Raw genomic sequence first — 57,247 nt, 5'->3', positions numbered from 1 at the left:
CGCTGCCAGGAGGTCATGAGCTACGCGGCCTCGGACGTCGCCCGGGACTGGAAGCGCATGACGCTGTACCGGGCCACGGCGGACAGCGTGGCCACGCTGATCGCCGCGTACTGCCAGCAGGTCGGCATGGATCCGGAGACCCTGAACGGCTACCTCCAGCTCAGCCAGCAGCACAGCCGGGCCGACGGCCCGCACGAGGAAGACCGGGCGGGCGGCGCCCGCTATCCCTGCACCGGGCGGCCGATGGTCCACAGGTCACCTGGGGCGCGGGCGTAGGGGCCGGATTCGCGAACTTGGGAATCCGGCCCTAGCGCAACGTCTGTCGCAGCACGCGGCGCAACAGGTAGGCGCAGCCCTTGGGGCGACATCTGTCGCAACGGTGCCCCGGTCAGCGGTCCAGTGCGGGCAGGTGGGCCAGGCCGGTGTCGAGCATGATGCGGTCGGTGGTCTCGTGCAGGGCGCTGTCGGCGCCGATGATGGTCTCGATGCCGCCGGGCAGTAGATCGCGCGCTCGGTACCAGTCGCGCAGTTGTGTCTCGTTGACGTCGTCGGCGATCGGCTTGGTGGCGTGCCGGGCGAGGGTTTCGTCGAACGGCACGTCCAGGTAGTAGCTGTGGGTCGGGCCGCGGTGGTCGGCGCGCAGCTGGGCGAGCATGTCGCCGTAGCGGTCGGCGTAGAGGATGCCTTCGACGACGACGTGGTACCCGGCGTCCAGGGCGTAGCGGGCGGTCAGGTCGATCAGGCCGATGTTCGCGGCACCGGGCCGGTCGCGCTCGCGGAGCACGATGCGGCGGAGGTTGTCCTGGCCGACCAGGGCCAGGCCGCGGCCGAAGCGTTCGCGGAGGTCGGCTGCGACGGACGACTTCCCCGAGGCGCTGTTACCGCGCAGCATCACCAGCCGGGTTTCTTCGGTACCCACCATCACGGCGATCACGCTACCCACGACCAGTGACAGCACCGGGGCGTTCCGGGACGGCGCCGGTCCCAGGGTGATCTCCTACCCCCCCTCTGCCGCTTGGAGGAGCGCATGCCCGCACCAGCCCTGACGGCCACGCAGTCACCGGAGGCGTCGGGCCGAGCGGTGCCGTCGTCAGCGTGACGTCTGGTGGTGGCGAGCCGGCTACGCCGCTGGCGCCCGTTACCGGGAACGCCTTTGATCGCGCGATCGCACGTCGTCGGTCGTGCTACGCGGCACACCTGACAGGTTTCGACTGACTGTCGACGTCTTTTCCGCGCCCGGCGCACGCCAGGTTTCATGCCGTGACCGTTTCGGGTGAATTCCGCGACCGGAAATGAACGAAATAGCCAAGAGGCGAAAACAGGCCATGGCCGACACGCTGAGCTACGGAATTCGAGGAAGTTTCTTGCGTTCGCACAACGAAAGTCCATCGTCCTGGGGCGACTGACGTTATGCCCGAAAGTGCGGCTTTTGGTTGATTAGCTTATCGCACTCTGTATCGGTAGCTTCACCCTCAGGTGCGTGCGGGACCTCGCACATCGTCTTCCAAAACCCTGTTCGAAGTCCCGCACGCTCACGGCAATCCGAAGGAGTGCCCCATGGGGCGATCTACCCCCCGGCGCCGCCGGGTAAAACAGCCAACCGGCCGCTTCGCACGCAAGCGTAGTAGCCGTAACGAAAACTTCCGTTACGTGAACCGGTTTGGCACGCACGCTGTCGCTGCGTTCATCGGAATCCTGTTCATCGGGTACGTGCTCATTTTCCGCCCGCCCGTCCATGTGACGGTCTCCCCTGAGACCGGAACCGTCTTCGGCGGTGTCCTGTCCGGTGCCGTCCTCCGGCTCCTGCAGATCCGCCGCTACCGGCGCTAAGGGGCCCTGGCCGGGGGAGAGCGGTCCCACTGCTCTCCCCCGGGCCGCGCACCGAGCGGTACGCGCCCTCGCCCGCCATAGCCGCCACCGCACGGCGGCCGCGTGTGACGAAACCCGGGGAATTTCGGGTGTATCAACCGCGGGCGGCCCTCTGTGAACCCTTTTCGTTACGGGACGGAAGCAACCGTGAGTGACACATGCGAGTTCTGCTGCACCCTTCTCACCGGAGGCCCGCAGAAAGGCAGGCCCCGGAAGTACTGCGGGGATGCCTGCCGCCAGGCAGCCCACCGGCGCCGCCTGAACGCGGGATCCGCCGCCCCGCCCCCAGTGCAGCCGACACCGGCGACGGAGGTGCCACACACCTCCCGCACCACCCCGGCCCCCCGCGTCACCAGCCGCAGCCCCTCAGCCGGAGACGAACTCCTTTCCGAGATCTCCAAAGACATCCAGGACGGGGCCCGAGACCTCGCGCGCCTCCTGCCGTCCCTCAACGGGGAAGAACCCCTGCAGCGCATCACCCAGCTGCAAGAACAACTGGACGGCCTGACCGCAGCACTCGTCGGCCGGGCCCGCTACCGGCGCGTCACATGGGCGGTCATCAGCTCAACCCTGCGCATCAGCGAAGACACCGCCCGCCACCGCTACACCGACCGCTACATCCTGCGCCGCATCGCCCGCTTCAGCCGCTCCGAGACAGTCCTCAATTCCGTGGGCAAACTGTTCGCCGCACCCGAGCACGGCACTGTCACACCTCACGATCCGCCCTCCGGCAGCGACGCGGGTGCCCAGGGCGGCGACTCAGGCGACCGTGGGGACGGTCCCGACCAGTCCACACAGAGCGAGCCCTCGGGAGCCGCCTACAACCGGCTCGCGCCGATCCTGTCCATGCTCATCCGCACCGCCCAGCTCAGCAACAAGGAGGTCAGCAGCAGAATCGGTTGCTCCCCCTCCTACCTGTCACGGATCCTGACCGGCGAACGCGTACCGACCTGGGACCTGACACGCAAATTCGCCCACGCCTGCGGAGCCGACCCCGAAGTCCTGCGGACCATCTGGGAGTCGGAGAAGCTCAGCCGAAGGGGCCGCGAGCCGGTCACCGAACCCGATGCCACCCACCTGCCGGCAGCCGAACAGCTACGCGCCGCAATCCACACGCTCCACCTACGCGCAGGGCGCCCCACCCCGAGTGACATCGCCGTCGCCAGCCGGTGGGCACTCACCGCAGGCACCGTCGCCTCCCTCATCGAAAGTGCCGTCCTGCCACCCCGGCACGTCCTGCAGGCGTTCGTGCGCCTCCTGGGCGGCGACATCGACCACTTCACCCAGCTCCTGGACAACGCCCACCACGAAGCCACCCACGGCGCCGCCATCATGCGGCCCGACAGCCGCCCCGAAACCGACCCCGCGCCCGCCCCCCTCCGCCCGGAACACACCACAGCCCCTCCCTCCCCCGGACACACCGGCCCCGACGCCGTGATGAAGACGTTCAGCAAGGTGTTAACCGAAGACCACACCGTCGAAGACGGCCGCGCCCGTCTCCTGCTCAAACTCGCCCGGCAGACCCCAGCGACAGGCCGTGCCCGCCGGCCGATGACCGCATTGGCCGAGGTCCTCCGGCAGCGCACGCTTCCTCCCGCCCCCGCCATCACCCCCCTCAGAGGAACATGACGAGGCTGGCTCAGGAGAGCTACGAGCAGCCAAGGATGGGGGGCGTCGGTGCTCGGGGAGGTGGCCATGGCGGCATAGGATCGTTGCCTGTGGCACACACATTCGAAGATCTCGTAGACCTTGAGCGTGCGGCTGAGGACGCACACGCCCGGCTGTCCAGCCCTGCGGTCGTCCACGCGGCTGCCTGGCCTGGGTGGATGCGGCCGCCACCTTCCAGGCAGCGGTAACGGAGCACGCCGCGGCCAAGGGATCCAGCCGGTATGAGGTGGAGATGGCCGTGAAGAAAGCAGTCCGACACCCCGAGCAGGCTGCGGCCTGACAGCAGCCTCCCCTGGTGCATCACGCCGGGCAGGGTGAGCGCACTCAGCCAGAACAGGGGTTGATGCGATCGGCCTACGGTCGGCCACCGGCAGTGCCGGGCCGCGTCGACGGCACGTAGTCGTCGACGGGCGGCGCCTCGCCGTAGACGTCCTCTAAGCCGTCCTCGGTCTCGCCGGCCTGGTCCTCCTGCTGAGGCGTTTCCTCGATCATGCGGGCCAGCATGGCAGAGCCTCGCTCCTCCTCTGGCCAGATCGTCAACGCCTCGCCGACCTCCTCGTCAGTGAGGGGGACCCGGGCGTTCGGCATGCCGCCGTACTCACCCGCCCGGCCGACGAACTTCCGGCGGGCGGTCGCCTCGCTCCCCCGCCAGCCGGTGTCCTGTGACAGCGAACCTTGAGCATGTGCCATCGAAGTTTGATCGGCATCGCCCCTGGCCAGCGCGAGGCGGTGTCGCGCAGCCTTCGGAGCCCTGCGCTCGACCGCGCAACCCGCGCAGTCGCTCAGCGGTGGCTCGTTCGGTCAGCGTGAGCCTTAGACCTGCGGTGATCAAACTTCGATGGCACAAACTCGCGTCCGTCAAAGTCCGGTGGCAAACGGTCAAGGTTCGATGGCAGAGGACAGCCGGTCTCGCGTTGTTGCTGTTCACGACCGCCGTCATAGAATCGAACACATGAGCGATCTTCCGTCAGACCCGCCGCGCCTTCACGCGATCCTGGCGTACCTCGACAGGCAGGTCGCCGACCACGAGACGGTCGGGTTCTATCTGCGGCTCCAACGCGAGGCAGTCCGCAAGGCCATCGCTGCAGCCGACCCGGGATCCGCCCGCCGGCCCCGGCGTGAGCGGCCCGCGCCACAGCAGCGGCCGGCGGGCCCGTTCGTGTCGGAGCAGTCGCCCCACGTGGACGGTTCAGCAGGCGTGATCATCCACGTTGCGGGCTGCGAAATGGTCAAGAAGCCCGTGGCCTCTTTCGGCGCGGAGAAAGCCCGATGGGCGCTCACCAAAGATCGCACCTTCGGCAAGCCGTGCGAGCACTGCAGGCCAGGCACCAGGCTGGGGATCCTGGACTAGGCGCTGCGCGGCTTCCGTCCCGACGCCTTCTTCGCCACGGCCTTCTTGGCCGCGTGCTTCTTCGGCGCCACGGCCTTCTTCGGCTTCGGCAGCTCGTGCACTGCGGCCGGCTTGCCGCGGGCCTCCTTCGCCTGCTGCACCGACTCATTGAGCGCGGCCATCAGGTCGAGTACCTGGGCCGGCTGCTCCGGTGCCGGCGCCTCCGGCAGGGCGTGGTGTTCGCGCTTCGCCTCGATGATCTGCGCCATGGCCTCGGTGTAGCGGTCCTGGAACTCCTCGCCCGCCAGGTCGTCGCGGGCCATCGTGTCCATGAGCGCGAGCGCACCCTCGATCTCGTCCTCGGACACGTCGACGGCCGGCGGGTACAGCTCCTCCGGTGAGCGGATCTCATCCGGCCAGTGCATCGCATGCAGTACGAGCACGCCCTCCCTGACCCGCAGCAGGCCCAAGCGCTCCCGGCCGGACCACGCGTACTTGGCCACAGCCACCTTGCCGGAGCGGCCGAGGGCCTGCACGAGCAGCTTGTACGGCTTGGCGGCGATCGGGCCGTTCGGCTGCAGATAGTAGCCCTCTCCGATCTTCAGCGGGTCCACCGAGTCCAACGGGACGAACGCCTCGATCTCGATCGCCTTCGCCGTGGGCAGCGGCAGGTTCCGCAACTCGTCGTCCGTGATGGGGACGACCTGCGTCGTGGTCAGCTCGTACCCTTTGCCGATCTCTGCGTTCGAGACCTCGCGATCCTCAAGTTCGCAGACCTTCTTCACCCGGACGCGCCCCATGTCCTCGAGGTGGTACTGGTGGAGGCGGATCGAGTGGTCCTCGACGGCGCTGACCACGTTGATCGGCACGGTCACGAGACCGAACGAGATGGCGCCGGACCAGACGGTTCGGGGCATGGCTGACCTCCGCAGTGGCCCCGAGCACCATCAGCCTACGGGCGCCCTCGCGCCCCAGCACGCCGCCGGGCAGTCACACCTCCACTGATGGTGGCGACGGGCAAGGCGGCCTCCAGCCGGCGACCGCCCCGGCCGCTGCCTGTCCAGCCGAAGGCGCCCCGCCGCCCACTACCGGCGGCGTGTGATGCCGAACCGGTTGCGCGGTTTCGAGGTCGGTGCTGCGGCGGCCGCGCGTTCTGCTTCCTCCGCCTGGCGGCGCGCGACGCGTTCAGTTTTCGCACGGTCGGCGGCCTCCTTGGCACAGGGTTCACACAGCCAGTCCCACTCGCCGGGCCACGAGGACCTCCTGGTCTCCTGCCAGCGCTCGTCAGTGAACTTGGTGCCGCACTGCGTACACACCGGCCGCTGTGCCTCCCGGTGAGCGGCCTCTCGCTCCGCCTGGCGCCGGCGGGCCTCCCGGAGCTGTACCCGGTACAGCCGCTCGCCGTCCGGGTTGTCCAGGGCCTCGGACAGCGTCTGCCACTCATCGCGCCCGAGCCTGCGCCACACCCTGCCCGCGGCCCCGGCCGGGTCGGCGGTGATCCGCTCCAGCTCGGTGACGACCACGGGCACCGCCTGGTGGTAGTCGACGGCCGTGAACGCCTCACCCCGATGTGGTGTGCCCGCGAAGTAGGCGCGGGCGGCCTGCTCCAGGCGCTCGATCCGGCTCTCGCGCTGCGCGGCCGTCCGGCCGGTGAACACGAACGCCACCGGCACGTACCCCTCCCGTCCCGTCGCCGGGTAGATCCGCGACCACAGCCGGAAGTCGTGCACCACCGCTCCCCTGGCCGCCTTCTCCTTGTTCGCGTCGGCCTTCGGCGCCAGGAGCTCGAACCAGTCGGTGTAGCGGCGCAGCTTGGCCACCAGGTCGTCGACGGGCTCGGTGACCCGGTCGACCTCCAGCAGCATCGCGGGCACTCCGGCGTCCGGGGCGCGCATCGTCAGGTCGGCGTACTGGGTGTAGCCGTACGGGAGGCGGTGGGCGATCTCGGTCTGCCAGGACAGCGGGGTGCCGTACCCGGCCCCGGTGAGCACGGCGGCGGTCGAGGTGACGGCGGCGGCGTGTTCGTCGTAGCCGTCGGCTTGGACCGGCCGGCCTTCGTCGTCGTACTCCAGCTTGCGCAGCGCGGAGATCCGTACGTTCTTCGGCAGCAGCAGCTTGGCTTCCTTGTGGCCCTTCTCGGTGAGCACCCACAGCTGATGTCCCGACTCCAGCCGCGTCTCCACCCGGACCAGGCCCGAGTCCTTCAACGCGTTCAGGGTGTCCCTGGTGATCCGGTCGTGCCGGTCCGTGGGGCGCAGCATCCGCCAGAGCTGATCAGCGGTAGCCCTCTGGAAGATTCCGAGCGCGCGCAGCACTTCCTTCCGTCGCACTCCGGTCGGCTTCCAGACCTGCGTCGACCTAGGAGGGTTGTCGAACGCGTCGTCGGACCTTGACTGCTTGGGCTGACCTGTGGGTATGCGCCCGGCGGGCGTAGTGGCCGTGGAGGGGTTGATGGAGGGGCCCGTGGAGGGGGCCTGCGGGACCTCGTCCACGTCGCCGGCGGGCGCCGGGCCGGGCACAGTACGGAGGTCTTGGGCGGTGCGGAGCGTGTGGTCGGCGGGCACGGTGTCCTCGGTTTCCCCCCGGTCTGCGGGCCGGGTCGGCAGTCGTCCGGCCCGCACGCGGATGTGCGCACGGGCCGGGGCCACCATGAGGAAGCACCCCTTGTCCGCTGTCTGACGATCAGCGACAGCAGGTGTCCGGTTCCTCCTCGTCCAGCCCCCTGTCGTATGGGTTCGTCCGTGGCCGACGCCACATCGCCTGGCGGGAGTTCAGCGGGCGGGCCGGGTGCTGGACGGCGAGGCACCGCGCCGCCAGTCCGAGGGCTTCTGGCCGCGGAATGTCTCGCCGCTCTCGATCCGGGCCTTGTTCCGGGCGAACTCGCGCTCGGCTGCCGACATCTGCCGGGGCGCGCAGCCGAGGTGTCCCCAGCCGTCGGCCACCTTCGTGATGACCTCGCCCTTGGCGTAGTCCTTGAAGCAGGCCGGGCAGGTGCCCGGGTAGGCGGCCCGCACCGACCCACGCGGCAGCGGCACCGCCTTCTTCGCCGCCGTCCTCTTCGCGGCCGGCTTCCCGCCACCCGGCTTCTTCTTGGCGTCCTGCGCCCGCTTGATCGCCTCGCGCTGCGCCTTGCCGGGCCGCTTCTTCGGCTGCTGGCCGTGTGCCGCCTTGGCGGCCTTCTGCGCCGGGGTCTGTCCCACGCGCGGATCGTAGAGGCCGACGAGCGGCGGCTGACCCGCGCCACGCGCACCGGCCCGTCGGGATCGGCGGCGCGCGGAGGCGCACCAGTACGCGCGCGGCGCGATGAGGTGCGGACGATGGACCGCACTCCCCCACCGAGACGGTCGTCGTGTCGTCTGCGGTCGATCGAGAGCGCGCTGAACGGCACGTGAAGGCGACTCGGGCTGCCCGCAACGGTGCCGCAAGCAAGAAGAGCACTTCTCCTGGTGGACAGGAGAGGTGTTGGGACGGGCGTGGGATACCCCGAGCTGCCCCGACCTGCTGAAAGACCCACCCGGTGAACAACCGGTTGGCTGCCATTGGGCAACCCCATGAGCAACCTGGGAAGGCAGCACGGGAATGCAACCCGAAAAGCAGCCTGGGAAGGCAACCAGCCGCTGGCAGGCGGCACCGCGTTCGCGAAGGACTAGCCGCCCGGCACGTATCGAACGACCGTGCTATCCGTGGCCGTTATCCTGCCCTCTGGGCGACTTGGCATCGATCCAGAACAGGAACCCCACGATGACGACTCCCACGCCTCCCATCACTGAGCCCGATCCGTCCGCGCTGGTTTGCCCCGGCGACCAGGTCGGCAGCTGCGCTTCGTGCCAGCGACGGACGCACCGTTTCGGCCGTGGCGGCTGCCCGTTGTGCCAGTGGTGCGCGGCCCCGGTGATGGAGCAATGGGGTCCGAACGTGCACTACATCCGGACGCGCGGCTAGCCGGCCGCCCTCACGTCAGCTCAGCCAGCACCCGCCGCTGGTAGCTACGCCGGGAACATCCCTGGCACGCGCGTCAGTTCCGGGGCAGGTGCGCTGCTGGACATAGTGGTCGGCGCCGCGCTGGGCGTCTGTCGGTTCCTGCGCGTCGTCCTCCCGGCCGACCGCGACACCGAGCTTTTCGAGCGGCTACGCCCGGCGTCATCCCGCTCACCGACAAGGAACTGCGACAGCTGCCGCTGCCAACAGCGGTACGCGTGGCATGGCCGCGAGCGGCGCGGTCTGCTCCGGGCTCGTGGGGACGCGATCTGCACGGCCTGCTGTGGCCGGATGAGATCCGCGACCCGGCCACAGCAGCCCCTGCCACGGTCCCGCTGGACGACGACGAGGTCGACGAGGCGCTGGCCCTTGTCGACGCCATGACCCGCGATGACCTCACCGGTCAGGAGTTCACCGACCACTACACCGAGGCTCTGCACGAGGTGATCGAGGCCAAGCAGAAAGGCGACCGCCTTCCGGAGGCCACCACGCCTGATGTCCGGCCGGGGCAGCTGGTGGACCTGATGACCGCGCTACAGGAGTCCGTTGACAAGGCCCAGGCTGCGCGCGGTGAGGGCGAAGCAGATGTTCGCGAACCGCCAGCCAAGAAGACCGCGAACGCACCGTCCGGCAAACAAGTGTCCTCGGGGAAAGCCCGGCCTCGCGCATAGGCCTGGCTGCCCGCGCCCTGAGGCACCGCGGTGGAATCCAGTCCCCGACCCGAAGCAGTCGAGCCTTCCGTGGCAGTCCGCCACAGCGGTCCCTCTCGTTCTACCCAGCCGCTTACGTAGGTGCGCAGCCTCACGCCCGAAGAGTCTGTCGGTGGTGACGGTGCGCTGCTGTGTGCTGAGTGGGATCGAGTGGCGAGGGCACCTGTGTTCGGCAGCGTTCCATGGGGTGGAAAACGTCTGGAGCTGCAGTTTTCCAGCGTGGGTCACTCTTTGGGGCATAGCCGGTTGCGGCTCCACCGCATGCGCGAGCGCGTCCGCTTCCTAGGTGGAACGACTCCGTCAGGTTCGGGCCGCATCAGCGAATGCGCACCGCAATTCCACCTGTGGGCGCGACACCGGGGAGTGCCTCGCAGGGGTGTTTTCCATCGTGTGCGGGGTTGGAAGGTGCTGTCGGCCAGCCGCGCTTCTCCGCGTGCTCGCGTCCTCGGGCAGCGACCGACGGAGCGACGGCCTCCTCTCTGGGGCTGGTGTTCCGCCGGCGTCACCCGCCTCCCAGCCCTACCCCGTCGTGGCGTTCTCACGTGGTGGCGTAGCGCCTGGATCGCGGCGCGCGTCCCTGCTCTCACCGGGGTTGGGGCTGCCTCTCAGAAAGGGCCAGCGGGTGCCCCAGGGTGCGCGGGTCACTGCGTTTGGGGGTGGGTCACTCTTTGGGCAAGCGTCTGACCTGCGCGTTCGGGTGGTTGGGGTATTCGGTGGGGCATTGGTGCTGAGGAGAGTCCACGACACGGACTTGAAAGGGGTCGTGTCGTGGGAGCTACGCAGCGGGTGTTCGCGGGACTGGACGCGGAGTGGGCGATGGTGTGCGCCGACCCGGCGAACGGATCCCTCGTATACGCCTGGGTCGAGGAGTGCGGCGTCGCCTGGGCCGGAGCCCTGCCGCAGGATCTGCGTGGGCTCGTCGCCGGCCTCGCTGCTCGACGTGATGCCGCGTTCAGCGACCGATGGCTGAGCACTCTCCTGGAGCGCGCCGCGGGCGAGGGCCGGGAGGCACAGCTGGCCGCGCGCGTCATCGTGCAGACGATGGTGCCGGGCATGGTGCGTTTGACCCAGTCGCTGCTGACGCCGTGCCGCGACTTCGACGACGTGGCCCAGGTGGTGGTCGGCTGCCTGTACGTCGTCGCGCGGACGTTCCCGCTGCACCGCCGGACGAAGGTCGCCGCGAACTTGGTGCTGGAGACGCTGCACCACGCCACCCGGGAACTCGGGGCCGACGAGGCGCGCGAGGTCCGCCTCGATGCCCTGGGGGACATGCCCTCGGCTGCCGCTGACGACGTCGCGGACCGGGTCGCGCTGGCCCTGCTGATCGAGCGGGGGCATGCCCAGCAGGTGGCCACGGCCGCAGACGTTGAGGGTGCCGCGGGCGAGCTGGTGGCGCTGCTGGCGTGGGGCGTCGATCACGGATCTCTGCCAATCCAGCAGGCCCGCTCGGTGGTGAGTGTGGTGCGCGAGGAAGCGGAGCGCGCCGGTGCTGCGTCGCCGGCCGCACGCAAGCGGAGGTCGCGGGCGGTGAGTTGGCTGCGTCCGGTGGCGGACGAGTGGGTGGCTGCGGCGTGAGCGTGCGAAGCGCGGAAATTGGTGCGCCACGGCCGGTCACGTTCGGCGGGCTGCAGCTCCTTGGGGGTGCGTTCGGCGGCGACGGATCCGCCGCACATCCCGACTTGAGGAGGGAGACCGTGGCGATGACACACACGGTGCACGAGGTGTCGGCGCCGGCCGACTTGGCGGATCTGGACCTGCTCGCTGCGGCACGGCACCGGGTGAAGCAGTTGGTTGCCCTGTTGGAAACGCTGCCGTTCACGGAGCACACCGCGCGGTTGGCTCGCGAGTACCTGGATGAGGCGATCCCGGTACGGGAGGCGTTCGAGCGCTTCACTCAGCTGGGACAGGCCGAGCAGCAGCGGCTGCTGTGCCGGTGGGGAGCGTCGTGACGCGCCCCGGCCGAAAGGGGCGTGCCCGGGAGGCCGTCGCCGATGTCGCGGTGGACCAGGAGCTGGAGGAGCGGGGCGGTTGGTGGACGTCGCCGTCGACCGGGTCGGTCGCGGTGGCGACCAGTGTGGTGCGGCGTCTGGCGTGGGCATTGATGATCGCCGGTCCGGTGCTGGGGGGCTGGGCGATCGTGGCACAGCCCAGTGCCGGGGCCCGTCCCGCCCCGGTGGTGCAGTCCTCCAGCGGCGATACGGCGGGGCCGGGTGGGTTCGCGGAGATGTACGTCGCGGCGTTCCTGCGCGCGGGCGAGGGCTCCCAGAGCGAGCTCGCCGCTTTCTACTCCCGTGCCGGGGACCTGGAGCTGGGTGGGAAGCCCGATGCGGTGCAGGTCGGTCAGATCGCCGCGGTACGGGTGCAGGAGATCGCGCCGGGCCGGTACTGGTCAGTGATGGTCGCCGCACGTGTCCTGGAGCCCGCGCCCGAGACCTCCGGCTTTGGCGGTGAGCAGCCGCTGATCCGTATGCGGTTCTTCCAGGTTCCCGTCGAGGCGGACCGGGACGGCGGACCGCTGGCCGCGCTCGCGCTGCCAGCCGAGGTCGCTGCCCCCACGGGCAGCACGCCGAAGGCGGAACTCGCCTACGGCACACCGTTGCCGGCGCAGGCCTCCGACCCGGCCGTGGACACGCTGTCACGGTTCTTCGCCGCCTACCTGTCCGGGAGCGGGGAGTTGGGGCGTTACCTCTCCCCCGGCACCCGCCTCTCTCCGGTCAGGCCCGCCCCGTACCGGTCGGCGACCGTCGTCCAGGTCGCTGTCGAGACCGCCTTCCAGGACAGCGACGGTGACGGGCGGATCGGTGCCCCGGCGGGCGGGGAGCGGCTGCGCCTGGTGGCCGACGTCAAGGCCGCCCGCCCGGACGGCATCGCGCGGCCCCTGTCGTACGCGCTCACGCTGGCCGGCCGCGATGGCCGGTGGGAGGTCGCCGCCCTGGACGCGACCCCCAAGGTCACCCTCCCCTACCTGCCCTCCACTCCGACGGCGTCGCCGTCCAACTCGACCGCTCAGTAAGGAGAAGACCCCTCATGTACTCCACTTCGTTGGCCGCGGTCGGCATCATCGACGACTTCACCGGCCTGGGTAAGGACATCAAGTCCCTGCTGACCGTGGTCGTCCTCGGCATCATCTACGTGGCCAGTGTCGGTGCGACCTGGGCGGCCACCCGCTCCATGCTCAAGGCCGGCGTCGCCGCAGCGGGCGGCGCGGTCGTCCTCGGGATCATCGCCTCGCAGGTGACGATCAGCAACAAGACTGCCGAGGAGTTCAAGAAGGACCACACGGTCGGCCGGGGCTCGAGCGTTGTTCGTGTCACCGACGCGGTTCCGCCGTCTGTCCTCGTTGCGCCCAAGACGGTCAGTGACCGGGCGGAGCGGGACGCATGAGCACCGCAGGCGAGGAGGACCTCGTCGGCCGCTGCTACACCAAGGCCCGCCGCCACCCGAGCATGATCGGCCAGTGGGAGGGGCGCCGGCTGTGGGGCGGCCCGTACAGCGTGCCGCAGTTCGTCACGATGGGCGTCGTCTTCGCCGCGTTGATCTTCGTTCTGGTCGCTGTGCCCGGCTTGTGGGCCCGGTTCGGGCTCTTCAACCTCGTCGCCCTCGTCCTCTTCCCCTATCTTGCCTCGCTGCTGGTGCGCCGCCTGCACGTGGACGGCCGGCACCCGTTCGCGGCCCTGGCGAGCACGGTGAGCCTGGTCGCGGGCGGGCAGCACCCCCGGCTCGGCGGCCGGCGGCTGCGGTGGAGCGCCACGCAGCCGCTGCAGGGCACCGTCACCCTCACCCCCACCGAGCCGGCATCGAGCCGCTGCCCGGCCGCGGCTGCCGTGCCCTCGAAGATGCCCGCCCCGGCACGCCGGCCGTCGCGGCGCGCTGCCGCCGTGCCCGCTGGTGCTGCCTCGCACGCCCTCGCCCAGCTCGCGACCCGCCGCTCGACCACTTCCAGGGGGCACCGATGAGGATGCCGATCCGGCACGTGGCCGGGAACGTCGTGTGGAGCGTGCACGGCACGGTGTGGGCGCTGTACCGGGTGCAGGGAGTGGACCAGGTCCACTCCAGCAGGACCGCGAAGCTGCGCCGCCTGAAGGCGCTTGAAGCGCTGGTGAAGAAGCTGGTCGGCGAGTCGATGTGGCTCTCCCTGTGTCCGCAGGTCGACCCGCGCGCGGTGGTGCGGGCGATGACCGAGGACATCGACACGGCGGCCAGCGACGCATACACACAGGTCGCCCACCAGGTGCTGGACAGGTTGGAGGGCCTGGAGCTGACCGGGCGCACCGACTGGCTCGCCGTGCCGCTGCCCGCGGCCGGCCGCCGTCAGCGCATCGCGGACGTGGCGGGGGCAGCGCGGGCGGACGTCGCCCTGCAGTTGGGCCTGCTGCCCGCGCCGATCAGCCGGAAGGAAGAGGGCCGGCGCCTGGCGCAGGCGGCACGGATGGCGGCGACGTGGCCGGGCACGGTTGCGGTGCGGCCGGCGAGCGAGGCGGAGGTCCTGTGGATCTACGGGCACGCGGCGCGGCGCGGGGTGCTGGAGCCGCTGCTGCCCACCCCGGATGCCGCGCGTGGCGTCGTCAACCGGGGCCGCACGGTGGCCGCGCTCGGTCAGGCCGTCCTCACCGAGGGCGCGATCGACGGCACGCTCGCGGATGAGGAGGAGCGGCGCGGTGCCGGGGTGTTCAAGCGGCGGTGGCTGGAGGTCGCCACCGAACACGGCGCCTCCTACCAGGCGTTCCTGGCGCTCTCGGAGATGCCGGAGGCGTTCCGGTTCCCCGGCTCGGAGTACCTGGCCGCGCTGGACACGTTCGACTTCCCGGTGGACTGGGTGGTGCGCCTGAACGTCACCCCCGGGGCGGTCGCGGAGGCCAAGACCCGGCGTAAGGCCCGCGATCTGGCCGGGCAGCCCGAGGAGTGGGCGCACGATCCGGCCGGGGTGCCGGCCTCGATCGGGAAGGCCGCCGGCAGCCTCGCGGAGAACCGGGAGCGGCTGACCGCGTCCAAGGGCGAGGTCGACGTACGGGCCATGGTCGCCTTCTGCGTGTGGGGGGCGAGTCCTCAGGAGGTGGAGGAGCGGGCCGGGGTGCTCACCGCGGCGTTCGGCGGGGACGACTACACCCTGGACCGTCCGCTGGGTGACCAGGAGCGCCTCTTCTACGGGATGCTGCCCGGCGCGCGGACCCCGCAGGTGATGGTCTCCTACGCCCAGTACCTCCTCGCCCGTGACTTCTGCATGGCCGGTCCGTGGGCGGCGACCGAACTCGGGGATGAGCGGGGCCCGTTGTACGGGTGGCAGTTGACTGGCGGCGGAGCCCGTCCGGTGCTGATGGATTTCACCCGGGGCCCGAAGAAGCGGACCTCCGCCTCCGCGGCGTTCCTCGGCGAGCTCGGCGGCGGCAAGTCGTATGCGATGAAGTGCGCCGTGTACTGGACTCTCGCGGCCGGCCGCAAGGCGGGTGTGGCGGGCAGCCGCGGCCGCGCGGTGATCGTGGACCGCACCCCGAAGCAGGAGTGGCTCCGCTTTGCGCGGGCCTGCCCCGGCCGCACCGAGCTGATCACCACTGACAGCAGTGCCGCCGTCTGCCTGGATCCGCTGCGGGTCTTCACCCAGCGGCGCGGCCAGGTGCCGGTCGACCTGTCCGAGGCTCAGCGGCGCTGCGAGTCATTTCTGCACATGCTGCTGGGGATCCAGCCGATGGACGAGGCGGGTGACGTCCTGTCGGAGGCTGTCTCTCACGTCCTGGCCGGCGAGTCCCCGAGCATGCGCGCGCTGATGGCGCACCTGACCGAGCGGGGGGTGCGCGACGACGACGCGGCCTGCCGCTCCCTGGCCCGCAAATTGAACATGCACTCCCGGCGCGACATCGCCAAGGCCGTCTTCGACGAGAGCCTGCCGGTCATCGACACCGACGCCGACAGCGTGGTGTTCAGCGTGGCGCAGCTGGCGCTGCCCAAGAAGTGGGAGCTGGAGCCGGGGCACTTCGAGCGGCTCAGCCCGGAGAAGGTGTTCGGCCGCGCCGCTCTGTATCTGATCGCGACGATCTGCCGGCACATCGCGTTCGATCCGCGCCACGAAGCCGAGTTCTGCCAGGTCGTGTGGGACGAGTGCTGGTGGCTCACCTCCGCGCCCGAAGGGCTGGACCTGCTCCTGGAACTCGTGCGCGACGGCCGCAAGCACAACGCCGGCGTACTGGTCGGCAGCCACGACCCCGACGACATCGGCCCGGACACCGAGGTCGGCCGCATCGTGCGCGGCCTCTTTCCCCGCCGGCACCTGTTCCGCCAGACCAACAAGGAACTAGCGCGCCGCGGCCTCGACTTCCTCGACCTCGATGCGAACGACCCGGAGCTGCTGGAGATGGTCACCACCCGGCTCTCCCCGCTGGACGAGTCCGAGGCCATCCAGGCGCAGCGGGCCGGTGAGTGCCTGGTGCGCGACCTGTTCGGGCGGATCGGCGCGATGCGCGTCCAGATGCCGCTCGACCAGGCGCTCGCGGACGTCATCCACTCCGATCCCGAGCAGGGCCAAGGCCGAACAGGCCCCGGCGGCGGGGAACGGGCGGCGAACGGGATGGAGGAGGTGACGGTATGAGCATGCGGCGGGGGCAGTTCAGTGGGGTCGCGGACGTGCGGCGGCATCTGGCGGGCGGGCTGCTGTTCATCGTCGCGGCGCTGGCCGTGATGCTGCTGCTCGCGCCCCGAGCCGGCGCCGTTCCCGGGGACCCCTCACCGACACCGTCCCCGTCGGCATCGTTCCCGAGGTACGAGCCGGGCCTGGAGCCGACCATTCCCGGCCTGCTTTCGCCGCCCGAGTCCCCCGGTCTCTCCGCCAGCCCCACTGCCCCCGCGGGCAATGGCAAGGCCGGCGGCGGGGCGCAGGGCGACGGCAAGACGAAGGGCCCCGGCAAAGGCGGGACGGCCAAGGGTGGGGCGGGCGCGGCCAGGGAGCCGTCGGCGAAGGAGAAGAAGGCGGCGGAGCAGGAGAAGCTGCGCCGCGAGATGCGCAAGAAGGTCAAGGAGTACAAGACCAAGCACGGCGACGGCGGCGTCCTCAACGCGTTCGAGGTCACCGACAAGCAGGGCCTGCCGATCTCCGCGTACCGGATCGTCTCCGACAACGGCGGCGTCACCGACATCCCCGGTCAGATTCAGGGCGTGACCACGCAGGCCCTGTTCGAGAACACGAAGTGGGTCGTCGCGTTCGGCTGCTGGCTGATCTCCTGGGCCCTGTCCTGGGCCTTGGCCTCCCTGTTCCTGAGGCCCGCCCTGAAGCTGTCGGACGCCCTGTACAACCAGACCATCGTCCAGCTCGGTGTGCCGGGCCTGCTGATGGCGTACTCCGGCGTGGTCGCGTTCTGGAACATCACCTTCGGCAACCGCTCCCGCGGCTGGGGCGAGATCGCTGCCTCCACCGTGATCGGCGCGCTCGCCGTTTCCACGTTTGCCGCTCCCCCGCAGCTGCTCCTCGGCCGGCAGGACGGTGCCGTCGGCAAGGCCCGCGATCTCGGCATCGCCGTCTACGCCATCACCACCGGCCACGAGGACGCACTGACGAAGACCGGGCAGATCACCGAGACGAAAGCACGGGACCTGACCCGCACCGTCACCGACGGGATCGTCGAGGCCTTCGTGGTCCGCCCCTCCTTCCTCCTCTCCTACAACCAGCAGCTGAGCCCGACGTGCGTCGACCTGTACTCCGACTCACGCGTGCAGACGGCGTTCTTCAACGACCAGGTCGACGGCATCAAGAAGAAGATCAACGCCGCGCCGCAGGCCTTCGACATCGTCCCCGGCGTCGTCGGTGACCTCAGGGATGCCATCACCAACAAGGCGGTCGACTACGTCGCCAACGACCTGCTGGGCATGAACCCGAGCGACGACTTCGAGAAGGCCTGCGTCAAGGACGCCGGCGCGGCGAAGAAGTCCAGCTGGGACAAGGTCTTCGGGGCACTGTTCGTCTTCATCGCCGCCGTGCTGATGACGATGCTGCTGGTGACCACCGCGTTCTTCTACCTGTCCACGCAGATGCGTCTGGTCATCGAGGCCGTCCTGGCGCGGGTCGCTCTCGCCGCGGGCATCATGCCCGGCCCCGGTCGAGCGTGGCTGTGGGAGCGGGCCGCGAACATCGTGCGGCTCCTGGGCCTCCTGGTCGTCCTGGTCGTCGGCCTGGCCGTCGCGATCGTCCTGGTGACCGCGCTGCTGAATGCGGACTTCGGCGACAACGCCGGGGCCCTGCCCGCCCGGTTCGTCGCGGTCGACGTCGCGGTCATCTCCTGCTTCACGTTCCGCAAGCGCATCACCAAGCGCTCCAAGGCGTGGGCCACATCGGCCCGCACGCGCCTGGGCGCCAGCCCGCTCGGTGGCAGCTCCCCCGCCCTGATGAACCAGGACGCGGGCCGCAGACGGTCGCTGGCCTCGACGCTGGCCACCACCGCGCTGATGGTCGGCGCGATCGCCGCGACCGGCGGTGCTGCCGCCGGCGGCGTCGCGGCCGGCGGCTCCGGCTCCCTGATGGCGCTGGGCGGCCGCGGAGCGACCGCACTGGGCACCCGCATGGCCGTGCGCGGCACGACCGCCATGGCCAACGGCGCCACCCGGGCCGTCGCCGGAAGTGCGAAGGCCGCCTACAGCGCGGGCAAGTTCGGCCTCAAGTACAGCGTCGGCGCACCGGTCTACCTGCCGCAGGCCGCCCGCGCCGCCCACACCGCGATCAAGGCCGCACCCGGCAGCATGGCGCGCTCGGCCGCCCAGCTGCGTTCCCGGCTCACCCAGCCCGTGATCCGGCAGCTGCCCGCCGTCCGCGACTTCTCCCAGACGTACTGGAACAACATCGGCGGCCGCTGGGTCAGCAACCAGATCCGCATGCACCGCGGTCTGCCGCCCCGCCCGCACCCGCGTACCCCGCCGCCCGCCGTCCAACGGCCTGTCGTCCCGGCCCCCGCCGTACGCCGCCCCGCGGCTACTCCGGTACCGGCGACGGCGCGGCCGAGGCCGCCACGCCGGGCGGCACGGCCCGTGACACAGCCGGCCGCCTCGTCGCAGCAGCAGGCCCTGCGCCAGCGGCTGTACCGGATGAGTACCGACGCAGTCCGCGCCCAGCGCCCCGCCCCCAACCCGGAACCTCAGCAGTCCCAGCCCCCTGCCCGGCCGCGTGCGGGACGGCCCGCGCCGGCCCGCCGGAGGACCCCGTGACGAAGAAAGGATGGGTCGCGCTCAGCGCGGCCGCCGCCGTCATGCCCCTGCTGCTGTGCGTCAGCGCCGTGGTGGCCCTCACCAGCGCGATCGCCGCCGACCAGGACGACCAGAACCGGCAGACCGCCTACACGGCCGGAACAGCACAAGGGGTCCCGGCCTCGGTGAAGGGGATACCGCAGGTGATGCTGTCCGCGTACACGAACGCGGCCTCCCGCATCACCACACTGCGCCCGAACTGCACGGGGATGCGCTGGTCGGTGCTGGCCGGGATCGGCAAGGCCGAATCGAACCACGCCGCGGGCCGGCACATCGCCGGCAACGGGGCGATCACCCCGCGCATCATCGGTGCCCGGCTCAACGGCACCGGCGCTGGCGGCAACACCTCGAGCTTCACCGACACCGACAACGGCACCTGGGACAGCGACACCGCCTATGACCGGGCCGTCGGCCCGATGCAGTTCCTGCCCTCCACCTGGGACGGCCCCACCGGCCAGGACGGCAACAACGACGGAGTGAAAGACCCGCACAACGCGTTCGACGCGGCGCTCGGCACAGCCGTCTACCTGTGCGGCAACGGCCACAGCGATCTGAGCGACGACACCCAGCTACGCAAGGCGGTGCTGCGCTACAACCACGCCAGCTGGTACGCCGACGAGGTCCTGCAGAACGTCCACCAGTACGACCAGCTCGCTGCCGTCCTCGGCAACACCGGCAGCAACGGCCCCGTGCCCGTCGCCGTGTCCCTGCCCGGCCCCCCGGCCGCCTACCAGGGCGGCGCGACCGCCTGCTCGTATCCCGACCCGACCGGCGGCCGCTGCCTGACCGGAGCAACCGCCCACGGGTACACCGAGATCCTGAAGAAGTGGCCACACTGGCACGGCGGGATCGGCTGCCAGACACCGCGCGCCGAAGGCGGCGAACACCCGCTCGGCCGGGCCTGCGACTACACCGCCGGCACCCTCGGCACCCGGGCCTCCGGCTCCGCGCTTGCCCAGGGCTGGGCGCTGGCCGCGTGGCTGCGCAAGAACGCCGACGCCCTGCACGTGCAGTACGTGATCTGGCAGGGACGCATCTGGAGCATCAACCACCCCGAGGACCAGAGTGGTTGGGGACGGCTGTACGACCACGGACTCAACAACCCGCACACCATCACCGGCGGCCACTACGACCACGTCCACGTCACCTACAAGGACTGACCGTCGGCGCAGCACGTTCGCTGCCAGCCCTCACCACTGCTCTGCATTGCGTCTATGTGGGTCCCCTCAGGGACGGTTCGCATCTTCCATGATCAGAGCTGCCGGTGAGGGTGGTTTCTGCTGAGAAGTTTTTTCGCCCGCCTGGTCACGTTCCCGGCCCTGGTGCTCCTTGGGGGATCAGATGGGCGGCACCGGCCGCCCGATGCCTTGTCGGGAGGGCGCATGAGGATCGCACGGAGTACAGAATCGCCACGGGATGCAGCGGTCGCTCTGCTGGTGGAGTGGTGCGGCTGGCTGGCCGCGATCGTCTTCGCCCTGGGCTGCATGCACGGCTGGTGGTGGGGCGGCGATCTGAAGAATCTGCCGTTCATAGGGGATTCGGCGGCCCGGTCAGCGGCGGAGCATCGGGGCTGGCCGTGGGTCCCGCTGCTGGTGATGGGGCTCGGCGGGCTGGCCGTACGGCACGTGTGGCGGTCGGTGGCGCACCGGCTGTTCGCCGTCGGCGCGGGGAGGGACGGGCGCCGTGCGCCTCGGTTTCGTCTCTCACAGGGCGGCTGCTGATGGGCGACGTCGTCTCTTCGGTGTTCTCGTTCGTCGTCCCCGGTGATGTGCCGTGGGCGTGGTTGCTGCGTGGGATCGCCTGGTGGTTGGGGTGGATTGCTGGCGTCGGTGCCCTGGTCCTGGGCGTGGGTGCCGGCTGGTGGCGGGTGCGGGCGCGTCGGCTGCTCAGGCAGCGGGTGGTCGTGGAGCTGGTGCCGTCGCAGGGATTTGATCCGTCTGTGCCGGACATGGCACCGCACGCGGCGCGTCTGGCCCGCGCTTCGCGGAGCGCGGGGTGGACGCCGCGGCGCGCGCAGGGAATGCGTCTGCGGCACGGCAATGACGGGCTGGGGCAGTTGTCGCTGCGCTTGGAGGGGCCGGCGACGTCGGCCGCGCTGATGCGGCTGCCGTCCCTGCCGAACGTCCAGGTCCGCAGTCGTCGGGAGCGGCGCAGCACGGACACGGAGCGCATCACCTTCGAGGGAGTTCCTCCTCTGCCCCGGCCGGCGGCATCAGAGCGGCGTGTGCAGTTGACGAAGGACAACAGGCGGGGGGCTCCCGTCGATCCGGAGGCTCTGTATGTGGCGCGGGCGGAGCTGGTGCTGGCGCGGTCGGATCACCGGCGTCTGACTCCGGCCGCGCTGGACCCGGATCCACTGCAGGTGCTGGCGGATGCGTGCGCGCAGGTCGATGCCGAGCGTGGGGAGCAGGCCGAGCTGGTCGTCGACGTGGTGCCGGTGGCGAGCTGGCGGGTGGCCGCATGGCGGCGGCGCCTGGTCCGCCGGGCCGCGCGGCGCGGGCCGTCCGCGTACGGGGAGCAGATCGGCTCAGGCCGGGGCAGCGGGTCGTGGATGTCGACGCTGGTCGAAGGGCTCAACGGCGGCAAGCCACTGGCCTTGGCCGGCAAGAACCCCGCCAAGCCGCTGCCGAGGCAGACGGACCTGGCCGACGGGGTGGGCAAGTTCCTACCCGGTACAGATGCGCAGGTTTTCGCGGTGCAGGTGCTGGTGCGGGTGACCGGGACACATCCGGCGCGGGCGCAGGCCCGCCTGCACCAGGTGATGGCGGTCATGGATGCCTGGTCCGGGGAGAACTGGTGGCGCCCGGTCGGGCCGCGTCGTACGGGGTGGCGCCCGTACAGCAGTGTGTGGTGGCGTCGCCGGGGCTTCGATCGCCGCTACGCCACGGGCGAGTTCGCCCCGGTGCGCCGGCAGTGGGTCACGGCGGAGGAGCTGGCGGCGCTGCTGCGGCCGGCGACGGTGCACTGCAGCGCACAGAACGTGGTGCGTACCGGTGGGACGCTCGCGCCGGCGCCACGTGCGCTGCCGACCTGGAGCGGGCAGCCGGGCGTCGTGCCGCTGGGTCGGGTCACCGAGGCCGACGGGCGTACCAGGTTGGCGTGTCTGCCGCAGAAGGACGTGCTGTTCGGTGCGTCGTTCGGCAAGAGTGGGTTCGGCAAGAGTGAGCTGGCGCTGCTGCAGGCCATCACGCTCGCCTACGGCGGGTTCGGGGCCTGGTTCCTTGACCCGCACGGTGCGGCGATCAAGCGGGCGCTGCCGTATCTGACGCATCCGGCGGTCATCGACCGCGTGCAGTTGATCGACCTCAGTGCGAAGAAGCCGGATGCGATGGTCGCGGCGTGGAATCCGCTGTCGATGGAGGGCCGTCCGCAGGAGGAGATCCAGGACGTCATCGGCGCCGTGGTCGCCGGGCTCGCCGCGGCGCAGGGCTGGGGCGACGGGGCACCACGGGCACGGGCGATCCTCTCCCACGCGGTGGAGGTCCTCGCCCACCTCGCCTACCGCATGTGCCGGCGCGGGCGGCCCGACCTGCAGCCCACCTTGTTCACCATCCCGAGGCTGCTGACGGACGAAGAGTGGCGTGAGAGCGTGCTCGCCCTGCTGCCGCTGCCGCTGGCGCAGTTCTGGCGGACCACCTTCCCCAAGTACGAGGGCAGTGCGGTGCCCGTGGTCACCCAGACCATCGAGCAGCTGGCCACCTCCACCTCGCTGCGTGCGTTCCTCGGCCAGCCGCGCTCCACCTACGACGTGCGGCGGGCGATGGACCAGCGGCAGATCGTGCTGCTGCGCTGCTCCGGCACCGGCAGTGGCGACCAGATCATCACAAGCCTGCTGCTGTTCGACCTGTTCCGTGCCGGGCACTCCCGTGAGGGGATCGACCCTGAGCTGCTGGCCACTCTGTTCGCGTTCGCCGACGAGCTCAAGGCGATCGACGGAGCCGCTCGCGGCTACATCGCCGCAATCCTCGAGCAGCTGCGCAAGTACGAGGTTCGGTTGATGGCGATGACGCAGATGGCGATGCGCCTGTCGGAGGAGACCCGGCTCGCGCTGATGCAGAACCAGAGTCTGCTGTCGGCAGCGGCTGCCGACACCGACGAGGCCGCGTTCCTGGCCAAGCGGTTGCCGGGCACCGAGGCGATGACGCTGATGCAGCAGCCGAAATGGCATTACGCCATGCGCGCCACCCTGGGCGGCCGGCCGACCCCCACCTTCCAGGTCGCCGGTGTCCCCGTCCATGAGGTCCTCGTGAACTACCACCACCCCGAACGCCTCCCCCAGCTGGAGAAGGCCATGGACAAGACTCTGCGGCGCCGCCCGCTGCGCGCGGTCCTGACGGAGCTGGACGGTAGCGACGACGGGCGCGTGCCTGCTCTGGACGACCGGATCCTCGCCGAACTCTCCGGCGACCGTCGCACCGCCCCACCTACTCCCCCCGCGCACGATCCGGCCGACGACTGCTGGCCCGAGGCCGGCTCCAGTGAGGTTGCCTGATGTCCCTGGACACCCCCATCTCACAGCCCGCTCCGACGGACACCGCGATGACGCGTCCCGTTCCCGGCCTGTCCCGCCTGGCGCAGGACCTGCTGCCGGTGCTGTATCAGCACCGCCTGGTCGCCACCAGTCAGTTGCACCGGCTGTTCACCCCGCACGCCCGCCGCCCGGTGTACCTGCGCCAGCAGCTCGCGAAGCTGCGCGCCGCCGGCCTCGTCGACGCCACCACCCGGCGCACTTCACGGCTCGGGCGTGCGGAACTGCTCTGGTACATCACCGCGCGCGGCGCCGGTGCCGTCGCCCACGACCCGACGATCCCCCGGCGCGGCTACCGCATCAGCCCCCAGACCGCAGCCTCCCAGCTGCAGGAACACACCCTGACCGTCGTCGACACCGGCGTCGCCTTCGTCGAATGGGCGCGCCGCCTGGGCCACGAGTGCTCTCCACTCGACTGGGAACCCGAAATCGCCCACCGCATCCGCGACGGCGAAACCCGCGGCATCAACGACGCGTTCATGATCCCGGACGCCGTGCTGCGCTACACCCACACCACGACCGGCGGGCGGCGGCGCATGCTCAGCTTCTTCATCGAGGTCGACCGCGCCACCATGCAGACCACCCGGCTCGCCGCCAAACTCGCCGCCTACGCCCGCTACCAGCACTACGTCCCCCACAGCGGCGGCCGCCGCAGCCGGGCCACCCGCGAGGCCTGGCGCGACCACTACCCCGCCTTCCCTCGCCTGCTCATCGTCCTGACCGGCGCCTCCGACAGGGTTTTGGCCAACCGGATCCAGGACCTGCGTGCCCTCGCTACCGCCGACCAGCGCGTCAGCCTGCTCACCGCCGGGGTCACCACGCTGCAGCTCCTCCAGGACAAGGGACCCTTCGCACCGGTCATGACCCCGCTGTCCGGCGACACCACCCCGACCGACGTTTTCCTCACCCCGTCCGGAGGCTCCCGTGCTTGACGTACTGCGCGCTCTGTTCCCTCGCCTCTCCTCGCCCGCCACACCGTCATCGCCTCGAGGGCACGCCTGCGCACCAGCAGTAGACACGGCCCCACTGCCGTCCCCGCTGCTCACGGAGCTGATCGCGTTGCGCGCCCATACCCGCCATCTCGGCTGGCTCAGCGGACGTGAGCACTGCCCCGAGCAGTACCAGCGCCTGGCCCGCGCCGTCCTGCAGGACCTCTTGGACGGGTGGCGCGCGCAGACCGACGGCGACGGCCGGCTCGACGACCTAATCTCCTCTGACCGAGCGGCCCAACTGCCGTGCCAGGACGCCTCAAGGCCGTGCGCTCGCCAGGAGCAACCATCCATAACGGAAGGGAAGATGGCGTGATGCCGGAGTTCAGCAGCACGAACTCACGAGCGTCACTAACAAGAGCCACACAAAAACGGGTTGAGGGGCCAGTTTCACTCAGTACGGAGGTCACCTTCGTGAGTGAAAGCGAGAACTACCCGGAGAACGGGAGCGTCCACGCCAGAAAGGCCAGTTCTGTCCCGTTGGACGGGAATGACCCGGTCACGGTTCCGTGAACTGGCATTACGGACTGTGCTGTTGGCTTGAATATGCGTACCGTGTGCATGTGCACGGCACCCACACCCGTCTCGCGCTGCACGACCGCACCATCACCCAGCGCGATATGACACAGGTCACGTGCATGGCGGACGAGAAGAACGGGGAGGCGTGATGACGCCAACAACAAAATCGAAAAACAACCTGCTTCGCAGTCGAAATCGACTTATCGGCTCGGTACTTACCGCGTCCACGGTTCTCGCTCTTGCTGCGTGCAGCAGCGAGCCCTCGAAGAACGACGCGAGGGACACAGCACCGCCCGTCTCTTCAACAGACAAGCCGTCAGCGTCACCGAGCCAGGACCCGACTGCTCCCGTCAAAGACGCTTATCAGCACTACTGGGAAGAGCAGGTCAAGGCGTACTCCAAGGGCGACGCCAAGGGAACTGACCTGAGTCTTTACAGCGGAGCGCTCGCGCTCTCGAAGACCGAGGACGACCTCAAGGACTTCAAGGCCAAGGGCATCGTCACTACCGGTGCCCCCGGGCACGACGTCCATGTCACCAGCTTCCAACCGGACGCAAAAGTGCCTCAGGCCAAGATCACCGATTGTCTGGACACCTCCACCTGGAAGTTCATCTACCGGGACACCCGCAAGCCCGTCGAAATGCCAAAGGACCGGCTCGTTCGCTACCTGACCACTGTCGATGCAGAGAAGTGGGGGAATCAGTGGAAGGTTCTGAACGTCGTTCAGCAGCAGCGCGCCTGCTGACATCCCTCGGGATCGGAGGCGTAGCGGCCGGGCTTGTCACCGTCCTCCTCGTCCCGGCCGATGCGCTGGCGAGTTCGCACGAGGGTGGAAGCTGCGGTGGAGTCGGCCAGTGGGTCGTGTGCAAGGCCACCGACAACGAAACCTCTCCGGGCACAGACAGCAGGCCCGCCAGCAGAAGCAAGGGCCGTAGTGGTCCGCCAGTGTGCACGTACAAGAAGATGGCCCCTCAGCCGCCGGCTGACAGCCGATACCGGCTGGGGCATGCGGCTGACGAGAAGGGGGCCATCTACATCCGCCGCTGCACCCTTGCCGGTGTGCAGGGCGGAACGATGCCCGATGAGCAGTTGGTCTGGGTCGCGAACGGGCAGAAGCCTCCGGCGGTCGACCCGAAGGCCGTTGCCCAGATGGCCATCGGCAAGATGGTGCTGAAAGGGCCCGCCATCAACATCAACCCCAAGCCCGGCGGCAAGGGCCTGGTAGGGATGCCTGTATGGATGGCGGTGGACCAGTCCCCAACGACCTACGGGCCGAACTCCGCGTCCGCGACGGCCGGCGGGGTCACGGTGACCGCGACCGCGAAGATCAGCCGGATCGTGTGGTCAATGGGGGATGGCACAACCGTGACCTGCAACGGCCCCGGCACGGTGTACCAGAAGTCGTACGGGATGAAGGAGTCGCCGGACTGTGGCCACGTCTACGAGCAGACCTCTGACTCGATGGCGGGCGGCACGTTCAAGGTGACGGCCACGGCGACCTGGACGGTCGGCTGGCAGGTGGCCGGGGGCGGCGGCGAGACCGGCCAGCTGACCGAGGTCCGCAACTCGCAGGTGGCACTGACCATCGTCGAGTCCCAGGCCGTCAACCAGTAAGTTCTGCGAAATCGAAGGGCCCGACTCGGATGGAAACGTCAACGCCTCCCTCGTACATGCCGCCGATGCCGGCGGAGCGGCAGCCGGATCTGGAGCCCAGCCGTGGCACCCGGAAGCCGCACTCGCGCCGCAAGTGGTCGGTGGGCGTCTCGCTGGTACTGGTGACGCTGCTGGGTGCCATGACCGGGGCGGTGGTGGTGGCCCGTGCCGGGGACCGTGTGAACGTGCTCGCTGTCGCCCAGGACGTGCAGGCCGGGCAGACCATCACCGACCAGGACGTGAGGTCGGTGTCGTTCGCGGAGGATCCGGGTCTGTCCCCGATCCCCTCGTCGCAGCGTGCCTCGGTGGTGGGGCAGCGTGCCGCGGTGGATCTGCGGCAGGGTTCGCTGCTGACCCTCTCCCAGCTGCGCCGCGGCGGTGGCCTGGGCGATGACAAGCAGCTGGTCGGTGTCGAGGTGAAGAAGGGCTTCGCCCCGGGCAACGGCAGCCTGGCCAAGGGAGACAAGGTCCTGGCGGTGATCCTCGACTCGCCGCAGGGCGACGACGGGAGCAGCACGGGGGCGTCCGGCGGGAAGGCGTCGTCGCCGTCGGCCGATCCGGAGCAGATCGAGGCGACCGTCGACAGCGTTGGCCGCGTGGATGCGACCGGCACGTTCCTGGTCAATCTCATCGTCGAACCCTCCGAGGGGCCGCGGCTGTCGGCGACGGCGGCGGCCAAGCGTCTGACGCTGGTGCGTCAGCCGCTGTCGAGCGGAGGCCACTGATGTCCTTGATCGCTCTGGTGTCGGCGAAATCGGATGGGGTGACGACGTCGGCCGCCGCGATGGCGCTGGGCAGCCGCCGGCCAGTGCTGCTGGCCGAACTCGACCTCGCGGGCGGCAGCTTGCGCCATGGGCTGCTGCGCGATGTCCCGCGTGGCGCCAGCCGTGAGCGCCTGGACCGCAGCATCGGTCTGCACCGCCTGCCGCAGGCGGACCTGGCGCGGGCCGAGGACGCCGACTTCAGTCCACAGGTCGCCCAGCACTTCTGGCCGATCGATGACACGAACTACCGGGTTGCTCTGCCTGGCCTGCTGGATCCCCGGCAGGCGGCGTCGCTGACGTCGACCTGGCCGGCGCTGCTGCAGGTGCTGCGGCGGGCGGACCTGCAGCAGCGGTGGGACGTGATCGTCGATGCGGGCCGCGTCGTCCTCGAGGGCGGCCGGCTGCACCCGGTGCTCTCCCCCGCCCTGGTGCTGCGGGAGGCTGACATAGTCCTCCTGGTCACGCGGACGACGGATGCCTCGCTCGCGCTGGCGGCCCCCGTGGCGCAGGCGCTGCACAACGATCTGATGCACAGCGGTTCCGGCACGCGGTCCCTCGGACTGCTGCTCCTGGGTTCGGACTTCCGCCCCGAGGAGGTTCAGCGGAGCCTGGAGACCCCGGTGCTGGGGCAGCTGCCCTGGGACGAGGCGTCGGCTTCCTGGATCGAACGCGGCGGGCGTATGCCCCGCGCTCTGGGCCGGGGCTCGCGTCTGTTCCGGGCGGCCGGTGAGGTGCTCGATCCGCTGCGCCAGCACGCCGACCGACGTCGTCTGCACCTGCAGATGCGAGAGGCCCCGCCTGCACCGGCCGTCCCGGTCGCTCCCCCGGCTCCGGCTGCACCGGCCGCGCGGATGGTCCAGCGGTTCGCACAGCGGGAGAAGCCCCATGGCTGAGCGCCGAAGCCGGAATGGCACGCCGGTCAACGGCGCTGGACCGAACACGACGCTGCTGGGCAGCCTGCTGACCGATCCCTCACGCACCAATCCTCAAGGGCCTTCTGGCCGGCCCTTCCCGCAGGCCGCGCCCGTACCGCCGCAGCAGTCTGCGGCCCCCGTCGCGCCTGCGGGCCCGTCGGACGTGAGCGTGGCAGCGTCCCTGCCCGGCGTGCTGCCGGTGCCGGCGGAGAAGATCAGCGAGCTACGGCAGAAGGTCGCCGACGACGTCGACGGCATCAAGAAGGAACGCCGGGCCAAGGGCGAGACGCTGGATGCGGGCGCGCTGGAGCAGGTGGTCCGTACGCAGATCCGGGTGCGGGTGGCGGAGTGGGCCCAGGAGTGGTCGTACGAGAACACGCCGCTGACAGGTGAGCAGATCACCGTGCTGCGCGGCGAGCTGTTCAACCTGTTCTTCCTCGCCGGGGCCCTGCAGCAGGTGCTGGAGCGGCCCGGTGTGGAGGACATCCTCATCGACGGCCCCTGGATGTATGTCGACACGAACGGGCAGGGGCGCCAGCGGCTGCGCTCCCCGTTCGCGTCCGACGAGCAGGCACTGGAATGGGTCAACCAGATGGCCGCGATGTCCGGGCACGGCGAGCGGCTGCTCTCCTACGCGTCGGGCAAGGTCGATTTCGATCTGCCGGACGGGTCCCGTGTCGCGGCGACGATGCTGACCGAGCCGCACCTGGTGATCTCGATCCGCCGTCATCTGCTGGAGAAGGCCACCCTGGACGACCTGGTGAAGTGGGGGTCCATCGACACCCTGCTGCTGGAGTTCTTCCGGGCGGCCGTCCGGGCGGGTCTGTCGATCATCATTGCCGGGGACATGGCCTCGGGGAAGACGACGCTGATGCGCGCCATGGGCCGCGAGGTCCCGGCCAAGGAGCGGCTGGCCACCTTGGAAAGCGAGCCGGAACTGCGTCTGAACTACGACGAGTACGGGCAGCACGCACACACGATCGCGTTCCGCTCGCGTGAGGGCAACGGTGAGCGGGAGGCGGCGGGCCGGGTCACGCTCAGCGAGCTGGTGGAGACCTCCCTGCGCTACCGCGCCAGCCGTGTGATGGTCGGTGAGGTCCGCGGCACCGAGGCCGTGGCGATGCTGAAGGCGATGATGGCGGGCGGCGCCGGGTCGATGTGCACTCTGCACGCCAAGGACCCGGAGTCGGTGGTCGACCGGCTCATGGTGCCGCTCACCGAGGGCGGGCTGAGTGACAGCAGCGCCTACCGGCTCATCGCGGCCGCTGTCGACCTGATCGTGTACGTGGACCGCGTCGACGAGACGGACATCGGCGGGGGCGAGCACCGGTTCGTCACGCACGTGTGGGAGACCGCCGGTCTCAGTGAGCGGGCCGGTGTCGCGCTGACCCACCTGTTCGCGCCGAACGAGGAGTTGAGCGAGGCGCGGGCGGTTCCGACGTCGTCGGCGATGAACGGGCGGCGCGCCAAGAAGCTGGCCCGGCACGGTTTCCCGGTGACCTGGCGGGGGCTGCGGCCGCGCGGCACCTGGGCGGCGCTCCGGCTTGTCGGCGAGGGCCAGGGGGCATCGTGAGCAGTTCGTATCTGTCCGCTCTCGGCATGGTCGCGGGCCTGCTGGTGGTGCTCGGGCTGTCCGGTCTGGTGGCCTGGTGGCGCGGCTGGTCGCCCTCCTCGTCGAGCCGGCGGGGCAAGCCGACACTGGCCGACCGGGCCCGGCAGGCGGTGGCCGAACTCCCCGCCGTGTGGCGGGACAACTACCGGCTCCTGCTCGTCGTCGCCGCGGTCGTGGGTGTGCTGATGTGGGTGATCACGGGCTGGCCGGTGCAGGCACTGCTCGCCGCCACGGCCGTGGCCGGGCTGCCGTTCGTCCTCTACCCCGGTGGCTCCGAGCGCCTGGAGGTGGCACGGCTGGAGGCGCTGGCGGAGTGGCTGGGGCAGCTGGCCAGCGTGCGCAGCGGCGGCAAGAGTCTGGAGACGGCGATCGTGTCTCTGGACAACGTGCCCGCCCTGCTGCGCCGCCCGGTCAACGTCCTGGCCGAGCGCCTCGCGTCCGGGGTGCCGGCGCGGCAGGCCTACCGTCTGTTCGCCGACGACCTCGACTCGAGGATCGGGGACGACATCGCGCAGCTGTTCATGGACCACGTGATCTCCCGTGGTGCGGGCCTCTCGGACGCGCTGGGCGCGCAGGCCGCGCTGGTGCGTCGGCAGGCCGCTGAAGTGGAGGACCTCGAGGCCCGTCGCGCCGACTCCCGGGCCGAGACCCGGAAGGTCTCCCTGTTCGTGTTCGCGGTCGTCGCCTTCGTCCTGGTCAACGGCTCCTACTGGGCGCCGCTGGCGAACGCGCTGGGGCAGCTGGCCCTGCTGGCGATGGGCGGGCTGTTCGCCCTGCTGCTGTGGTGGCTGCGGAAGGTCGCGGCGATGAAACCCGAGCCCCGCACCCTGCTCGGGGCCAAGGAACGCGAAGCGAAGGAGGTGCGGTCATGACCCTGTCTGTGCCGGGGATGCTGATCGGCGCCCTGATCGCCCTGTCCGGGGCGCTCGCCGTACGCGCCTTCCTGCCCAAGCGCGTTCCCCTGGACGTCCTCCTGGGCCGCACCCCGGCCGCGGGCACGCGCCCCGGGGGCGGGCGTGTGGCGTGGACGGACCGGATGGGGCAGAAGCTGGTGTCGACGACCACGGTCGCCGACCGGCTGCCCGCCCAGGACCTGGCCGTCCTGGAGATCACCCCGGCCCATCTGCTGGGCCAGTGCGCGCTGTACGCGCTGATCGGGTTCGTCGGCGCACAGTGGCTCGTCTTCCTGGTCACCCTCGGCGGCACGTCCCTGCCCTGGGTCATCGCGCTCGCGCTCGGGCTCGGCTTCGCCGCGTTCCTCGCCCTGCAGCGGCTGAAGGACTATCGCGGCAAGGCCCAGGAACGGCGCCTGGAATACAGCTACTACACCGCCTCTCTGCTGGAGCGGGTCGCCCTGGCCCGCAACAGTGACGCCGGTGCCCCCGAGGCCCTGGACCGTGCGCTCAAATCCGGCGACGGGCCGGCCGCTGTGCGTATCCGGGACGCCGTCGAGCACGCGGCCCTGTCCGGGATCAGCCCCTGGGACGCCCTCACCCGGCTCGGTGACGAACTGGGGGTTCCCGCTCTGGCCCGGATCGGGGCTTCCCTGGGACTGGCCGGTGAGGAGCAGGCGGCCGTCTACGAGCAGTTGTCCGCGCAGGCCGTACGCACCCGCGAGTCCCTGTTCGCTGAGCGGAAGAAGAAGGCCGGCGAGGCCACCGAGAACATGCGGCTGCCCGCCCTGGCGATCGTCTTCCTGATGGCGCTCTTCCTCATCGCCCCCCAGCTGATCCGTGTCATGAACTTCTGACCCCCCGACCCGGCCTTGACCAAGCCCCCTCTGTCTCGACCCTCCTGGAGGTTTCCGTGCAGTCCCTGCAGACCCGCCTGTCCCGCGTGGCCGACGCGCTGCGCTGGCGTATCCGCCTGATCCGCTCGGCCCGCGGCGACGCGGGTGGCGCCCTGGAATGGGCGCTGGTCCTGGTGGGCGGCGCCACCCTCGTCGGCCTGGTGTACACAGCCGCCAACACCAAGATCACCGAGAAGGCCGCCCAGATCCTCGGCTTCTGAGGCCCCCAACATGACTCACCGCCTTCTCCCCCGCATACAGTCCCGACTCGCCCGCCTCGCCGACGTCCGGCGCAGCGATCGCGGGGCGCTGTCACTGGAACTGTCGATGATCGTGCCGCTCGCGTTCCTGATGCTGTTCGGCCTCATCCAGGGCGGCATCTGGTTCCACGGCCGGTCCGTGGCTCATCACGCCGCGCAGCAGGCCCTGGACGCGCAACGCGTCTACGGCGCACCGGACGGCGCGGGCCAGGAGGCCGGGCATGAGTTCCTTGCGGGCATGGGCGGTTCGCTGGCCAACCCTCAGATCCACGTGAACGCGGGAGCGGACACGGTGAGTGTCCAGGTGGAAGGGGACGTGATCATGCTGGTGCCGGGGTGGCGAGTACACGTCTCCCAGACTGTGCAGGCCCCTGTCGAGAAGTTCCGCCCATGACCCGCATGCCGAGGTGTCTTCTCACCAGGAACTGCGGGCGCTGCGGAGTGTTCGGTGACCGGGGTGGTGCGGCGCTGACCACGGTCATCATCGTGCCGGTGATCCTGATGCTGTTCGGGCTGATGATCGGCGTCGGCCGGGTCGCGCTGGCCGAGGGCGCCGCGGACTCTGCCGCACGTGATGCCGCCCGGGTGGCCTCTGCGGCGAAGGATCCCGCCAGCGGTCAGGCCCAGGCCCAGGAGGCTGCCCAGACCAGCCTGGCCAACTCCGGCATCCACTGTGCGCACATCGACGTGAGTATCGACGCCAGTGCGCTCGCAGCTGGCGTGGGCGAGTTCGGGCAGGTTTCCGCGACCGTGTCCTGCACGGCCCCACTGAGTGATCTCGCGATTCCTGGGATCGGCGGGTCCAAGACCCTGACCAGCACCCAGTCCGCGCCGGTCGACACGTGGTCCGTGCATGGGCAGAGCCGGCCCGCCGGCCGCGTGACCGGGTCGCACCCTGCCGACCGCGGAGGTGAGAGGGCGTGAAGGCCCGCGTGGCTGGTTGGTGGAGGCTGCGCCGTACCGCGCTGCACGGTGACCGGGGAGGCCTGGAACTCTTCTACGCCGGCGTCATCCTGATCGGGTTCCTCGTCATCGGCATGGTCGTCGACCTGGGGCTGGCGCTCAACACCCGCTCGGACGCCTTCTACATCGCCCAGTCCGCGGCCCGCACCGGCGCCCAGCGCATCGATGCGGGCGAGGCGATCACGGGTGAGGCCATCGTCATCGACCCGGACGCCGCGACCGCAGCGGCCCAGGACTATCTCGCCGCCCAAGGCGCCCAGGGCACCGTGACCACGTCCGGGGACGGGCAGAGCCTCAACGTCACTGCCAAAACCACCTTCCACCCCTACGTTCTGTCCTTGTTCGGCGTGAGCTCGTGGACCTTCACCGGTCACGGCAGCGCCACTTTGCTGCACGCTCCTGGAGGCTGACCGCGATGGCCCGCACGAATCCCGGCGCGACATCGTGGCCCAGGGCCCTGGCCCGCGGCCTGTTCGCGCTCGTCGTCCTCGCCCTGCTCGTCGTGGGCGTCCCCTTGCTGCTGCTGAACGTCGGCACCCTGCCCCATTCCGTGCCCGACGTCAGCTCCTGGCGGGACGTCCTGCAGTTCCACGACGACGACGGCACCGTGCTGATGACGGTCATGACGATCGTCGCCTGGTTGTTGTGGCTGTGGCTGACCGTGCCCGTGGTCATCGAGACCGTCGCGGTCGTAGCCCGCCGGACCACTCCGCGTCTGCCGGGCATGGCCACCGGCCAGAGACTCGCGGCGTTCCTGCTGGGCAGCATCATCCTGGCCTCCCCCGCAGCTGCCGCCAGCGCCGCCACCCCGGCCGCCGCCGCAACCGCCCAGGTCCTGCCCACCCAGACCGCCGGGACAGACTCCCACAGTGCCGCCCACGCAACCGTCACGAAGGCCGACACCGGCGTGCAGGCACGGCAGCCGGGGCAGATCACGCTCTCCCAGGACGCCACCTGGTGGGAGCTGTCCGAGCAGCTCCTGGGCGACGGCGCCCACTTCGAGCAGCTCCAGCGCCTCAACCCGGGCCTGACTCCCGCCGACGGCGTCCTCACGGCCGGTACGACGCTGCGCGTCCCGGCCGGCGCCGCCACCCCGGCCGCGCAGACGCCAGCTGGCAGTCCGCAGGTCCACACGAGCGCTGCCCGGGGTTCGGAGCACGAGGCCAGCACGTCGCAGTACCGGGTCAGGTCCGGGGACAACCTGTGGGACATCGCGCACCAGGAGCTGGGCGACCCCACGCGCTATCCGGAGATCGTCCGCGCGAACCCGGACGTGATCGAGGACCCGGACCTCATCTATCCGGGCGAGAAGCTGTCCATCCCGGACCAGACGGCCCGTCCCGCCCCACAACCCGGCGAGCACGACCACGGCCGCGGCCAGGAGAAGCCCCGCCAAGGGCAGGGGGACGGGCCTGCGGCCGCGCACTCCGAGTCTCCCCGGGCCAGCGAGGGTGAGGGCGGCACCCCGGAACAGGAAGCCGGCCCCAGCCCGTCCGCGAGCGAGAGCCACCGTGGACAGGAGACCGGCACCAACTCCCCGGACCAGTCGGCATCGAATGACGACCCGGGCGTCGGCATCGGCGTGCCCTCCCAGACCGCACCGCCCGAGGACCCCACCGCCAGGGCCGGCGCCCGCACGCCCTCCGCACCCAACGCCTCGACTCCCGCCCCCGCCTCCGAATCCACTGCCGCCGAAGGCCACAGCAGTGCCCACGACGCCGCGCAGGACGCAGAGTCGGGCCCGGCCGTCACGGTGATGGCGCTGACCGCGGGTGGATTCGTCGCCGCCGGAGTACTCCTGATGCTGCGCCGCAAGCGGACTCTGCAGCAGCGCCGCCGGCGCCCAGGACGCCGGATCGCGATGCCGGGCGGGCGCGCCGCCGCAACCGAGTGCACCCTGCGCTGCGTGGACGCCGTCGAGGAGGTCGCCTTCCTTGACGCGGCCCTGCGCACCCTCGCCCACCACTGCGCCGAAACCGAGCGGCCGCTGCCCGCCCTGGCCGCCGTCCAGTTGGGCACCGAGGGCATCCTGGTCCACGTGGCAACGGGCACCGACGACGCCCTCGCTGCCCTGCCGCCGTTCACCGCCACCGAGGACAACCCGCATGTGTGGTGGTGCCCCACCGACACCAGCGACCTCCTGGACGCCGAACTGCGCGGACAGATGGACGCCCCCTATCCGGCGCTGGTCGCGCTCGGTGACGACACCCGCGAGGCCCTCCTCCTGGTCGACCTCGAGCAGTACGGGGCCGTGCACCTCACCGGCGCCACCAGACTGCCGGTGCTGCGCGCCCTTGGTACGTCGCTGGCGGTGTCCCCGCTCAGCTCGGACCTGGAGATCGCGGTCGCGGGCGAGGACAGCGCCCCAGGCCTCTCCCTCATCGACCCGCGCGTCACGCCGTACCCGACGCTCGCCGACGCGGCCGATGTCGTACGCGACCATCACAGCCGGCAGCACTCCGCACTGTCCGGCAGCGACAGCGCGGACCTGTCCGCCGCGCGGGCCGCGGACACGGTGGACGAGCTGTGGCCGATGGTCGTCCTCGCCGACCTCGACAGCTGCCCCGACCCGGAGTCTGCCGAGCAGTTGGCCGAGGTCCTCCAGCAGGAGCCGCGCACCGCCACCGCCATCATCACCAGCGGACACGCCCCCACCGAGGGCATGGAGACGGTGTGGGTCCTCGACACAGACGACGACACCCATCCCGTCCCCGGCACCCACCTGCGGGTCCGGCTGGTGGCGTTCTCCGAGGAGGAGTACGCCGACGTCGTCGAGAGCGCGCTGACGTCCAGCTCGGAAACCGACGTGGCCCCCGAGACGGCCCCCTGGCCGACACCGGCCGCGTTCGCGAAGGCCGAGGAACCTCCCGCTGCTCCTGCAGCCCCGGCTGTCACCGAGCCGATGCCGGAAGCAAGGGAGTCGGGCAGCCTGCTGGCCCGCCTCGCCGATCTCAACGACGACTCCCCCACCGGCGGCCCTGCATCCGCAGACCCGAGTGGTTCCGCCCCGGCGGCAGAAGACCACGGCGACAGCACGGCCACGGGAGGCGTACTGCCCGCTGCACTCCCTGCCACTCCCGAAGCGCCCAGTCCGGCCGGCCCGCAGGCAGACGCCGCCTCCCCCAGCCGGATCGTGCTGCCCGCCACGACCCCCATCGCCCGGGTCAACGCCCGCCTGCCCGAACCCGTCAGCCCTCCGGCCCCGGTCCCGGCCGACCAGGCGCCGACACCGGTCAGTGCCGGCGACAGCCCCACCCCGCCACCGGCGACCACGACCGACGCACCCATGGTCCGGGTACTGGGTCCGATCGACCTGACCGGCGCCCGTGGGCACATCGACTCCAACCGCCGCACCGTGGCCATGGAACTGACCTGCTGGCTCGCCCTGCGCACCGACGGTGCAACCCGCCACGAACTCGACGAGGTCATCGCGCCCGGCGGAGGGCGCGTGGAGAACAACACCCGTAACGGGCGCATCCGCGAGGTGCGGCGCTGGCTCGGTGAAGACGACACCGGCAACCCGTACTACCCGAAGCTCAACACCCAGGACGATCGCAAGCACCGCCTGGTCGGCGTCGTCTCCGACTGGCACCAGTTCCAGGACCTGACCGCGCAGGCCGCCCACCGTGGCGGCGACGAGGCGCGCGCACTGCTGCGACGTGCGCTCGAACTCGTCCGGGGCCGGCCCTTCACCGGGATCCCGCCGCGCCGCTACGTATGGGCCGAGAACCTCACCCAGGACATGATCTCGGCAGTCGTCGACGTGGCCGACGACCTCGCCGCCCGCTGCCTGGCCACCGGCAACGCCCAGGGCGCGCTGTGGGCGGCGGGCCGGGGCCTGGACACCGGCCGCGAGCGTGAGGTCCTGTGGCGTCACCGCTTCGAAGCCCTGGCCCGGCTCGGGGCACACGACGAACTGGAGGCCGCCATCCAGCAGCTAACCCAGTACCTCCTCGAGGCCGACCTGCCCATGGAAGCCGAGACCGAGCACACCATCCGCCGCCTGGACGCAGTACGCCGCTGACCCCGCACAACAACGCAGGGCCCCGGCTGCGCCGTGTGCCGCCGGGGCCCTGCGTGTTGCTTAGGTGTGATGTCTCAGCACGTCGTGCCCCGCTTCGCCACCCCAATGTGGTGCAGGCCGTCAGACAGTCTGGGCCTTCTTCACCAGCTTGTTCACCGTGGACTGGTCAAGTACGAGTAGGCGGGCGGCCGCAGACTGGTTGCCCCCGCAGAAAGCCACCACTTCGGCTACGGCCTTGGCGCGCTCAAGGGCGAGCTGGTTGGTCTCCTCCTCGGCCTTCTTCCACTGCCTTCCTGCCTCGACGGCCTTCATTGCGCGGCTGGGGAGGATGCCATCGCTGTTGATGATGTCGGCCATCTCGTCAGCGACGGACGGAATCAGGTTGTCCTCATCGTCCAGGGCATCGGGGAACCATTCGCCCTCGTCGATGGAGGAGCGTTCCAGCAGCACCTGCACCTCATCACCGTCTTCCGTGGCAACAAAGCTGTAGGCATCAGCCCGGCGCCCGCCCATGGAGCTGTACGCGACGTCGCTGTAGTCGATGGTGGTGAACTCGCCGCCGGAAGTGAGGACGAGCAGGTCGTCGCGGCCGTTGTAGAAGTCGATGACGTCGGCGCCGGTGATGGGTCGCATGATGATCCCTCTGGGTCGGTGGAGGTTGGTCACCCTCCCGCCCCGCGACTATGGCACCCCTGCCATAGTTAGTCAATGGTAGGGGTGCCATAACCATAGAGCGGGAGGCCGCCGCTGTGGCACCAACCTCATGAGCTGGCACACTCAGGCGGCCGCCAGGACTCCGGCGAGCGCACCAGCCAGCAGAAACGGACCGAGCGGGATCAGCAAGCCTGGACCATCTGTTCGCCATCTCAGCCGACGCAGGACACCGAACATGCCAGCCAGCGTGAAGGAGAGGAAGGCGCCCAGGAAGAGGACAGTCCATCCGTACCAGCCGAGCACCGCGCCCGCGGTCAACGCCAGCAGCACATCACCGAAACCCATCGCGGCCGGACTGATCAGGAACAAGGCGAACAGGGTGCCGCTGAACGCGAGACCGCCCTGGACGGCATGTGACCACGAGCCCACGTGGCCGGGCAGGCACGTGGCCACGCCCAGCGCCGCCCAGGTCACTCCCGCCGTGGGCAGGGTCAGCACGTGCGGCAGCCGCTGCACCGCGAGGTCCACCAGCGCCAGCACGACGCCCACCGGAATGAGCAACAGCCACACCGCCAACTCAGGGCGCCAGCCGGTGACCGCCGCCAGCGCCCCGCACACCACGGCCACCATCGCCACGGTCCACCCCACGGGTTGACCGAATGGGACAAGATCGTGGGAGCAGCGCGGCAGCCCGATCCAACCGCCTGTCTTCCCCTCCAGCCGGTGGCCGTGGGGGCACTGGGTCTGCCACGGCTCTCCCGCCGGAACGGACAGCCGGTACACCGCGCGCGGGACCAGCAGGCTGGCACTTGCGCCCCACACCGCTGCCCCAGCGGCCAGCGCCGCCGTCATCACCGTGGCTTCCTCCCCCCGGACGTTGGAACACGCTGTCCTCGTCGGTCATCGTTCTACACGATCACCCGCACCGAGCGGCCTGGCACGTCCCGCAGGTCGGCCACGATCGCACCGGCGCAGACAGCGGACCGTCACACAGCGCGAGCGTTTTCCACCCCCCCCAGCAGCCCTGGCGCCGTTCGCCGGGGGCACTCTCCGCGGTGCCGCTGCCGGGGGCCGGCCAGCAGTCCGGCCGCCACGCAGACCGCAGGGCTGGGTGGAAGATTCCACCCCGGTCGACTCCTGCCGCAGTCCCTGCCGCCCGCGTTTTCCACCTGGCCGCTTCCTCGTTGCACGACCAGGATCCCTGGGCAGCCGAACCCCACCGGTAGCTCTGCCGGCACCTCGACGAGCAGCACGAGAACGCGGGCGGGGTATACCCCAAACGGTGACCCGCACTGGAAAAATGCAGCTCACAGCGTTCCACCCTTGATTCAGTGCCAGCATCGCTTCGGCACTGGCCAGTCCGAGGCCCGTCGGCCACGAGGCAGGTGCGCAGCATTTCCTGATGCGCGCACGCGGGATCGGGACGACCAAGGGGTGGGGTGGAATCCGTGGATTCCACCCCACCCCTTGGTAGCGGCCCGGGTAGTTCGTTCGCGTTCCACACCGGTGGAAACGTCAGACGCTGGCGGCCCGCTTGATCTCACCGAGGTACTTCCGCACGGTGCCCTCCCGGTAGCCGCAGCGTTCCGCCAGGATCGGGGCCAGGGCCTTCGCTGAACGCTCCTGCTCCTCCAGCGGCAACTGTCGGTAGTGGAATTCCACCCGTGCCGGACCGGTCAAATGGGAGCCGTCCTCCGGCTCCGCCTGCCGTTCCTCCTCGCTCTCACGGCTGTCCGAGGCGGGTTCCTCGGCGTCGAACTCAGCGTCGGGCTCGGCTTCATCACGGGCCTTCGGAACGCGCGCCTGGACGACGCTGCGGCCACCGCTCTCCAGCCCGGACGCGTGGACGGCGTACCGCTCCGTCTCCTGTGTTTGAAGCTGGTGGTCGGCGTCAGGCCACAACGGCATGTCGGCCCATTCCTGGCCATCGTCCTCAGGGCCGCCCTGGAGGAAGCCCTCTTCGAAGGACTCTTCATCACCTGCGAGGTCGCGGGTCACCTCGGCGGCCTGGCCGCCCTCGGCTGTCGCGAGCGTAGCTTCGAACTCGGGGTCGTAGGCGTTGCCGTACGGGACCTCGCCTTGCGGAGCGAACCACTGGCTCGGCGCATCGGGCACGCTCACCGGTGCCACCGCAGCTGCCAACGGCTCCTCAAGCTCTTGCACTGCCGGCTCTGGCGCAGCGGGCAGCATCTGCGGATCGACCCCTGCCGCGGCGAGCCCCGCCGGGGCCGTCTGCGCCAGCGGGACGCCGTACCGGGCCAGGCGCAGCGGCATCAGCGACTCCACCGGTGCCTTGCGGCGCCAGGCGCGGCCGAAGCGCGAGCGCAGCCGCGCCTGATAGACGAGGCGTTCCTGCTCCAGCTTGATGACCTGCTCGTAGGAGCGCAGCTCCCACAGCTTCATCCGGCGCCACAGCAGGAACGTCGGCACCGGCGAGAGCAGCCAGCGGGTGATCCGCACGCCCTCCATGTGCTTGTCCGCGGTGATGTCCGCGATCCGGCCGATCGCGTGCCGGGCCGCCTCGACGGAGACCACGAACAGGATCGGGATCACCGCGTGCATGCCCACACCCAGCGGATCCGGCCAGGCCGCCGCGCCGTTGAAGGCGATCGTCGCCGCCGTCAGCAGCCACGCCGTCTGGCGCAGCAGCGGGAAGGGTATGCGTATCCAGGTCAGCAGCAGGTCCAGCGCGAGCAGGACACAGATGCCCGCGTCGATGCCGATCGGGAAGACGTACGAGAAGTTCCCGAACCCCTTCTTCAGGGCCAGCTCACGGACGGCCGCGTACGAACCGGCGAAGCCGATCCCGGCGATGATCAAGGCACCGGAAACGACCACGCCGATAAGAATGCGGTGCAATCGGGTCAGCTGCAGTGGCGCAGCCACGTGTTCTTGCCCTCCTTCAAAGCCTGATCGTTGAACGGGATTCACACTCTCACGCATGGCGCCAGGGCGGGACAGTCCAAGCCGTACGCGTAGGCGATCGTCGATGAAAAGTGATCGTTTTTCCGTGTTTGGCTTCGGGTGGCACAGCCACGGAGGGACAAAGCTCACCCGCCGACGCTCGTCCCTCATGGGCGAGACAGGCCTGCGCTGTCGCCGCAGCCGTAGCAGCAACACCGTGCCGACCCTGGCAGCGCTGGCGGCTAGCCTCCGAGAGTGACGACGAATCTGTTCGATGCGTTCGAAACCAGATCCAGCGGAAGACGTTGCGAAGCACTTCGTGCAAGTGTGGGAGAAGGCCGTTCTCCGGCAAGCTGAGCGCGCGCGAGATCCGCCGACACGACGAGTTGGACTCGCGCAACTACGAACACAACAAGGACTTGAGTCCGCCCGCGTACAGGCTCGAGGCCAACTTCCGCAGCAGTGGGCCGAGGAGCACATGCTCGTCTGGACAGCGCACCAGTTGGAGCGATGGCGACTATCGCTGCGAAGACACATGAGTCATCTGGGTACTCATGCAGCCGTTTCGTCAGGCGGCGTTTCCATTGAAAACGGGGTGGGCCAACGTCCAGGCCCACCCCGTTTTCAATGGAAACGCAGAAGGCCTCCTCAGTCCTTGCGCTGTACGAAGCCGAGCGCGGTGGCCACCTTCCGGTAGTCCTCTGCCGGGTAAGACTTCGGCAGAAGGATCGGGAGGGGGACGCCGTCCTCGTACATCTTCTTTGCGTCCACGGAGTAGCGGACGAGCGGAAGCAGGACCGACGCGTACTCGGCTTGGGCCTGCGCGGTCGCGCGTCGCGCCGGAGCCTCCTGATAGCTGGGTGTGGGCGTCCCTGTCAGCACCAGGTGGTTCATGGTCGGCCGGCCTGGGACAGCCCGCTTGTTGGCGTTCTTGTCACGGATGTTCTGCAGCTCGTCCAGGAGCGGGACCAGCAGGTTGATGTCCTTCGGGTCGGCTCGAACTGAGGGGATCACTTTGTCGTCCTCGTCGAGCATGCGCGCGACGGAGTAGACCATCTTCCCGTAGGACGCAGGGAAGTCGACGTTCCAGACTTCGTCGTCACCGTCGTAGTTGTGCATGACGTCCATGAACCAGTCGTTGCGATCCGGGTCCAGGGCAATCAGCGTGTCCGTACCGGCCAGGCCGGGGTCGCTGGGGATCAGGCGCAGGTTCGGAATCGGTTCGTAGAGGTTGTTGCCGTCCTCGTCTTCGCCAATCCAGTAGCGGGCCGGCAGAACGACTTCGTCGAAGGTGGCTTTGCCTTCGATCAGATCGATGACTGTCTTGCGGCCCTCGAGGTCTTCCGGGGCGTAGCCGAGGACCTTGGTGCCGGACATGTTGGCGTCCAGATCCCAGAAGGTGTTCGAGTAGCCGCGCAGCGCCATGGTCACCGACAGAGAGGTGCCTGTGGTGGACTTTGTGGATCCGCCACACGCGATCAGGTAGGCGAGGATCAGGGGCCAGTTACGCCCCCGAGGCCGGAAGCGGGAATCGACGGCCGTTGTCTTGGCAGTCATCGACTGCCTCCGGTGGCGAGCAGGCCCATTTCCTTCTTCTCCCACGCGGTCTCCGGGACGTACTTCGCGTACTGCTGCAGGAACTTCACATGCCCGATCTCGATGGGTCCCCAGGACTGCCGTCGTGACGAGGTCCGCAGCTCGCACGTGGCCAAAGCGCTCGCGAAGGCAGCGATCCGCTGGAGATCTTCGTCTCCGGACTCAAGTACGGCGTTGTAGTAGGCGCCAGCGCGTGTCTCCTCCAGCTGCTGCCGACCGACTCGACGCAGCCAGGCGAGGGCCCGCTGCTGGGCAGGGCCTTGCTGCGGGGGAGCCATGGTGGCTGTAGCGAGGACGCGGATCAGCATCTCGTGCGTCTCCGGCGTCGCCAGGTCCACCGTCTCGACGAGGTGTTGGCAGGCAGCGTCACGGTCAGCAGCTGCGGTGGCTCGGTCCTGCTCGAACTGATCCGGTGCAGGCTTGCCGTCGTCCTTCTGCCGTTGGCGGGGCGGGGCCGGGTTCCCGTTTCCAATGGAAACGGGAACCGCACTCCCCACTTCGGAAGCCTGGCCGCTGGCCGCGTTTTCATCGGAAACGGCAACCGGCGACGCCTGCGAGGGCCGACTGCCACCGGCTGGCTCTGCGGGCTCCTTCTTCCGCGCGAGGATCTGCGCCTGAGCCGTCGCCGCGAGCACGCCGTCCTGCATCAGCGCCAGGGCGTCACGCTGGTCGGCAGGATCAGTGAAGGTGAGTAGTTTCTCGGCCGAGCTGATCGCGAGCTTCCCCTGATGCAGTACGTCCAGGACAGCGGGGTCCAGTTTCAGGAGCTGCACCCTCTTCCACACAGTCCCCTTGGAGATCGACCCCTCAACGGTCTCTCCGACCTTCTCGGCGATCTGCTCGTACGACAGGCCCTCTTCACGCAGCGCCTGGTAGTGCTCGGCCTCTTCCAGGACTGTCAGCTGGGAACGGCGCAGGTTCTCGATCAGCGTGATGAGGCGAGCTTCCTCCACCTTGTCATCGCGCAGCAGGCTCGGGATGGTGGGCAGCTCGAGGAGCTGGAAGGCCCGCCACCGGTGTTCACCGAAGAGGATCACATTCTCTGCTGTGATCTTGTCTTTGGTCTCGGGGTAGTGCTCGAGCCACACACCGGCCCGGATGTGGGCGATGTCCTGCAGCAGCCCGACTTCCTTGATGGTGGCCGCGAGTTCGGCGATCCCCTTCATCTGGCGCTTGTTGAAGGGGTTGGGGCACAGACTCGTCAGCGGGAGTTCGAGGCGGTCGCCGCTGCGTACTTTGTCCTCGTAGAGAGCTCCAAGGGCACTTGGCTTGGTTTGCACAGGCTTTGTGCTCTTTCGTGCGGGCCTCGGGAGTGGACGGGCCATTGTTGCTCCAGGACGACGTCGGTAGTTACGGACCGAGACTAGCGTTTCCAATGGAAACGTCGACGTGCGGACGGGTGGGCGTTTCCATTGGAAACGCCCACCCGGGACTGACAGTTAATGTCATTTGTTCCACTAGGTCACGAATCCCGTCTGCCCAACTGGCATGGATGCGGAACGGGTGCGCCTTGGCCGTCTTCTGCCCGACCGCCAGTGCCGACGAATGAGTACGCGAACGGGCTCCCTACCCGTGCTTTGCCGGGAGGTCGGCGCACGGGATACGCAAGCCGTTCGCGCAGACCTCGGTGACGACGGCAGGTTCCACTTCCCAACAGTCGGCTACGTGCGGGAGCACACACGCCGGGCAGAGTGACGCACGCCACAGAATTTCCTTCCTCGGGAGTGCTGAAAGGGGGGCCCTGCCGGGCCTTGTAGTAGAGGCACTCACACCAACCACAGGAGGCGCGCCCCAGTGGGCTCACTCAACTCACCGTCCTCACCCGGGCTGCCCGGATTCGACTACATCGACCTTCCCTACCCCGTGGCTGGCATTGCCGCCCGGTTCCCGGTGATAACAGGCAGCTATCCGCCGCGGCACGCTATGTCCTCTGCAGAACAGGCCATGATGGCCGCTGTAGCCACCGACATGTGGCGCCGCACCTTCAGGTTCAGCATCCCTGAGATCAGTGCCCTGGAAGGCCAGCACGCTGCGGTACACGGCCACCACAACGTCGTCGAGCATGTAGCGCGAACCACCCTCGGTCTCCGTAACACGGGCACCGACTGCTGGCGCGAAGCAGTCTCGACCGCGCTCATGAGCGACTGGGTGCCACTCCTGGGGGAGGACAACTCCCGCCTCCTGGTGCCCCAGCGACTGAAGCAGGAAGCCGAGCAGGCTCATCGCAACATTCAGCCCTTATGGGAACGCAAGGTCAACGGCCACCGCGTGACCATGCTCGACACTCCCACTACAGACGGCCTCACGCTCGCAGACCTGGCTGTCGACACCGCAGAACCGGACGGCGACCTTCTCCGAGACGCTATCGATGAACCCCGCGTTCGGGAGATCCTCGCCGAACTCGACGCAGACGAACGCGATGTGGCGCTCGCCTACGCCCGCAACCCCACCATCTGCTCCTGGACCGAAGCCGCTCGCTACACGGGAGCTAAAGACCCCGAGCGATTCGGAGAACGAGTCCGCCGCAGGCTCAAGCGCCTGGGCGATCGCCACGACCAGCACACACCCATGCGCGGCACGAAAAGCGGAGCAGGCAAATGATCACAGAGTCCGTTCAAAAGCCCCTGCCGGGGACCCCGCAGGCAACCTGCCAGATAGCAACCGAACACACCGCATGTACCAGTCAGTTCGTGGGCCGACAAAGCCAGAACGTGCTGCAGGTCTGCATAGGCTCGCTCCGACCTCCCCTGCCTGGCCTACTGGGGTGTGCTGCCGGCACCCTCACCACGACGACGGCCAACACGCCTCTCTCACCCGCGCTGATGTGGCCTGTCGTCGTCCTCACTCTCGGGTTCCTGGCATACGACCTCGGGGTCCGGTGGCTGCACAGCTGTAGACAGTGACCAATCTGCCGAGCGCCCTCGCTCCGAAGTCGGGCAGCAACCAGCGCCGGGGAATGCCAGGACAAGGCGCGGGTGACCCGCGAGGCGGGTGCCGGTCTTCCGTAAGAATCGCCCCGGGGAGTACCAGGACCTGCTGCTCGAACTACGGCAGCAGGAGGAACATCCGGGTGATCCCCCAACGCAAAGAGGCCTGTATGCCCGACGGTCGGAAGATCTCAGGGCCTACAGGCCTTTGATGTGCTCGGTGATGTCAGGCCGCCCAGGTCGCAGGCGCGCCTTCTTCAGGATTGAGGCCGACGGCGGTCCTGGGGGCGACCAGGTGCCTCATGGCGGTGATCGGGACGGCGCCGGGTTCGGTGCTGGCTGCCCTTCCCTGTCAAGTTGATCTGTTCAGTTTGAGGGTCGGAACGATCAGTCTTCCGGTGCCGCTTTCTCGGGGTTCGCGAGGAGATCGAAGAGGTGCTCCGCAGGTGCTCGGATCTGGTCGTCCGGGTAGCCCTGATCGAGTGACCCGCATAGCCAAAAAAAGGAGGTCGACCCGCCGGGCCAACCCCCTGGTGCATCAGATCCCCCTGGCCTCGCGCCAGACCTTGAGCTGTGCGGCGATCTTCGTGTCCGTGTGGAGCTTGCCGGGGGTGCCGGTGAAGGCCCGGACAAGCTCGAGCATGACGCGATCTCCCCGCTCGGTGAGCTTGGGCGCCACGAGCTCCACCAGCTCGACCCACTTCGCCTGCGGTAGCGAGGCGCCCAGCTTCGTGATGATCGACTGGAAGGCGAAGGACCGGAGCGCGTAAGCGGCCTGAGGTCCGTCGAAACGCTTGATGAGCTCGATGTAGTACGGCTCGGCGTTCCAGGCTACGCCGTGGCTGTTCGTCAGGAAGACGTTCACGAGCGTGGCGACGTAGGGGGCCGTCAGGAGCTCGGGCACCTCACCGTGGCGGCCGACGACGTCACGGAGACGCCGCGCGACCGACGGCTCGTTGTAGAAGTTGTTCGTCCCCTGGTGCGCGCGCGTGAGGTCGTCGAGAGTTTCCTGGATCTCGACGAGCCGGTCGGACTCGGGGAGGTAGGCCGCGCCGCCGTCGACCAGCTCCAAGAGCTCCTTGGCCCGGTCGGCCCGGTCCTTGTCCGCGTTGGCCCGGAAGCGCGCGAGCTTCACTCCGAGCTCGCGGCGGGTGTCCTCGCTGATGAACGGCCAGAGCTCGGGCCAGACCAGCCGAACGTTGTCCAGGACGTGTGGGTCAGCCGTGGGCGGTGTGTAGATGCCGAAGAGCCCGTTTGCCAGGTTGTTCGCCTGCTCCTGTGGGAGCCCACCGAAGAATGTGGCTGCGTTCTTCAGCTCGGCGTCGGCGAGTGCTGCGGCCTTGACATTATGGAGAAGCCTTCCGATCTCCGCGACAACGGGCCGGGTCTTGAGCTGCATGACTTCCCGGATGCAGGTCTGCAGCCAGTCGGCGAGCTTCAGGCCCGTCAGCTTCTCCACGTTCGGATGCGCGGCACTCGCATGGTTGCGCATGTAGTTGATGTGGGTCAGCTGCTGGTGAGCGACGTCGCTGATGAGCTGGATCTTCTTGGCGGCGTCCAGCAGCGCGGCGTCGTTGATCTTAGAGAGGTCGTCGCGGGTCTGCAGGGACGCCCGACGGGCCGGATCGGCCTCGGCGAGATCGAAGAAGTAGGCCACGTCGAAATCCGCGACCCGGTCCCGCAACTGGGTGATCGTCTCGTCCCAGAGGTAGCTCAGAGCAGCGTCGAACAAGCCGGCTGCCCCGGCGAGGATCATCTTGGAGATGTAGGGCGACCGCGCCAACTGCTCGGCGTCGAGCTCGCCGAGGATGTCCGGGGTGTTCTTGAGCAGGACGTGGCGGTCGCTGGAACTGACGATGATGCTGTCGGTCGGCAGGCCCCACTCATCGAGCACCGCGAGCATGAACTCTTCGAACGCCACCAGGTCAGCGCGCGCGGCACTCACCAGATCCTTCCGCTCAGCGGATGCAGGCAGGTTCTGCGGGGCGTCAGCGCTCATGGAATGTCCTTCACGGGTTGAGGTAGCTCTCCCCGGAGGCCGTCGACGGCAGCAACAGAAGCGCACCTCCCCGGCGAGGCCCTTCGAGAGTATCTGCCGAGGACCTCCGCGAACACGCTATTTCCTTGGCCAGCAACGCAGTTGACGCGGTCTCTGCGAAGGAACCGACCTGCTGGCGAACAGTCTTGGGGCGAAGTGTCGGCGTACACGTGAACGCGCCCAGCCGCGTACGGGTGACGTACAGAGTTCTTGATGCGCTGCGTGCCAACCCCCCGGCACGCAGCTGGTCCAACGTTCGATCATGGCAGTGGGGGAGGCTGGTCCGGCGGGCGATGTTCCGCGCGGCAGTCTCCTGACACTTGAACTCACGCAAGCATCAGGGAAGTGCCCAGACCAAGGTGCCGTCCCACTCGCACCCCCAGACCTGGTCTGGTCCGAATTCCGTAAGAATGCACCCCATGCCATCACAGCGCGCGGGGTGCGGGGGATGACACCGCAGCTCACCGCCGAAAACGAAGCACTCCGCCAGCAGCTGCAGCTGCCGCCGATGAAGAGACCGAACAGATACGGGTACAGGCTGCAGGTCTCGGCAATGTCCGACGCCTTCCTGCCGCCCACAGTGGTACGGCATCGTACAGGTCATGCATCAAGAGTCGGGCTGGACCGCGCAGGTGGAGCGCCCGGCGAAGGCTACCGGACGCCTCCATCGGCGTCCTGCTGCCGATGGCCGGTTCACAGTCTGGATCAGTCCTCGTCTGGCACAGCCCATGCACCGTCACGACCAGACATCGCAACGAAGTGCGGGTTTCCGGTCTCGGCGGTCCGTGTCAACTCGTCGGCTCCGGCGGCGTCGCCTGCTGCCCGAAGGGCCCGTACCAGGTCGTGCACGCAAGTGGCCTCCTGCCAGGCGTAGCCTCCAGCGGCGTAGATCGTCCTGGAAGCTTCGAGCTCGCGGCGCGCATCCGCCGCTCTGCCGGTCTCTCGGTACGCGACGCCCAACAAATGCCCTGCCGCCGCCTCGGCGTGAGTGTCGCCTGCCTCGCGGCAGGTGCGTAGAGCGTTCTCCAGTGCTGGTACGGCCTCGTCGGCGAGGCCGGAACGCAGGTCCAGCCAGCCGAGGTCCCGGAGGGTGTGCGCATGCCAGAGGGTGTGGCCGACCTCGGCGAAGACGGCGAGTGCCGCCTCCGCCTCCTCACGGGCGCGGTCCATGTCGCCGAGACCTGCGAAGAGGCGGATACGGGCGTTACGCACGCGCCCGGACCACAGGCGCTCACCGAGCTGGTCGAAGATCTGCAGGGCACGTTCATAGCTCGCGAGTGCGGCGGTGCGCTTTCCGAGTAACCGCTGTACCCGCCCCTGGACGTACAGCGTGCGGGCTTCCCACATTCGGTCGCCCAGGTGCCGGAAGCCGGCGGAGGAGGCCCGCAGCAATTCCCCGGCTTCAGTGAATTCCCTCTTGTAGGCCAGCGTCTCGGCCAGAGTGCGGCGCAGTCGGGCCTGCGCCCGCAGGTCCGCGAACTCCCCAGCGATGGCAAGCGCCTCGCGCTGGCACGACTCCCCTTCGGAGGGCATGCCTTGCGCCCGCTTGATCTCGCCCAGCATCTCCAGCGCGAGGGCCAGGTGCCAGCGGTCGCCCAGCGCGCGGAACTGCTCGACGGCGGCGGACATGTGCACGGACGCCACGTCGTAGCGGCCCTGTTCACGCTCGATTCGGGCAGTGAGTGCGAGCGTCCTGGCTGCCCCGTGGGGCCCGCTGTCCTGCCCGCCACCGTCTCCAAGGGCGGCCAAGGCGCCGACGAAGTCCTGGTCGGCCAGCCGCAGTGCCGCCCGAGCACGGGCATGCGCCGACCGGGGTCCCGTCTCTGGGACGGCGAACATCGTGGTGAGGGCCTCAGGCGCTAGGCCAAGATCGTCAAGGAAGTAAGAGGCGCACTCGGCGATCAAAGGCGCCACCTCAGGCAGCCCGACCTGGGCGGCCAGGGCATGTACCCACATCAGTCTTTCCGCCTCGGTGGAGAACCATTCTGCGGCCGGCTGGCTGGCTACGCCCGCCGCGGGAGTTACAGCCTCGCGGGCGGCGAGTTCGGGCGCGCGGACCGCGGCGAGCCGCAGCGCAGCGTCGCGGTAGCCAAGGACCACCCTGCGCTCCGCCAGTCGTCGTTCCTCCGGCGGCAGCTGAGCGTACTGATCGCGGGCGAAGACGCGGATCAGATCGTGCAGCCGGTACTCGGGCTCCGGGTTCGCGGCGTTTCCGCCTACTTCCATCAGCGCCGTCTCCATCAGCTCGTCCAGAGCACGGGTCGCGGCCGCAGCGTCATCGGCGACCAGCCCGACATGCCACTCGGTCAGCCGCCCGCGCGGCAGCCCGCCCAGCCCGCCAAACACCCGCTGAGCGGGCGCCGACAGGTCGCGGTGACTGAGCAGCAGACATGCCTGCAGGCTGCTGTCCTCGTATGCGAGTTCACGCAGGCGTGATTTCTCGTCCTCCAGCCGTGCCCTCATCCGCCGGAGGGTGAGGTCGGTGCGGGACTGCAGCCGGGCGCCGACAATCCGCAGGGCGATAGGCAGCCGGCCACAGAAGTGGACGATCTCCAACGCAGTGGCGGGATCCTCAAGAACCCGCGACCGTCCGGCGTAGTGCGAAAGGACCGCTAGCGCCTCGCCCTCTTCCGGCAGGGAGACTCGGATCTCCTCACGGTGACTGATGTCGCCAACCGAGAGGGCCCTGCGGCTGGTGATGACGACCGCGCATCCAGGACCGGCCGGGATCAGGGGCCTGATCTGTTCGGTGGAATGTGCATTGTCCAGTAGTACGAGCGTCCGTAGCCGGCCGACCATCGACCGGAACATGGACGCTCGGTCGCCCACGCTGCGCGGGATCTCGGCCGGGGCCACCCCGAGACTGCGCAGGAAGTGCTCCAGCGCCTGGGTGCTGGAGACCGGCGCGGTGCCGTCGCCTCGTAGATCGATGTAGAGGCGCGCGTCCGGAAAGCTGCCCTTGACCTGGTGAGCAGCGTACAGGGCCAGCGTCGTCTTCCCCGTGCCGGCCGCCCCGTGCACCACGACGACCTGCGCCCGACCGTGGCCGGGGTCCGCAGCGTTCAGGGCTGCACCGGCCGGTGCGACGTCCTCCAGCATGCTGCAGAGCGCGCGGGCCAGCGTCGTGCGTCCGACGAGGACGGGCGTGGGTCCGAGTTGGTCGATGGCCGGTCGGTCGTCGGCGGCCTCGCCCCGGCTGACTCCAGCGCCGCGCTCGGCTGTGAAAGTCAGAACGGCAACCGACCCCATGGCCGCAACCATGCCCCCGACCGCCCATTTCACAGGAAGCCCGATGCCAAAGAGGAGATCCCCGAGCATGCCGCCCGACGCCGCCACTGCAAGAGTTGCCGGGACCAGCCAGCGCCGCTGTCCCAGGCCCGCACGCACCGCTGCCATCCGACTCAACCCCCTCGCATACTCACGTAGTTGGATGATTTCATGGTCGGCGCGTGCATAACAGCAGTGCCCGCGCCACCGGCTGTGAGACTGGCGGGCGGAAGCGACGGATCATCGGGGGGCCTTCCTTCCTGCTTGAGGTTGGCGGTGCGGGGACCGGCGGGCGTATTGAGGGCGCGCGGAGTGCCCGTAGTGGCGGCCAGGGCGGGGCGCCGTGGCGGCGGGCCACGTAGATCAAGTACCTGTTCCTCTCGGGGTTGGGCAGTCGAGCGGGCAGCCCAGCACCGCGCGGCCCGTACCGACGTCCAGGCCGAATTACGTTGGTGGTTATGCCTGGCATCGTGCGAAGGTCCCGGGGGATCCAGAAGAGGATCGCGTTCGCAGAGGTGCGGGCGTCGGTCTCCGAGTCGGCCTGCGTCTCGTAGCGGTCGGCGCGCTCGCCGCCTCGGGACTCCGGGCTCAGGACGGTCAGCGGCTGCTGGCCGGTCCATTGCTTGGCCAGCAGCCGGGCGACTCGGGCCGCCAGGACGGGACGGGCGCGCTCTTCTCGGGGGTGGGGCCGGCGAGGAAAACGGACGGTCCGGCCGGGATGTGCTCGCGGGCCCCGTGGCCTTGATGAGGGCGCGATGACGTTGGGGTTGTCTGCCAGGCCGACCAGTGCGGTGAAGACGGGTACCGCTTCGGTGCCGATACCTCGAGTTTGTTGTCCGCGGACAACAAGCACTCCACCGCGAAGGGCTCCCGGCAAGTGCGGCACGGGAGGCAATCAACACCGTTGAGACCCGTGGCAGCGACGGCGTCAGCCGGGGGCGGAGGTAGAGTTCCGCCAGCCATGAACGCGGGTCATGGACGCCGTGTGCAGGGCTCAACGGGTGAGGTTGGCGAGGAAGGACTCGGCTGCCGACCATGGGGTCAGCTCGATGCCGAAACCGCTGTGTGCATCGGGTCCTTGTATGTGGACCAGCCGGCCGGACAGGTAGACGACGTCGCCGGTGCGGAACGCCCCGGTGTAGGCACCGAGATAGCTGCGAAGGTGGGTGATCCGGCGGGCGAACACAGACGGCTCGTCGACCGTGGACTCCGTGACCGTGTCCACCTCGATCCCGTAGACCGCCGGTGTGACCAGGCCCTCGGAGTGATCCGTGATCCGGGCCAGGACGGAAATCGCTCCTACCTCCTTGGCCACCACCCCAGCGAAGGTCCGGTCGCCGTCGGCCCTCAACGGCTCACAGTTGATGTGCGCGCCCGCACCGGCTGTCAGGCCCTGCAGTTTGCGTGCCTCTTGGCGCATGAGTGCGTCGAAGCTTCCTCCCACCATGTACTTGGCGCGCCGCACGTACAGCCGGGTGAGGGTGTCTCCCTCGTAGGGGTGGATGAGGGTGCGTTCGGCGAACAGTGCCTGCGCCGCCTCGTAGCCGCGCGGCCCGTAGCAGACCAGGTCGATGTCGGAGCGGGCGTTGCAGGCGCCGACCATGAAGGAGCCGGTCACGCCGATGACGTCCGCGGCGCCGGCCGTGACAATCCAGTTGATGATGGCGATCAGGTCCTCGCTGACCGCTGTTTTGTTCAGAAGGCCAGGGTCTTGGTGGAGTGCTGCGAGGGTCTGGCGGCAGGAGTAGTGGGTGACGATGTCTTCGCGGGGCACGCCGGTGATGACGCACCCTACGGCAGGGGAGTAGATGTAGCACTCGGGCCGGTCGGCGAGGATCCCGAACGCTTTGGACACGACGCTGTTCTGCCGGTACGTCTGGCCGAACAACAGTCGGTCGCCGCGGGCGTCGGGGTAGTACTTGACGTATCCCAGGAAGTGCGTGCCCGGGTGGACGTCACCGATGACTTTGAAGATCACACCGGCGCGGTCCAGGAGGTAGTCGCGGTCACGGATGGTCGCCAGCGCTGTGCCCAGCGGCGAACTGTTCGAGGCTGGGGAAGAGGGCGGTATCGACCGTCCCGGTGCGCTCATACTGCTCGAGTCCCTTCGTGAAGAGGTGCCGGCGGTACTGCCACTTCAGGTGCTTGTCCGTGCGGGAGGGGTCGGTGGGCCGCATCAGGGCGAGGAAGAACAGGGCCTTGACGAGCAGGTAGGCGCCCAGGTTCTGGCTGACCGGCTGTCCGGTTGCGTTCAGGCTCGTGTCGTCCAGCACGGCAAGGTAGCGGTGGCGCTGGGCGGGGCTGGCGGTGTAGCCCTTGCTGCCTCCCTTGAAGGCGATGATTTCCAGGGCCGGGAGGACGTCGTATCCGAGTGGCACCAGGCCGTGGTGCTGCCAGTCGATGACTCCGGCCGACAGGACGTTGGGCAGCCCGTAGTCGAGGTGGCCTCGCACCAGCGGGACCGTGCCAAGGCGGCCCAGCGCGTGATCGAGCGCGGAGCGCGTGCGGGTGTTGTCCAGGTCGGGGTTCTCCTGGAAGACGTTCTGGGTGAACCCGGCGCGGTCCAGCCACTGCCGCAGTGAGCCGGGCACGGGCTCGACACGGTGGGCGGCCTGGGCGCGTAGCAGCCGGGCGGCGACCTGCGCGGCGGTGTCGGTGACGTCGTCGTGCAGGGCGCGGCCGCCGTCCAGTGACGCCACCGCCCTCTCGTGCAGGGTCTGGTCGCCCAGCGATTCCTCCACGACGTAGTAGTGGCCGTCGTCGGTGACGCCTTCCTCCAGGACGTGCGGGACCGGATAGTCCAGGTCCGCGATCCGGCGCTGGAATTGTGCCTCTGCTTGGAGTTCGGCTCCGCCGGTGCGCCGGTAGAGCGTTCCGTCGTCGGAGACGTACACGGCGCCATCGGCGGCGGTCCGTTTCTTGACGAACCGCCAGTTGGTCTCGTTCATCTGCTCGCTCCTTCCGGCTCCGCTGAGGAGCCGTGGGCGGTCGGGTGTTCGGGGATGGCCCGGGACAGGGTCCGGACGTCCATGACCCAGCGCACATCACCCGCCGTGATGCGGCGCCGCAGTTCGGCGGGGATGTCACTTCCGGGTGTGTCGGGCCGTGCCAGGTGGGCGCGGCGCCAGAATTTCAGCAGGGCCGGGAGCTGTGCCGGGGGGATGCCCGCCCGCAGGTGCAGTGAGCACAGTGGCAGGAACCAGGCGAGGAACTGCTCTCGTTGCGCCGGGCTGACGCGGTGCACCTGGCACAGCCGCTGCAGTGCCGCGGTGTCGTCGTACGGTATGCGCCCGTGCAGCGCGTATCGCAGCCGCGTTCCGTTGTGCCTGCGGAATGGGGTGCCGTAGGCGGCGACGTTCGCCGCGGCGTTCTCGGTGAGCGTCATCACCGGGTGCGCGGCGTCGTGTGGGGCGGCGGCGGCCAGCACGGCGATGTGCAGGCCGGCCCGGGGGTCCAGGACCAGGCCGTGGAGTCCGAGCGGCGTGAGGCTGATGCCGTGGTCGCGGGTGCGGGACAGGATCAGCCGCTCGGGGACGTTCTGGGCGATGGTCAGCAGATGGCCTGATGGCCGGGCCCGATGAGCGTGGATGTCGTCACGTGCGAGCACGGGTGTGCCGGGGGGCCGGTCCCAGACCAGCAGCCGCCGGGTGTGGGGCCTGAGGCCCTGGTTCCCGCATGCCCGGCAGGCGTGGGCGACGGCGCCGGTCATGTGACCGCAGCGGGCGCAGCATCGGACTGTGGTGGAAGCGATCGCCAGGGTGCCTTGTGTCAGGAGGTGTTCGGTCATCTCCAGCGCGAGGGCGGTCACGACGGGCGCGGTGTCGGTGAGTACGCCACCGGCTGGGGCCGGGCCTGGCGCGTACTTGGCGGCGATCGTGTGGTCCTCCCGCTCTCGTCGGCTGATGGTTTCCCTGTCTGGGGCGTCACGGTGGCGGAGGTCTCCGGCCAGAGTGACGGTGTTCCACAGATGCGGGACCGGGCCGGCGCCAAGAAGGGTGTTGAGTGCTTCGGCCGCGCGGATGCCAGCCGCCTTGCCCGGCCGTTCGGCGATGGTGAAGGGGCCGTTCTGCACGGGCCCGTTGAGGTACAGGACGTTCATGGCCGCGGCCTTCCTCAGCAGTCCGGTTGGATGGTGCCGCGGGCGTGGAACTGGCCGTCGTCGGCCTGTTCGTAGACCAGGACGGCGGCGTTGGGTGTCTTGCGTACACGGGCCTCGTCGACCAGTTCGGTCACCGGGCGGCGCTCCAGGACCGTGCGCAGCGCGAGGATCGCGGTGTGGTGCGTGAACGCGACGACATCCGCCGCAGGCGCGGTGTGCAGGCCGTCGACGAACGCCGCAGCCCTCTCCAGGACGCCGCAGGCGAGGGACTCTCCGCCGGCGCCGGGGGGCGTCCACAGGTGCTTGCGGGTCTGCCGGTCCTTCGCCCCCTCGGGGTAGGTGGCGTACAGCTCTTGCTTGGTCATGTAGGTGGCTGCGCCGTAGTGCTGCTCGTTGAGGAGCGCGGTCACCTCACAGGGCAGGCCGGGCAGAGCCAGTGCGGCAGTGTCGAGGGCGCGGCGGTACTGCGAGGTGTAGATCGCCGGGTCGGGTCCGGTCAGGTCCGGCAGCGTCTGCTGCAGCCACAGGCACTGGAGGAAGCCGCGAGGTGTGAGGCCGACGATGTCCCGGGACAGGGCGTGCGCGGCCGGTCCGGTCCACGGACGGGGGTTCTTGTAGAAGCCGGCGTTCTTGGTGGCGTTCTCGATGGATTCGGCGTGGCGAACGAGGAAGAGCATCTTCATCCTCTCGGTGAAGGTGTCGTGCCGGACAGCACCGCGCCCGCGCGGGATGCGGGCACGGTGCTGTGAGTTCGGGGCTACTGGGGAGTGATGTCGGCGACCACGAGGAACTGGTCGGTGCGCAGGCCGTCATGACGGGGGCGTTGGTGCTTTAGAGGTGGTCGTCGGTGGGGCCGTTGAGGCTGGTGGCGTGCAGGCTGGAGTGGTCGAGGAAGCCGTTCTCCACTGCGTCCTCGCCGGGTGTCCAGGGCCGTTCGACGGGGTGCATGGTGCCGTCGTCGCCCTCGCTGGCCTCGGTCTCGTGCAGGGCCGGGGCGGTCACGCGCTCACCCCCGCGACGGCGGCGTCCAGGAGTGCCACGGCGTCGGCCTCGTACGGGTCGGCGAACAGCTGGTGGTCGCTCACGTCGAACGGCCCGAACCGCCCGGAGATGCGGTGTCCGGGCACGAGGGTGGTCTCCCGCCCGTCCAGCGCGGCGGTGAGCCGGTCGTAGTTCCTGCTGGGCGTGCCGGGTCTGGGTGTACGGGCCGAGGCGCAGCAGGGTGTAGCCGTCGCGGCTGTCGTCGCGCCGGCGGGCCTCGATGTAGAGGGCGTAGTGCGCGGGGTCCATGCCGACGTCGTCGGGCAGGGGCAGACCGGCAGCAGCGTGGGTGAGCATCGCGTAGCCGGGCTGCCAGGTGCCGAGGATCGTGGTCGTCTGGCAGCGCAGCCAGCCGCGTCCGTTGTAGCCGAGCTGGCAGCCGTAGGCGCCGGCGTGCGGGGTGTCCGGGTGGACCAGGGCGACGGCGATCATGTCGGGGCCGTGGTCATCGCCGGGCCGGGTGTGGGCGCGTTCCACGAACGGCCCGACCCGGACGGCGATGTCCTGGCTGCCGCCGGGTGTCCAGGGCTGCGGGTTGCGTACGGCGGCGAGCGTCGCACGGTGCTGGTCAACGACGGCCTGGTCCTCGAGGGAGAGGGGGCTGGGCGTGTGGCTGCGGCGACGGAAGGAGGGGCGCTTCATCGGGTGGTCTCCTGCTCGGGGTTGAGGTGGGCTCGCCCGGTCGGCAGGGCCGGGCTGAGGTAGCGGGCGGCGGTGTTCACGAAGCTGTCGTGCGCGTTCTTCGCGGCCTCGCGGGCCGTGGCCAGGTCCTCGGAGGTGGCGCACGCGTTCCGCATTGCGTACGTCAGCGTGATCATGCGGTCGGCGGCGGCGCGCACGGCCTGGTCCTCGCAGAGGACGTGCAGGGCGACCAGCGGGCGGGTGACCGCGCTGCGGGTCATGTGGCTGTCGCCGCGCAGGGCTTCGATCCGCTCGGGGCTGGCCTGCGTGATGACGGCGTCGCCGCGCATCCACAGCGCGCGGCGGTGGTCGCTGGCGGCGCAGGCGAGTGCGGTGACGGCCTCCAGGCGGTCGCGTCGGATCGCTTCGCCGTGGGCGGCGCGCACCTGCCGTTCGGCGGCGCGTTCTTGGAAGCGGCCGGAGACGATCGCGCCCAGCAGGGTGGCGACGATGGCGAGCGCTGCGGTGATGAGGGTGGGTAACACGCGGTTCCTCTCGGTGTGCTGACGGGCGGTGGGAACAGGGGGCGCCGCGCCCGGCCGGGAAGGGGCGGGCGCGTGGCGCTCGGGGGGGTGCGGCTACTGGGGGGTGTCGGTGACCACGAGGAACTGGTCGCTGCCGAGGTCCATCACGACGCGGGCGTCGGTGCCCTGGGCGCGCTGGGCGGTGGCGTATTCGTCGGCGGGCCAGGAGCCGCGGGGGTGGCTGGCGGGGAACCGTTCCAGGACGGTGCGCTGTGCGGGGAGGGCGGTCGTCATCGCGGGTCGCCTTCCTCGTAGGCGTCGAGCAGGTCGCTGATCGCGTCGGGGCTGGCGGCTTCACCGACCCACTGGCCGGATACGGTGAACACCGGGACCTGGTCGCGGTCGGCGTCGAACACGACGGCGTAGTTCCCGAACCGCTCCAGCACGAGGTCGTAGAGCACGGGGGCCGGGGCGGCCTCCAGGACCTCCAGGACGTCGACGGTGAAGCAGGCCGGGGCCCTGGGGTCGTTGGGCTGGACAACGATGCCGGTGACGCGCAGCAGGTCGCCGGGCTGGATCTCGCGCAGGAGTACGTCGGCGATGCGCGGGTCGGCGGTGGTGCAGGCGTACACGGTGTCGGGGGCGTCGGGCGCGATGGTGTCCGCGTCGGCGGGGGAGTGGATCAGGTCGAACGTCGCGGTGCCCCAGCCGGGGCCGGGGGCCGGGATCGCGTCGACGTAGCCGTCTATGGCGAGGCGTGTCTGGGGGTTCATCGGCTGGCCTCCGC

At 69.6% G+C, this 57,247-nt stretch carries 50 protein-coding genes (2 of these 50 cut by a window edge); 29 read left to right on the top strand and 21 right to left on the bottom strand.

The window, feature by feature from the left end:
• A protein-coding gene (locus ACGFYV_RS26260; RefSeq protein WP_393880919.1) for a hypothetical protein crosses the window boundary here: on the top strand, positions 1-276 show its 3' portion. The gene continues 69 nt to the left of window position 1, outside the view; 276 of the gene's 345 nt are visible here — the last part of the coding sequence; its start codon lies off the left edge, out of view; the stop codon is at positions 274-276.
• 112 nt (positions 277-388) lie between these two features.
• Here the strand turns inward: ACGFYV_RS26260 and ACGFYV_RS26255 are convergent, their stop codons facing one another.
• Positions 389-922, bottom strand: coding sequence for an AAA family ATPase (locus ACGFYV_RS26255; RefSeq protein WP_393880931.1), 534 nt, complete (start codon positions 920-922; stop codon positions 389-391).
• A 635-nt stretch (positions 923-1,557) separates the two neighbouring features.
• Here ACGFYV_RS26255 and ACGFYV_RS26250 point away from each other — a divergent pair.
• The gene (locus ACGFYV_RS26250; RefSeq protein ID WP_393880918.1) at positions 1,558-1,830 is read left to right on the top strand and encodes a hypothetical protein; all 273 of its coding nucleotides are present in this window, start codon (positions 1,558-1,560) and stop codon (positions 1,828-1,830) included.
• A gap of 351 nt (positions 1,831-2,181) precedes the next feature.
• Positions 2,182-3,498 (top strand): helix-turn-helix domain-containing protein, encoded by a 1,317-nt coding sequence (locus tag ACGFYV_RS26245; protein WP_393880917.1) that lies wholly within the window; start codon positions 2,182-2,184, stop codon positions 3,496-3,498.
• Between the two features lie 393 nt (positions 3,499-3,891).
• Here the strand turns inward: ACGFYV_RS26245 and ACGFYV_RS26240 are convergent, their stop codons facing one another.
• Complete coding sequence (locus tag ACGFYV_RS26240) at positions 3,892-4,227, bottom strand: hypothetical protein (RefSeq protein WP_393880916.1); 336 nt, start codon at positions 4,225-4,227, stop codon at positions 3,892-3,894.
• A gap of 262 nt (positions 4,228-4,489) precedes the next feature.
• Here ACGFYV_RS26240 and ACGFYV_RS26235 point away from each other — a divergent pair, with 262 nt between their 5' ends.
• Positions 4,490-4,888: a DUF6233 domain-containing protein gene (locus tag ACGFYV_RS26235; RefSeq protein WP_393880915.1), complete on the top strand. Its 399-nt coding sequence runs from the start codon at positions 4,490-4,492 to the stop codon at positions 4,886-4,888.
• Here ACGFYV_RS26235 and ACGFYV_RS26230 read toward each other — a convergent pair.
• The 3 genes from ACGFYV_RS26230 to ACGFYV_RS26220 all read right to left on the bottom strand — a co-directional run bounded on the left by ACGFYV_RS26230 (position 4,885) and on the right by ACGFYV_RS26220 (position 8,067).
• A complete protein-coding gene (locus ACGFYV_RS26230) occupies positions 4,885-5,784 on the bottom strand; it encodes a Ku protein (RefSeq protein WP_393880914.1) in 900 nt (299 codons plus the stop codon). The genes ACGFYV_RS26235 and ACGFYV_RS26230 overlap by 4 nt on opposite strands.
• Positions 5,785-5,952: 168 nt before the next feature.
• A complete protein-coding gene (locus tag ACGFYV_RS26225) occupies positions 5,953-7,518 on the bottom strand; it encodes a replication-relaxation family protein (RefSeq protein WP_393880913.1) in 1,566 nt (521 codons plus the stop codon).
• A 120-nt stretch (positions 7,519-7,638) separates the two neighbouring features.
• A complete protein-coding gene (locus tag ACGFYV_RS26220) occupies positions 7,639-8,067 on the bottom strand; it encodes a hypothetical protein (RefSeq protein ID WP_393880912.1) in 429 nt (142 codons plus the stop codon).
• Between the two features lie 996 nt (positions 8,068-9,063).
• Between ACGFYV_RS26220 and ACGFYV_RS26215 the strand changes: the two genes are divergently transcribed.
• The 24 genes from ACGFYV_RS26215 (at position 9,064) to ACGFYV_RS26100 (ending at position 36,789) form a co-directional block, all read left to right on the top strand.
• Positions 9,064-9,516, top strand: coding sequence for a hypothetical protein (locus tag ACGFYV_RS26215; RefSeq protein ID WP_393880911.1), 453 nt, complete (start codon positions 9,064-9,066; stop codon positions 9,514-9,516).
• A gap of 807 nt (positions 9,517-10,323) precedes the next feature.
• Positions 10,324-11,130, top strand: coding sequence for a hypothetical protein (locus tag ACGFYV_RS26210; RefSeq protein WP_393880910.1), 807 nt, complete (start codon positions 10,324-10,326; stop codon positions 11,128-11,130).
• Between the two features lie 119 nt (positions 11,131-11,249).
• Entirely contained in the window at positions 11,250-11,504 is a 255-nt protein-coding gene (locus ACGFYV_RS26205) for a hypothetical protein (protein ID WP_393880909.1), read from the top strand.
• A complete protein-coding gene (locus ACGFYV_RS26200; RefSeq protein WP_393880908.1) occupies positions 11,501-12,568 on the top strand; it encodes a conjugal transfer protein in 1,068 nt (355 codons plus the stop codon). Before ACGFYV_RS26205 ends, ACGFYV_RS26200 begins: the two co-directional genes overlap by 4 nt.
• 14 nt (positions 12,569-12,582) lie before the next feature.
• Complete coding sequence (locus ACGFYV_RS26195; RefSeq protein ID WP_393880907.1) at positions 12,583-12,939, top strand: hypothetical protein; 357 nt, start codon at positions 12,583-12,585, stop codon at positions 12,937-12,939.
• Complete coding sequence (locus ACGFYV_RS26190) at positions 12,936-13,511, top strand: hypothetical protein (protein ID WP_393880906.1); 576 nt, start codon at positions 12,936-12,938, stop codon at positions 13,509-13,511. Before ACGFYV_RS26195 ends, ACGFYV_RS26190 begins: the two co-directional genes overlap by 4 nt.
• Positions 13,508-16,135 (top strand): ATP-binding protein, encoded by a 2,628-nt coding sequence (locus ACGFYV_RS26185; RefSeq protein ID WP_393880905.1) that lies wholly within the window; start codon positions 13,508-13,510, stop codon positions 16,133-16,135. The genes ACGFYV_RS26190 and ACGFYV_RS26185 overlap by 4 nt, the downstream gene beginning before the upstream one ends.
• Complete coding sequence (locus ACGFYV_RS26180; protein ID WP_393880904.1) at positions 16,132-18,735, top strand: hypothetical protein; 2,604 nt, start codon at positions 16,132-16,134, stop codon at positions 18,733-18,735. The genes ACGFYV_RS26185 and ACGFYV_RS26180 overlap by 4 nt, the downstream gene beginning before the upstream one ends.
• On the top strand, positions 18,732-19,934 hold the full coding sequence (locus ACGFYV_RS26175; RefSeq protein WP_393880903.1) for a lytic transglycosylase domain-containing protein: 1,203 nt from the start codon (positions 18,732-18,734) through the stop codon (positions 19,932-19,934). Before ACGFYV_RS26180 ends, ACGFYV_RS26175 begins: the two co-directional genes overlap by 4 nt.
• 222 nt (positions 19,935-20,156) lie before the next feature.
• On the top strand, positions 20,157-20,495 hold the full coding sequence (locus tag ACGFYV_RS26170; RefSeq protein WP_393880902.1) for a hypothetical protein: 339 nt from the start codon (positions 20,157-20,159) through the stop codon (positions 20,493-20,495).
• Positions 20,495-23,266, top strand: coding sequence for a hypothetical protein (locus tag ACGFYV_RS26165; protein WP_393880901.1), 2,772 nt, complete (start codon positions 20,495-20,497; stop codon positions 23,264-23,266). Before ACGFYV_RS26170 ends, ACGFYV_RS26165 begins: the two co-directional genes overlap by 1 nt.
• On the top strand, positions 23,266-24,234 hold the full coding sequence (locus ACGFYV_RS26160) for a replication-relaxation family protein (protein ID WP_393880900.1): 969 nt from the start codon (positions 23,266-23,268) through the stop codon (positions 24,232-24,234). The genes ACGFYV_RS26165 and ACGFYV_RS26160 overlap by 1 nt, the downstream gene beginning before the upstream one ends.
• Before the next feature lie 724 nt (positions 24,235-24,958).
• Positions 24,959-25,555 (top strand): hypothetical protein, encoded by a 597-nt coding sequence (locus ACGFYV_RS26155; RefSeq protein ID WP_393880899.1) that lies wholly within the window; start codon positions 24,959-24,961, stop codon positions 25,553-25,555.
• 314 nt (positions 25,556-25,869) lie between these two features.
• Positions 25,870-26,424 (top strand): ATP/GTP-binding protein, encoded by a 555-nt coding sequence (locus tag ACGFYV_RS26150; protein ID WP_393880898.1) that lies wholly within the window; start codon positions 25,870-25,872, stop codon positions 26,422-26,424.
• A 29-nt stretch (positions 26,425-26,453) separates the two neighbouring features.
• Positions 26,454-27,188 (top strand): SAF domain-containing protein, encoded by a 735-nt coding sequence (locus ACGFYV_RS26145; RefSeq protein ID WP_393880897.1) that lies wholly within the window; start codon positions 26,454-26,456, stop codon positions 27,186-27,188.
• Between the two features lie 5 nt (positions 27,189-27,193).
• Entirely contained in the window at positions 27,194-28,120 is a 927-nt protein-coding gene (locus ACGFYV_RS26140) for a hypothetical protein (RefSeq protein ID WP_393880896.1), read from the top strand.
• A gap of 190 nt (positions 28,121-28,310) precedes the next feature.
• The gene (locus tag ACGFYV_RS26135) at positions 28,311-29,714 is read left to right on the top strand and encodes a CpaF family protein (RefSeq protein ID WP_393880895.1); all 1,404 of its coding nucleotides are present in this window, start codon (positions 28,311-28,313) and stop codon (positions 29,712-29,714) included.
• Entirely contained in the window at positions 29,711-30,625 is a 915-nt protein-coding gene (locus ACGFYV_RS26130) for a type II secretion system F family protein (protein ID WP_393880894.1), read from the top strand. Before ACGFYV_RS26135 ends, ACGFYV_RS26130 begins: the two co-directional genes overlap by 4 nt.
• Positions 30,622-31,503: a hypothetical protein gene (locus ACGFYV_RS26125; protein ID WP_393880893.1), complete on the top strand. Its 882-nt coding sequence runs from the start codon at positions 30,622-30,624 to the stop codon at positions 31,501-31,503. Before ACGFYV_RS26130 ends, ACGFYV_RS26125 begins: the two co-directional genes overlap by 4 nt.
• Positions 31,504-31,559: 56 nt before the next feature.
• The gene (locus ACGFYV_RS26120; RefSeq protein ID WP_393880892.1) at positions 31,560-31,763 is read left to right on the top strand and encodes a hypothetical protein; all 204 of its coding nucleotides are present in this window, start codon (positions 31,560-31,562) and stop codon (positions 31,761-31,763) included.
• Between the two features lie 10 nt (positions 31,764-31,773).
• Positions 31,774-32,196, top strand: a complete 423-nt coding sequence (locus ACGFYV_RS26115) for a TadE/TadG family type IV pilus assembly protein (RefSeq protein ID WP_393880891.1) — start codon at positions 31,774-31,776, stop codon at positions 32,194-32,196.
• Entirely contained in the window at positions 32,193-32,726 is a 534-nt protein-coding gene (locus tag ACGFYV_RS26110; RefSeq protein WP_393880890.1) for a TadE/TadG family type IV pilus assembly protein, read from the top strand. Before ACGFYV_RS26115 ends, ACGFYV_RS26110 begins: the two co-directional genes overlap by 4 nt.
• Positions 32,723-33,175: a pilus assembly protein TadG-related protein gene (locus ACGFYV_RS26105; protein WP_393880889.1), complete on the top strand. Its 453-nt coding sequence runs from the start codon at positions 32,723-32,725 to the stop codon at positions 33,173-33,175. Before ACGFYV_RS26110 ends, ACGFYV_RS26105 begins: the two co-directional genes overlap by 4 nt.
• Positions 33,176-33,180: 5 nt before the next feature.
• Positions 33,181-36,789, top strand: coding sequence for a LysM peptidoglycan-binding domain-containing protein (locus ACGFYV_RS26100; RefSeq protein ID WP_393880888.1), 3,609 nt, complete (start codon positions 33,181-33,183; stop codon positions 36,787-36,789).
• Positions 36,790-36,909: 120 nt separating this feature from the next.
• Here ACGFYV_RS26100 and ACGFYV_RS26095 read toward each other — a convergent pair whose 3' ends face one another.
• The 5 genes from ACGFYV_RS26095 to ACGFYV_RS26075 all read right to left on the bottom strand — a co-directional run bounded on the left by ACGFYV_RS26095 (position 36,910) and on the right by ACGFYV_RS26075 (position 43,223).
• On the bottom strand, positions 36,910-37,422 hold the full coding sequence (locus ACGFYV_RS26095; protein ID WP_393880887.1) for a hypothetical protein: 513 nt from the start codon (positions 37,420-37,422) through the stop codon (positions 36,910-36,912).
• Positions 37,423-37,566: 144 nt separating this feature from the next.
• Positions 37,567-38,295 (bottom strand): prepilin peptidase, encoded by a 729-nt coding sequence (locus tag ACGFYV_RS26090; protein ID WP_393880886.1) that lies wholly within the window; start codon positions 38,293-38,295, stop codon positions 37,567-37,569.
• Between the two features lie 663 nt (positions 38,296-38,958).
• Complete coding sequence (locus ACGFYV_RS26085) at positions 38,959-40,329, bottom strand: DUF2637 domain-containing protein (protein ID WP_393880885.1); 1,371 nt, start codon at positions 40,327-40,329, stop codon at positions 38,959-38,961.
• Positions 40,330-40,995: 666 nt separating this feature from the next.
• Positions 40,996-41,904, bottom strand: a complete 909-nt coding sequence (locus ACGFYV_RS26080; RefSeq protein ID WP_393880884.1) for a ParA family protein — start codon at positions 41,902-41,904, stop codon at positions 40,996-40,998.
• On the bottom strand, positions 41,901-43,223 hold the full coding sequence (locus tag ACGFYV_RS26075) for a ParB/RepB/Spo0J family partition protein (RefSeq protein WP_393880883.1): 1,323 nt from the start codon (positions 43,221-43,223) through the stop codon (positions 41,901-41,903). Before ACGFYV_RS26075 ends, ACGFYV_RS26080 begins: the two co-directional genes overlap by 4 nt.
• Positions 43,224-43,737: 514 nt before the next feature.
• Between ACGFYV_RS26075 and ACGFYV_RS26070 the strand changes: the two genes are divergently transcribed.
• Positions 43,738-44,544 carry a hypothetical protein gene (locus tag ACGFYV_RS26070; RefSeq protein ID WP_393880882.1) on the top strand — a complete coding sequence of 269 codons (807 nt, stop codon included), beginning with the start codon at positions 43,738-43,740 and terminating at the stop codon, positions 44,542-44,544.
• An 864-nt stretch (positions 44,545-45,408) separates the two neighbouring features.
• Here ACGFYV_RS26070 and ACGFYV_RS26065 read toward each other — a convergent pair.
• The 11 genes from ACGFYV_RS26065 to ACGFYV_RS26015 form a co-directional block, all read right to left on the bottom strand.
• Complete coding sequence (locus ACGFYV_RS26065) at positions 45,409-46,869, bottom strand: hypothetical protein (RefSeq protein ID WP_393880881.1); 1,461 nt, start codon at positions 46,867-46,869, stop codon at positions 45,409-45,411.
• A gap of 744 nt (positions 46,870-47,613) precedes the next feature.
• On the bottom strand, positions 47,614-50,304 hold the full coding sequence (locus ACGFYV_RS26060; protein ID WP_393880880.1) for a tetratricopeptide repeat protein: 2,691 nt from the start codon (positions 50,302-50,304) through the stop codon (positions 47,614-47,616).
• Positions 50,305-51,169: 865 nt separating this feature from the next.
• Complete coding sequence (locus tag ACGFYV_RS26055; protein ID WP_393880879.1) at positions 51,170-52,153, bottom strand: hypothetical protein; 984 nt, start codon at positions 52,151-52,153, stop codon at positions 51,170-51,172.
• Between the two features lie 28 nt (positions 52,154-52,181).
• On the bottom strand, positions 52,182-53,123 hold the full coding sequence (locus ACGFYV_RS26050; RefSeq protein WP_393880878.1) for a phosphotransferase: 942 nt from the start codon (positions 53,121-53,123) through the stop codon (positions 52,182-52,184).
• Positions 53,120-54,274, bottom strand: coding sequence for a hypothetical protein (locus ACGFYV_RS26045; RefSeq protein WP_393880877.1), 1,155 nt, complete (start codon positions 54,272-54,274; stop codon positions 53,120-53,122). Before ACGFYV_RS26045 ends, ACGFYV_RS26050 begins: the two co-directional genes overlap by 4 nt.
• 14 nt (positions 54,275-54,288) lie before the next feature.
• Positions 54,289-54,951 carry a histidine phosphatase family protein gene (locus ACGFYV_RS26040; RefSeq protein ID WP_393880876.1) on the bottom strand — a complete coding sequence of 221 codons (663 nt, stop codon included), beginning with the start codon at positions 54,949-54,951 and terminating at the stop codon, positions 54,289-54,291.
• A gap of 154 nt (positions 54,952-55,105) precedes the next feature.
• Entirely contained in the window at positions 55,106-55,957 is an 852-nt protein-coding gene (locus ACGFYV_RS26035) for a hypothetical protein (protein ID WP_393880875.1), read from the bottom strand.
• Positions 55,954-56,481: a hypothetical protein gene (locus ACGFYV_RS26030; protein ID WP_393880874.1), complete on the bottom strand. Its 528-nt coding sequence runs from the start codon at positions 56,479-56,481 to the stop codon at positions 55,954-55,956. The genes ACGFYV_RS26035 and ACGFYV_RS26030 overlap by 4 nt, the downstream gene beginning before the upstream one ends.
• 93 nt (positions 56,482-56,574) lie before the next feature.
• Positions 56,575-56,754, bottom strand: coding sequence for a hypothetical protein (locus tag ACGFYV_RS26025; RefSeq protein WP_393880873.1), 180 nt, complete (start codon positions 56,752-56,754; stop codon positions 56,575-56,577).
• Positions 56,751-57,233 (bottom strand): hypothetical protein, encoded by a 483-nt coding sequence (locus ACGFYV_RS26020; protein ID WP_393880872.1) that lies wholly within the window; start codon positions 57,231-57,233, stop codon positions 56,751-56,753. Before ACGFYV_RS26020 ends, ACGFYV_RS26025 begins: the two co-directional genes overlap by 4 nt.
• On the bottom strand, positions 57,230-57,247 hold the end of the coding sequence (locus ACGFYV_RS26015; protein WP_393880871.1) for a hypothetical protein. It continues 186 nt past the right edge of the window; only the last 18 of its 204 coding nucleotides appear in the window; the start codon falls outside the window, past its right edge — the gene reads right to left on this strand; it ends in the stop codon at positions 57,230-57,232. The genes ACGFYV_RS26020 and ACGFYV_RS26015 overlap by 4 nt, the downstream gene beginning before the upstream one ends.

The sequence above is a fragment of the Streptomyces sp. NPDC048297 genome (assembly GCF_043201585.1).
GTDB lineage: Bacteria > Actinomycetota > Actinomycetes > Streptomycetales > Streptomycetaceae > Streptomyces.
The sequence above is the reverse complement of the archived record's forward strand: the minus strand, read 5'-3'. Positions and strand labels throughout refer to the sequence as shown.

What these genes read in the sequence shown, in the direction of transcription:
- ACGFYV_RS26035 (WP_393880875.1), bottom strand. Translation starts at nt 55,957, where the DNA reads ATGAAGCGCCCCTCCTTCCGTCGCCGCAGCCACACGCCCAGCCCCCTC.
- ACGFYV_RS26025 (WP_393880873.1), bottom strand. Translation starts at nt 56,754, where the DNA reads ATGACGACCGCCCTCCCCGCACAGCGCACCGTCCTGGAACGGTTCCCC.
- ACGFYV_RS26170 (WP_393880902.1), top strand. Translation starts at nt 20,157, where the DNA reads ATGAGGATCGCACGGAGTACAGAATCGCCACGGGATGCAGCGGTCGCT.
- ACGFYV_RS26195 (WP_393880907.1), top strand. Translation starts at nt 12,583, where the DNA reads ATGTACTCCACTTCGTTGGCCGCGGTCGGCATCATCGACGACTTCACC.
- ACGFYV_RS26115 (WP_393880891.1), top strand. Translation starts at nt 31,774, where the DNA reads ATGACTCACCGCCTTCTCCCCCGCATACAGTCCCGACTCGCCCGCCTC.
- ACGFYV_RS26125 (WP_393880893.1), top strand. Translation starts at nt 30,622, where the DNA reads ATGACCCTGTCTGTGCCGGGGATGCTGATCGGCGCCCTGATCGCCCTG.
- ACGFYV_RS26050 (WP_393880878.1), bottom strand. Translation starts at nt 53,123, where the DNA reads ATGAACGAGACCAACTGGCGGTTCGTCAAGAAACGGACCGCCGCCGAT.
- ACGFYV_RS26045 (WP_393880877.1), bottom strand. Translation starts at nt 54,274, where the DNA reads ATGAACGTCCTGTACCTCAACGGGCCCGTGCAGAACGGCCCCTTCACC.
- ACGFYV_RS26240 (WP_393880916.1), bottom strand. Translation starts at nt 4,227, where the DNA reads ATGGCACATGCTCAAGGTTCGCTGTCACAGGACACCGGCTGGCGGGGG.
- ACGFYV_RS26060 (WP_393880880.1), bottom strand. Translation starts at nt 50,304, where the DNA reads ATGGCAGCGGTGCGTGCGGGCCTGGGACAGCGGCGCTGGCTGGTCCCG.
- ACGFYV_RS26190 (WP_393880906.1), top strand. Translation starts at nt 12,936, where the DNA reads ATGAGCACCGCAGGCGAGGAGGACCTCGTCGGCCGCTGCTACACCAAG.
- ACGFYV_RS26165 (WP_393880901.1), top strand. Translation starts at nt 20,495, where the DNA reads ATGGGCGACGTCGTCTCTTCGGTGTTCTCGTTCGTCGTCCCCGGTGAT.
- ACGFYV_RS26235 (WP_393880915.1), top strand. Translation starts at nt 4,490, where the DNA reads ATGAGCGATCTTCCGTCAGACCCGCCGCGCCTTCACGCGATCCTGGCG.
- ACGFYV_RS26185 (WP_393880905.1), top strand. Translation starts at nt 13,508, where the DNA reads ATGAGGATGCCGATCCGGCACGTGGCCGGGAACGTCGTGTGGAGCGTG.
- ACGFYV_RS26095 (WP_393880887.1), bottom strand. Translation starts at nt 37,422, where the DNA reads ATGCGACCCATCACCGGCGCCGACGTCATCGACTTCTACAACGGCCGC.
- ACGFYV_RS26155 (WP_393880899.1), top strand. Translation starts at nt 24,959, where the DNA reads ATGACGCCAACAACAAAATCGAAAAACAACCTGCTTCGCAGTCGAAAT.
- ACGFYV_RS26230 (WP_393880914.1), bottom strand. Translation starts at nt 5,784, where the DNA reads ATGCCCCGAACCGTCTGGTCCGGCGCCATCTCGTTCGGTCTCGTGACC.
- ACGFYV_RS26145 (WP_393880897.1), top strand. Translation starts at nt 26,454, where the DNA reads ATGGAAACGTCAACGCCTCCCTCGTACATGCCGCCGATGCCGGCGGAG.
- ACGFYV_RS26225 (WP_393880913.1), bottom strand. Translation starts at nt 7,518, where the DNA reads ATGGTGGCCCCGGCCCGTGCGCACATCCGCGTGCGGGCCGGACGACTG.
- ACGFYV_RS26110 (WP_393880890.1), top strand. Translation starts at nt 32,193, where the DNA reads ATGACCCGCATGCCGAGGTGTCTTCTCACCAGGAACTGCGGGCGCTGC.
- ACGFYV_RS26090 (WP_393880886.1), bottom strand. Translation starts at nt 38,295, where the DNA reads ATGACGGCGGCGCTGGCCGCTGGGGCAGCGGTGTGGGGCGCAAGTGCC.
- ACGFYV_RS26250 (WP_393880918.1), top strand. Translation starts at nt 1,558, where the DNA reads ATGGGGCGATCTACCCCCCGGCGCCGCCGGGTAAAACAGCCAACCGGC.
- ACGFYV_RS26100 (WP_393880888.1), top strand. Translation starts at nt 33,181, where the DNA reads ATGGCCCGCACGAATCCCGGCGCGACATCGTGGCCCAGGGCCCTGGCC.
- ACGFYV_RS26065 (WP_393880881.1), bottom strand. Translation starts at nt 46,869, where the DNA reads ATGAGCGCTGACGCCCCGCAGAACCTGCCTGCATCCGCTGAGCGGAAG.
- ACGFYV_RS26255 (WP_393880931.1), bottom strand. Translation starts at nt 922, where the DNA reads ATGGTGGGTACCGAAGAAACCCGGCTGGTGATGCTGCGCGGTAACAGC.
- ACGFYV_RS26080 (WP_393880884.1), bottom strand. Translation starts at nt 41,904, where the DNA reads ATGACTGCCAAGACAACGGCCGTCGATTCCCGCTTCCGGCCTCGGGGG.
- ACGFYV_RS26180 (WP_393880904.1), top strand. Translation starts at nt 16,132, where the DNA reads ATGAGCATGCGGCGGGGGCAGTTCAGTGGGGTCGCGGACGTGCGGCGG.
- ACGFYV_RS26160 (WP_393880900.1), top strand. Translation starts at nt 23,266, where the DNA reads ATGTCCCTGGACACCCCCATCTCACAGCCCGCTCCGACGGACACCGCG.
- ACGFYV_RS26020 (WP_393880872.1), bottom strand. Translation starts at nt 57,233, where the DNA reads ATGAACCCCCAGACACGCCTCGCCATAGACGGCTACGTCGACGCGATC.
- ACGFYV_RS26040 (WP_393880876.1), bottom strand. Translation starts at nt 54,951, where the DNA reads ATGCTCTTCCTCGTTCGCCACGCCGAATCCATCGAGAACGCCACCAAG.